The 55,064-nt window shown below is 70.7% G+C and carries 54 protein-coding genes and 1 tRNA gene (1 of these 55 only partly in view); 14 read left to right on the top strand and 41 right to left on the bottom strand.

Going from position 1 to position 55,064, the window contains the following annotated elements:
• Window positions 1-35: 35 nt before the first annotated feature.
• Window positions 36-1,562 carry a substrate-binding domain-containing protein gene (locus tag ACTMTU_RS12375; protein ID WP_441263519.1) on the top strand — a complete coding sequence of 509 codons (1,527 nt, stop codon included), beginning with the start codon at window positions 36-38 and terminating at the stop codon, window positions 1,560-1,562.
• 494 nt (window positions 1,563-2,056) lie between these two features.
• On the opposite strand, the gene ACTMTU_RS12370 is transcribed toward ACTMTU_RS12375, so the two are convergent.
• Together ACTMTU_RS12370 and ACTMTU_RS12365 are read right to left on the bottom strand one after the other, a co-directional pair.
• Window positions 2,057-2,809, bottom strand: coding sequence for a hypothetical protein (locus ACTMTU_RS12370; protein WP_441263518.1), 753 nt, complete (start codon window positions 2,807-2,809; stop codon window positions 2,057-2,059).
• Between the two features lie 206 nt (window positions 2,810-3,015).
• Window positions 3,016-4,299 carry an adenylosuccinate synthase gene (locus ACTMTU_RS12365; RefSeq protein ID WP_441263517.1) on the bottom strand — a complete coding sequence of 428 codons (1,284 nt, stop codon included), beginning with the start codon at window positions 4,297-4,299 and terminating at the stop codon, window positions 3,016-3,018.
• 153 nt (window positions 4,300-4,452) lie between these two features.
• Here ACTMTU_RS12365 and ACTMTU_RS12360 point away from each other — a divergent pair, with 153 nt between their 5' ends.
• Window positions 4,453-5,265: a diacylglycerol kinase gene (locus ACTMTU_RS12360; RefSeq protein WP_441263516.1), complete on the top strand. Its 813-nt coding sequence runs from the start codon at window positions 4,453-4,455 to the stop codon at window positions 5,263-5,265.
• A 78-nt stretch (window positions 5,266-5,343) separates the two neighbouring features.
• Here the strand turns inward: ACTMTU_RS12360 and ACTMTU_RS12355 are convergent, their stop codons facing one another.
• Window positions 5,344-5,853: a GbsR/MarR family transcriptional regulator gene (locus ACTMTU_RS12355; protein WP_441263515.1), complete on the bottom strand. Its 510-nt coding sequence runs from the start codon at window positions 5,851-5,853 to the stop codon at window positions 5,344-5,346.
• Between the two features lie 89 nt (window positions 5,854-5,942).
• On the opposite strand from ACTMTU_RS12355, the gene ACTMTU_RS12350 reads away from it, so the two are divergent.
• Together ACTMTU_RS12350 and ACTMTU_RS12345 are read left to right on the top strand one after the other, a co-directional pair.
• On the top strand, window positions 5,943-6,896 hold the full coding sequence (locus tag ACTMTU_RS12350; RefSeq protein WP_441263514.1) for an ATP-binding cassette domain-containing protein: 954 nt from the start codon (window positions 5,943-5,945) through the stop codon (window positions 6,894-6,896).
• Window positions 6,893-8,551, top strand: a complete 1,659-nt coding sequence (locus ACTMTU_RS12345) for an ABC transporter permease (RefSeq protein WP_441263513.1) — start codon at window positions 6,893-6,895, stop codon at window positions 8,549-8,551. The genes ACTMTU_RS12350 and ACTMTU_RS12345 overlap by 4 nt, the downstream gene beginning before the upstream one ends.
• A gap of 13 nt (window positions 8,552-8,564) precedes the next feature.
• Here the strand turns inward: ACTMTU_RS12345 and ACTMTU_RS12340 are convergent, their stop codons facing one another.
• From ACTMTU_RS12340 to ACTMTU_RS12260, 17 genes are all read right to left on the bottom strand, one after another.
• On the bottom strand, window positions 8,565-9,770 hold the full coding sequence (locus ACTMTU_RS12340; RefSeq protein WP_441263512.1) for a cytochrome P450: 1,206 nt from the start codon (window positions 9,768-9,770) through the stop codon (window positions 8,565-8,567).
• Between the two features lie 19 nt (window positions 9,771-9,789).
• Window positions 9,790-10,449 (bottom strand): response regulator, encoded by a 660-nt coding sequence (locus ACTMTU_RS12335; protein ID WP_159689394.1) that lies wholly within the window; start codon window positions 10,447-10,449, stop codon window positions 9,790-9,792.
• A complete protein-coding gene (locus ACTMTU_RS12330) occupies window positions 10,446-11,786 on the bottom strand; it encodes a sensor histidine kinase (RefSeq protein ID WP_441263511.1) in 1,341 nt (446 codons plus the stop codon). The genes ACTMTU_RS12335 and ACTMTU_RS12330 overlap by 4 nt, the downstream gene beginning before the upstream one ends.
• A gap of 136 nt (window positions 11,787-11,922) precedes the next feature.
• Window positions 11,923-12,744 carry an NAD(P)H-binding protein gene (locus tag ACTMTU_RS12325; RefSeq protein ID WP_441263510.1) on the bottom strand — a complete coding sequence of 274 codons (822 nt, stop codon included), beginning with the start codon at window positions 12,742-12,744 and terminating at the stop codon, window positions 11,923-11,925.
• A 78-nt stretch (window positions 12,745-12,822) separates the two neighbouring features.
• Complete coding sequence (locus tag ACTMTU_RS12320) at window positions 12,823-13,692, bottom strand: alpha/beta hydrolase (RefSeq protein WP_441263711.1); 870 nt, start codon at window positions 13,690-13,692, stop codon at window positions 12,823-12,825.
• A 151-nt stretch (window positions 13,693-13,843) separates the two neighbouring features.
• On the bottom strand, window positions 13,844-15,037 hold the full coding sequence (gene kynU / locus ACTMTU_RS12315) for a kynureninase (protein ID WP_441263509.1): 1,194 nt from the start codon (window positions 15,035-15,037) through the stop codon (window positions 13,844-13,846).
• Entirely contained in the window at window positions 15,030-15,851 is an 822-nt protein-coding gene (kynA, locus tag ACTMTU_RS12310) for a tryptophan 2,3-dioxygenase (RefSeq protein ID WP_441263508.1), read from the bottom strand. Before kynA ends, kynU begins: the two co-directional genes overlap by 8 nt.
• Window positions 15,852-15,936: 85 nt before the next feature.
• Window positions 15,937-16,719, bottom strand: coding sequence for a DUF3152 domain-containing protein (locus ACTMTU_RS12305; RefSeq protein WP_441263507.1), 783 nt, complete (start codon window positions 16,717-16,719; stop codon window positions 15,937-15,939).
• A gap of 293 nt (window positions 16,720-17,012) precedes the next feature.
• Window positions 17,013-17,426, bottom strand: coding sequence for a DUF3151 domain-containing protein (locus tag ACTMTU_RS12300; RefSeq protein WP_364587672.1), 414 nt, complete (start codon window positions 17,424-17,426; stop codon window positions 17,013-17,015).
• Between the two features lie 78 nt (window positions 17,427-17,504).
• Entirely contained in the window at window positions 17,505-18,965 is a 1,461-nt protein-coding gene (locus ACTMTU_RS12295) for an MFS transporter (protein WP_441263506.1), read from the bottom strand.
• Window positions 18,966-19,048: 83 nt separating this feature from the next.
• Entirely contained in the window at window positions 19,049-20,203 is a 1,155-nt protein-coding gene (locus ACTMTU_RS12290; protein ID WP_441263505.1) for a MalY/PatB family protein, read from the bottom strand.
• A gap of 75 nt (window positions 20,204-20,278) precedes the next feature.
• On the bottom strand, window positions 20,279-21,301 hold the full coding sequence (gene fbaA, locus ACTMTU_RS12285; RefSeq protein WP_159689423.1) for a class II fructose-bisphosphate aldolase: 1,023 nt from the start codon (window positions 21,299-21,301) through the stop codon (window positions 20,279-20,281).
• Window positions 21,302-21,519: 218 nt separating this feature from the next.
• Window positions 21,520-22,059, bottom strand: a complete 540-nt coding sequence (gene pyrE, locus ACTMTU_RS12280) for an orotate phosphoribosyltransferase (RefSeq protein WP_441263504.1) — start codon at window positions 22,057-22,059, stop codon at window positions 21,520-21,522.
• A gap of 32 nt (window positions 22,060-22,091) precedes the next feature.
• Window positions 22,092-22,889, bottom strand: coding sequence for an aldose epimerase family protein (locus ACTMTU_RS12275; protein WP_441263503.1), 798 nt, complete (start codon window positions 22,887-22,889; stop codon window positions 22,092-22,094).
• A 19-nt stretch (window positions 22,890-22,908) separates the two neighbouring features.
• Window positions 22,909-23,865 carry a CoxG family protein gene (locus ACTMTU_RS12270; RefSeq protein ID WP_441263502.1) on the bottom strand — a complete coding sequence of 319 codons (957 nt, stop codon included), beginning with the start codon at window positions 23,863-23,865 and terminating at the stop codon, window positions 22,909-22,911.
• A gap of 122 nt (window positions 23,866-23,987) precedes the next feature.
• A complete protein-coding gene (locus tag ACTMTU_RS12265; protein WP_441263501.1) occupies window positions 23,988-25,580 on the bottom strand; it encodes a polyamine aminopropyltransferase in 1,593 nt (530 codons plus the stop codon).
• Between the two features lie 53 nt (window positions 25,581-25,633).
• On the bottom strand, window positions 25,634-26,200 hold the full coding sequence (locus ACTMTU_RS12260) for a DUF2617 family protein (RefSeq protein WP_441263500.1): 567 nt from the start codon (window positions 26,198-26,200) through the stop codon (window positions 25,634-25,636).
• Between the two features lie 786 nt (window positions 26,201-26,986).
• On the opposite strand from ACTMTU_RS12260, the gene ACTMTU_RS12255 reads away from it, so the two are divergent.
• Window positions 26,987-28,186, top strand: coding sequence for a pyridoxal phosphate-dependent aminotransferase (locus tag ACTMTU_RS12255; RefSeq protein ID WP_441263499.1), 1,200 nt, complete (start codon window positions 26,987-26,989; stop codon window positions 28,184-28,186).
• Between the two features lie 73 nt (window positions 28,187-28,259).
• Here ACTMTU_RS12255 and ACTMTU_RS12250 read toward each other — a convergent pair whose 3' ends face one another.
• Both ACTMTU_RS12250 and clpB read right to left on the bottom strand, forming a co-directional pair.
• Window positions 28,260-28,796 (bottom strand): YbjN domain-containing protein, encoded by a 537-nt coding sequence (locus tag ACTMTU_RS12250; RefSeq protein ID WP_005314553.1) that lies wholly within the window; start codon window positions 28,794-28,796, stop codon window positions 28,260-28,262.
• A 230-nt stretch (window positions 28,797-29,026) separates the two neighbouring features.
• Window positions 29,027-31,615, bottom strand: coding sequence for an ATP-dependent chaperone ClpB (gene clpB / locus ACTMTU_RS12245; protein ID WP_441263498.1), 2,589 nt, complete (start codon window positions 31,613-31,615; stop codon window positions 29,027-29,029).
• 121 nt (window positions 31,616-31,736) lie between these two features.
• Between clpB and ACTMTU_RS12240 the strand changes: the two genes are divergently transcribed.
• On the top strand, window positions 31,737-32,141 hold the full coding sequence (locus tag ACTMTU_RS12240) for a pyridoxamine 5'-phosphate oxidase family protein (RefSeq protein ID WP_441263497.1): 405 nt from the start codon (window positions 31,737-31,739) through the stop codon (window positions 32,139-32,141).
• A 119-nt stretch (window positions 32,142-32,260) separates the two neighbouring features.
• Here ACTMTU_RS12240 and ACTMTU_RS12235 read toward each other — a convergent pair whose 3' ends face one another.
• Together ACTMTU_RS12235 and ACTMTU_RS12230 are read right to left on the bottom strand one after the other, a co-directional pair.
• Complete coding sequence (locus ACTMTU_RS12235; RefSeq protein ID WP_100108277.1) at window positions 32,261-32,578, bottom strand: (2Fe-2S)-binding protein; 318 nt, start codon at window positions 32,576-32,578, stop codon at window positions 32,261-32,263.
• Window positions 32,575-32,793 carry a hypothetical protein gene (locus tag ACTMTU_RS12230; protein WP_441263496.1) on the bottom strand — a complete coding sequence of 73 codons (219 nt, stop codon included), beginning with the start codon at window positions 32,791-32,793 and terminating at the stop codon, window positions 32,575-32,577. The genes ACTMTU_RS12235 and ACTMTU_RS12230 overlap by 4 nt, the downstream gene beginning before the upstream one ends.
• 128 nt (window positions 32,794-32,921) lie before the next feature.
• On the opposite strand from ACTMTU_RS12230, the gene ACTMTU_RS12225 reads away from it, so the two are divergent.
• A complete protein-coding gene (locus ACTMTU_RS12225) occupies window positions 32,922-33,905 on the top strand; it encodes a helix-turn-helix transcriptional regulator (RefSeq protein WP_441263495.1) in 984 nt (327 codons plus the stop codon).
• Between the two features lie 94 nt (window positions 33,906-33,999).
• On the opposite strand, the gene ACTMTU_RS12220 is transcribed toward ACTMTU_RS12225, so the two are convergent.
• The 4 genes from ACTMTU_RS12220 to dnaK are packed head-to-tail and all read right to left on the bottom strand — an operon-like array spanning window position 34,000 to window position 38,166.
• Window positions 34,000-34,449 carry a heat shock protein transcriptional repressor HspR gene (locus ACTMTU_RS12220; protein WP_005314561.1) on the bottom strand — a complete coding sequence of 150 codons (450 nt, stop codon included), beginning with the start codon at window positions 34,447-34,449 and terminating at the stop codon, window positions 34,000-34,002.
• Between the two features lies 1 nt (window position 34,450).
• Window positions 34,451-35,629 carry a molecular chaperone DnaJ gene (gene dnaJ, locus ACTMTU_RS12215; RefSeq protein ID WP_307707494.1) on the bottom strand — a complete coding sequence of 393 codons (1,179 nt, stop codon included), beginning with the start codon at window positions 35,627-35,629 and terminating at the stop codon, window positions 34,451-34,453.
• A gap of 30 nt (window positions 35,630-35,659) precedes the next feature.
• On the bottom strand, window positions 35,660-36,313 hold the full coding sequence (gene grpE, locus ACTMTU_RS12210; RefSeq protein ID WP_189470828.1) for a nucleotide exchange factor GrpE: 654 nt from the start codon (window positions 36,311-36,313) through the stop codon (window positions 35,660-35,662).
• The gene (gene dnaK / locus ACTMTU_RS12205; protein WP_005314563.1) at window positions 36,310-38,166 is read right to left on the bottom strand and encodes a molecular chaperone DnaK; all 1,857 of its coding nucleotides are present in this window, start codon (window positions 38,164-38,166) and stop codon (window positions 36,310-36,312) included. The genes grpE and dnaK overlap by 4 nt, the downstream gene beginning before the upstream one ends.
• 260 nt (window positions 38,167-38,426) lie before the next feature.
• On the opposite strand from dnaK, the gene ACTMTU_RS12200 reads away from it, so the two are divergent.
• From ACTMTU_RS12200 to ACTMTU_RS12175, 6 genes are all read left to right on the top strand, one after another.
• Entirely contained in the window at window positions 38,427-38,978 is a 552-nt protein-coding gene (locus ACTMTU_RS12200; protein WP_441263494.1) for a sugar transferase, read from the top strand.
• Between the two features lie 125 nt (window positions 38,979-39,103).
• Window positions 39,104-41,374 carry a (Fe-S)-binding protein gene (locus ACTMTU_RS12195; protein WP_441263493.1) on the top strand — a complete coding sequence of 757 codons (2,271 nt, stop codon included), beginning with the start codon at window positions 39,104-39,106 and terminating at the stop codon, window positions 41,372-41,374.
• A 213-nt stretch (window positions 41,375-41,587) separates the two neighbouring features.
• Window positions 41,588-42,754 carry an FG-GAP repeat domain-containing protein gene (locus tag ACTMTU_RS12190; RefSeq protein WP_441263492.1) on the top strand — a complete coding sequence of 389 codons (1,167 nt, stop codon included), beginning with the start codon at window positions 41,588-41,590 and terminating at the stop codon, window positions 42,752-42,754.
• A 140-nt stretch (window positions 42,755-42,894) separates the two neighbouring features.
• Window positions 42,895-43,788 (top strand): YIP1 family protein, encoded by an 894-nt coding sequence (locus ACTMTU_RS12185; protein ID WP_441263491.1) that lies wholly within the window; start codon window positions 42,895-42,897, stop codon window positions 43,786-43,788.
• Window positions 43,789-44,017: 229 nt separating this feature from the next.
• Complete coding sequence (locus ACTMTU_RS12180) at window positions 44,018-46,267, top strand: FG-GAP repeat domain-containing protein (RefSeq protein ID WP_441263490.1); 2,250 nt, start codon at window positions 44,018-44,020, stop codon at window positions 46,265-46,267.
• A gap of 534 nt (window positions 46,268-46,801) precedes the next feature.
• Entirely contained in the window at window positions 46,802-47,506 is a 705-nt protein-coding gene (locus ACTMTU_RS12175; RefSeq protein WP_441263489.1) for a hypothetical protein, read from the top strand.
• 215 nt (window positions 47,507-47,721) lie between these two features.
• Here ACTMTU_RS12175 and ACTMTU_RS12170 read toward each other — a convergent pair whose 3' ends face one another.
• The 3 genes from ACTMTU_RS12170 to ACTMTU_RS12160 all read right to left on the bottom strand — a co-directional run bounded on the left by ACTMTU_RS12170 (window position 47,722) and on the right by ACTMTU_RS12160 (window position 49,093).
• Entirely contained in the window at window positions 47,722-48,231 is a 510-nt protein-coding gene (locus ACTMTU_RS12170; RefSeq protein ID WP_441263488.1) for a phosphoribosyltransferase, read from the bottom strand.
• A gap of 13 nt (window positions 48,232-48,244) precedes the next feature.
• A complete protein-coding gene (gene dcd, locus ACTMTU_RS12165) occupies window positions 48,245-48,820 on the bottom strand; it encodes a dCTP deaminase (protein WP_005314571.1) in 576 nt (191 codons plus the stop codon).
• A gap of 81 nt (window positions 48,821-48,901) precedes the next feature.
• Window positions 48,902-49,093: a hypothetical protein gene (locus ACTMTU_RS12160; RefSeq protein ID WP_441263487.1), complete on the bottom strand. Its 192-nt coding sequence runs from the start codon at window positions 49,091-49,093 to the stop codon at window positions 48,902-48,904.
• A 219-nt stretch (window positions 49,094-49,312) separates the two neighbouring features.
• On the opposite strand from ACTMTU_RS12160, the gene ACTMTU_RS12155 reads away from it, so the two are divergent.
• Window positions 49,313-49,386, top strand: a tRNA-Gly gene (locus tag ACTMTU_RS12155).
• A gap of 51 nt (window positions 49,387-49,437) precedes the next feature.
• On the opposite strand, the gene ACTMTU_RS12150 is transcribed toward ACTMTU_RS12155, so the two are convergent.
• The 10 genes from ACTMTU_RS12150 to ACTMTU_RS12105 all read right to left on the bottom strand — a co-directional run.
• Window positions 49,438-50,598 (bottom strand): tyrosine-type recombinase/integrase, encoded by a 1,161-nt coding sequence (locus ACTMTU_RS12150; RefSeq protein WP_441263486.1) that lies wholly within the window; start codon window positions 50,596-50,598, stop codon window positions 49,438-49,440.
• Complete coding sequence (locus tag ACTMTU_RS12145) at window positions 50,598-50,810, bottom strand: excisionase family DNA-binding protein (RefSeq protein WP_441263485.1); 213 nt, start codon at window positions 50,808-50,810, stop codon at window positions 50,598-50,600. Before ACTMTU_RS12145 ends, ACTMTU_RS12150 begins: the two co-directional genes overlap by 1 nt.
• The gene (repSA, locus tag ACTMTU_RS12140) at window positions 50,807-52,177 is read right to left on the bottom strand and encodes a replication initiator protein RepSA (RefSeq protein WP_441263484.1); all 1,371 of its coding nucleotides are present in this window, start codon (window positions 52,175-52,177) and stop codon (window positions 50,807-50,809) included. The genes ACTMTU_RS12145 and repSA overlap by 4 nt, the downstream gene beginning before the upstream one ends.
• A complete protein-coding gene (locus ACTMTU_RS12135; protein WP_441263483.1) occupies window positions 52,174-52,401 on the bottom strand; it encodes a hypothetical protein in 228 nt (75 codons plus the stop codon). The genes repSA and ACTMTU_RS12135 overlap by 4 nt, the downstream gene beginning before the upstream one ends.
• Window positions 52,398-52,586: a hypothetical protein gene (locus tag ACTMTU_RS12130; RefSeq protein WP_441263482.1), complete on the bottom strand. Its 189-nt coding sequence runs from the start codon at window positions 52,584-52,586 to the stop codon at window positions 52,398-52,400. Before ACTMTU_RS12130 ends, ACTMTU_RS12135 begins: the two co-directional genes overlap by 4 nt.
• A gap of 91 nt (window positions 52,587-52,677) precedes the next feature.
• Window positions 52,678-52,995 (bottom strand): SpdD-like protein, encoded by a 318-nt coding sequence (locus ACTMTU_RS12125; protein ID WP_441263481.1) that lies wholly within the window; start codon window positions 52,993-52,995, stop codon window positions 52,678-52,680.
• 25 nt (window positions 52,996-53,020) lie between these two features.
• On the bottom strand, window positions 53,021-53,179 hold the full coding sequence (locus ACTMTU_RS12120) for a hypothetical protein (protein ID WP_441263480.1): 159 nt from the start codon (window positions 53,177-53,179) through the stop codon (window positions 53,021-53,023).
• Between the two features lie 16 nt (window positions 53,180-53,195).
• The gene (locus ACTMTU_RS12115) at window positions 53,196-53,390 is read right to left on the bottom strand and encodes a mobile element transfer protein (RefSeq protein WP_441263479.1); all 195 of its coding nucleotides are present in this window, start codon (window positions 53,388-53,390) and stop codon (window positions 53,196-53,198) included.
• Window positions 53,391-53,408: 18 nt separating this feature from the next.
• Complete coding sequence (locus ACTMTU_RS12110; RefSeq protein WP_441263478.1) at window positions 53,409-54,146, bottom strand: DUF2637 domain-containing protein; 738 nt, start codon at window positions 54,144-54,146, stop codon at window positions 53,409-53,411.
• Window positions 54,147-54,231: 85 nt separating this feature from the next.
• Window positions 54,232-55,064: the 3' portion of an FtsK/SpoIIIE domain-containing protein gene (locus tag ACTMTU_RS12105; RefSeq protein ID WP_441263477.1), read on the bottom strand. It continues 526 nt past the right edge of the window; only the last 833 of its 1,359 coding nucleotides appear in the window; the start codon falls outside the window, past its right edge — the gene reads right to left on this strand; it ends in the stop codon at window positions 54,232-54,234.

The following is a 55,064-nucleotide window of genomic DNA, read 5'->3' as shown; positions in this document are numbered from 1 at the left end:
GCTCCACCTGGGACGCGAGGAGCGAGGGGGCACCCGTGGAGTGGCTCAATGCCGAGAACGTCGTGGCCGTGCTCACCGCCGTGCTGGGCATCCTGGCCTCCGGCGGGGTGCTCTGGTACGAGCGGCGGGTGCCACGGCGACGACGTATCGGGTACCGGGTGCAGATGGACACCCCGATCGGCAGCGACGTGCGCGCCGGGCGGCCCAACTTCCGGCTCGGGCTGTTCAACGAGGCCCCCGAGATGTCCGACGCCACGCTCGTCCTGCTGCGCGTCGAGAACGACGGCTCGCAGAGCATCGCGGACAACGACTACACCGGCCGGGAGGTCCACGGCCTCACCGCGGAGTTCACCGACCGCACCGTCCGGGCCATAGCGGTCACCCAGCCGCCGGGTGCCGAGCACCTGATGGACCACTTCACGGCGGCCGCCGGTATGCGGCACACCGGCGGAACGATTCACCTGCCGCGTGTCCCCCTCAACCAGGGCCAGCACTTCAAGCTGCTGGTCCTGCTCACCGGCGGGCCGGTCGGCAGCCCGATCCGGGTGACCGGCGGCCTGCGGGACGGCGACGTGGCCCCCAACCGCAGCACCACTCCCGACGACACCCCGCCGCTGTTCAGCCGTGCCGCCCGGGTGATCACCGTGCTGCTGACCGTCTGCGTCGTCGCGCTCGCCACGATCATCGTCGCGCGGGACGACTCCCGTCCGCCGATCGGCTGCGCCCGCGGGGAGCTCACCGTCACCGGCTCGACGGCCTTCGCGCCGGTGGTGCGGGAACTGGCGAAGAAGTACGAGAAGGACTGCGAGGGCGCCACCGTCACCGTCGACGCGCACGGCAGCAACGCCGGCATCAGGGCGCTGGCGGAGGCCGGCGCCACGTCGGGCGGCGGTTCACCGGCGATGATCGCGCTCGCCGACGGCCCCAAGCCCGGCGGCCACCCGCAGCTCCGTGAGACGCGGGTAGCCGTCTCCGTCTTCTCGCTGGTCGTCAACGACCGGGTCACGCTGAAGAACCTCTCCCTCGACGCCGTCCGCAAGATCTACCGCGGCGAGATCACCGACTGGTCGCAGCTCGGCGGCCCCGAACTGCCGGTCCTCCTCGTCAGCCGGGACGCCAACTCCGGTACCAGGGAGGTCTTCCAGCGCCGGGTCCTGCACCGCAACGAGCCCGTGAACTCCTCGCGCGACTGCGAGCACAAGGACGACGCGGAGGCTCCCGTCGTCCGCTGCGAACTGAGCAGCACCGAACAGGTGCTGGCGACGGTCGCCGAGCTGCCCGGCGCGATCGGCTACAGCGAGCTGCGCTCCGGCAGCGGGCTGAAGGGTCTGCACCGTCCGACCATCGACGGCGACGCGCCGTCCGTCGACGACATCGGCGAGACGGGCTACCCGTACCGCGAGATCGAGTACGCCTACACGTACGGCCGGCCGCCCGCCGACTCGCTCGTCTCCAGCTTCCTCACCTACATGAGCCGCGGTGGCGGACAGGACGTGATCACCACGCACGGGCACCTGCCGTGCGCGACGCCGAAGGGGCTGCGGATCTGCGGGGAGGAGTGAGCCGGGTCGGTCCTCCGCGGCCACGGGGATCGGCCTCCGGACAGGCGGGCCGGCACCGTACGCGTCGGACGGGCCCGCCGGCCTCTCCGTCGCTCAGGGCGGGAGCACGAGGGTCGCCGGTGACGCCGGGCGGCGCGGGACCGGCCACGCCTCCCCGGCTCCGTGCGGCGCGGCCGGGCACGGAAAAACCCCGGACGCGGATCCACGGCGAAAGCGCTCGGCCCTCGCCGCGGATCTGCCCCTCGGGGGTTTCCAGTGTCCCGCGAAAGCCCTACAGGAACGAGTTGATCTCGATGGTCGAGGCCACATCGCCGCAAAGTCCCCCGACCAGGCTTCCGGTACGGGATGGCGCCTTCTGCGCAGGTGCCCACCGTCACGCGCACGGCGCCCGTTCTGGCTACCCCGCGGCCCATCCGGCCACGCTCTGCCCGACGGACAGCCCGGTCAGCGGCTTGCACGGCAACGGGCCGACCACCACCCGCAGCCGCCGTGCCTCACTGCGGCGGCTGACCGCCGTAGGGCTGCTGACCGTACGAGGGCTGGGCCGGGGGCTGCTGACCGTACGGCTGGTGCTGCTGGTGCTGCGGCGCCGGGTATGGAGGCTGCGGCCCGCCGTAGGGCTGCTGGGCGTACCCCTGCTGCCCGCCGGGCCCGTACTGCTGCGGCCCGTGCCAGTGTGCGGGCGGCAGGCTGCCGGGCGGGAGGTAGGAGACCTGGCCGGGGGAGGACTCGTGGCGCACGAAACCCGCGGCCTCGAGGTGTGCGCCGGCCCTCTTGTGGCGCGCGGCGTTGATCCAGACGCCGATGCCGACGAGCACGGCGAGGAAACTGACGTAGCCGAGAGCCAGGCCGGGGCTGTCGCCCAGGGAGCCGAGCAGGCGCAGGCTCGCGAACAGGAGCACGATCCCGATGACCGGCAGCCGCTTCACCAGCGCGGCTTTGCTGCTCAGGTCGAACAGAACCCGCTTCTTGTTGAGCTCCAGCACCTGCTGCGGGATTTCGGGGATCCGGGGTGCGTACGGCCAGCACTGTGCGGCACGCGCCTGCGCCTGCGGGCTCGGGTCGGGGGCGAAGGCCAGCTTGATGGAGAAGATCTCCTGCCGGGCACCCGCGTACCGGTAGCCGAACAGCTCGGCGACGGACACCAGCGTCGCGAGCCGCTTCGTCATCGACATCTTGGTTGTGAACTCGAACGGCATGCCGCGACGCATGCTGTCGAGCAACTGGGTCGTCTGGCGATCAGCCATGTGTATCCGCCCCTGGACCGGTCTAGGCGCTGCTCCCGCCTCGGCACCGGCGTGAACATTCGGAACACGCAGCCTAGCCAGTCGTGCCGTGTGCATGGCAGGTAGAGGCCCCTGCCCGCCTCGTACGCCGGCGGGAACCGGCGCGAAGGCCCCGGACGCCGATTCGCGTCCGGGGCCTCGCACCGTGTCCGTCCTGCCCGGCAGGCCTACAGGAACGAGTTGATCTCGATGGTCTCGGTCCGGCCGGGGCCGACGCCGATCGCCGAGATCGGGGCGCCGGACATGTCCTCCAGCGCCTTCACGTACGCCTGCGCGTTCTTCGGCAGGTCGGCGAAGGTCTTCGCCTTGGTGATGTCCTCGGACCAGCCCGGCAGCATCTCGTACACCGGCTTCGCGTGGTGGAAGTCGGTCTGGCTGTACGGGAGCTCCTCGACGCGCTTGCCGTCGATCTCGTACGCCACGCAGACCGGGATCTGCTCCCAGCCGGTCAGGACGTCCAGCTTGGTGAGGAAGAAGTCGGTCAGACCGTTGACCCGGGTCGCGTAGCGCGCGATGACCGCGTCGAACCAGCCGCAGCGGCGGTCTCGGCCGGTGGTGACGCCCCGCTCGCCGCCGATGCGGCGCAGCGCCTCGCCGTCCTCGTCGAACAGCTCGGTCGGGAACGGCCCGGCGCCGACACGGGTCGTGTAGGCCTTGAGGATGCCGATGACCCGGCTGATCTTCGTCGGGCCCACGCCGGCGCCGGTGCAGGCGCCGCCCGCGGTCGGGTTCGAGGAGGTGACGAAGGGGTACGTGCCGTGGTCGACGTCCAGCAGGGTGCCCTGGCCGCCCTCGAAGAGGACGACCTTGCCCTCGTCGATGGCGTTGTTCAGGATCAGCGTGGTGTCGGCGACGTACGGCCGGATCTGCTCCGCGTACTGGAGCATCTCCTCGACGATCTTCTCCGTCTCGATCGCGCGACGGTTGAAGACCTTGGTGAGGAGCTGGTTCTTGGTGTCGAGGGCCGCCTCGACCTTCTGCATCAGGATCGACTCGTCGTAGAGGTCCTGGACGCGGATGCCGACGCGGTTGATCTTGTCGGCGTACGTCGGACCGATGCCGCGGCCCGTGGTGCCGATCTTGCGCTTGCCCAGGAACCGCTCGGTCACCTTGTCGACGGTGACGTTGTACGGGGTGATCAGATGGGCGTTTCCGCTGATCAGGAGCTTGGACGTGTCGACGCCGCGGTCGTTCAGCCCGCTCAGCTCGGAGAGCAGAACCGCCGGGTCCACGACGACGCCGTTACCGATGACCGGAGTACATCCCGGCGAGAGGATTCCGGAAGGGAGGAGATGCAGCGCATACTTCTGGTCGCCGACGACAACCGTGTGGCCGGCGTTGTTGCCGCCCTGGTAGCGCACCACATAATCCACTGATCCACCGAGCAGGTCGGTGGCCTTTCCCTTGCCCTCGTCACCCCACTGAGCACCGAGCAGCACAAGTGCGGGCACAGGCGTACACCCCTTCCGGGCGGGGCAAGACCAAGGTCAGGGGGCCGGAGCCGTGCCTGAGTCCTGGGACAGGTTGCCCCGGAATAGACGAAGCCCCTGGCGCAATAGCGCAAGGGGCTCTTGCACAAAGATGCTACCCGAGGAAGGACCGAGGTGTCGGATCCCGACCAGCTGCTGGTGGTCATCGACCCGGTCGCCCGCCGAATGGACGGCGAGTCCGTGCGCATCGCGAAAGATGTGCTGTGCGGCGGGTCGGAGGCGAAAATCTGTCTTCCCCAGGGCCCGGAGGAATTCGCCCGGGCACTCGCCCGGAGGGGTTCGCGCAGGCCGGTGGTGGTCGGCGACGACCGGGCACTGCTGAGGGCCGTGGCCCTGCTGCACCGCGACCGCTCGCTGGGCGACGGCGTGCTGGCGCTCGTCCCCGTGGGCTCCTCCGTACGTCTGGCGCACTCCCTCGGCGTTCCCGCCGGGGCGGTCGCGGCGGCCAGGGCGGTCCTCGAGGGGACGCCGCGGCGGCTGGACCTCCTGGTGGACGAGAGCGACGGGGTGGTCCTGGGCGACCTGGCGATCCCGGCGTCCCGCCCGGTGCCGCATGTGGAGGGCGCCTCGGTGTGGACGGCGGCCCGCTCCCTCGTCCGCACCCTGGTGCGCCCCGCTCCCTCGGCCGCGCCGGTCCGCACCCACCGCCTGCGTGTGGAGGCGGACGGGGTCCTGATGTGCGACCTGGACCGCCCGGTCGAGGACGTCATCGTCCGCGCCGGCCCGGGCGGCCGCGCGGAGGTCGTCGTACGCCACGGCTCGACCGCCGAGCCCCTGCGCGCGAGCGCCCTCTCCGTGACGGTCTCCGGCCCGGACTTCCGCTACCGGGCCGACGCGCACGTCACCGGCCCGGTCAGGACCCGCACTTGGACGGTACGGGCGGGCGCGTGGGGCCTGACACTGCCGCTGCCCGCCCCGGCGGGCTGACCCCGGCGAACGCCCGGCGGGCCTGACCTCGACGGGCAAACCTCGACGACCTGGCAGGGGCGGCCCCGCCCTGCCGGGTCAGGCCGCGCCGTGGAGCCGGTCGCGGTGTTCGCGCCAGCGTTCCATGAGGAGGGCGAGCTCCTTCTCCAGGAACTGGAAGAACTCCAGCGTCTCGGACATCCGCCGGCCCGCCCCCGTGTCGGGGCCGAGGCTCACCACGCCCTCCCGCAGGGTGTGCTCCCAGCGCTTGAGGATCTGGTCGCGGTTGGTGAGCGCCTCGTACCACTGGTTGCTGTGCACGCGGTAGCGCTCGCGGCGGGAGCCCGGTTCCCGCTCGCGGGAGACCATGTTGACCTGGGCGAGATAGCGGATCGCGCCGGAGACCGCGGCGGGGCTGACCTGGAGCTGCTGCCCGAGTTCGGCCGAGGTCATCACACCGGAGTCGGAGGAGAGCAGGGCGGCGAAGACGCGGGCCGGCATCCGGGTCATGCCCGCTTCGACGAGCTGGGCGGCGAAACGCTCCACGAATGCGGACACCGCGTCCTCGTCGCGCGGCTGCTGCGCTGCCGTGGTCTGTTCGGTCACCACCGGATCATCTCCCCTTGTCACGGTCCTGAGCCGAGTTTATACGCTTCCTTAACTTCATAAATTTGTGAACTAAGCGTACGTTCTGAAACATGACGAAGGCAATCACCGTCTCCGGACTCCACAAGTCGTTCGGACGGACACGTGCGCTGGACGGCCTCGACCTCGCGGTCGAAACAGGTGAGGTCCACGGCTTCCTCGGGCCGAACGGCGCGGGGAAGTCGACCACCATCCGGGTTCTGCTCGGGCTGCTGCGCGCCGACTCGGGCGCGGCCCAGATGCTCGGCAAGGACCCCTGGCACGACGCCGTGGAACTGCACCGGCGCCTCGCCTACGTCCCCGGTGACGTCGAGCTGTGGCCGGGGCTCACCGGCGGCGAGGCCATCGACCTGCTCTCCCGGCTGCGCGGCGGCATCGACAAGCGGCGCCGCGAGGAACTCGTCGAGCGGTTCGATCTGGACCCGGCCAAGAAGGGCCGGGCCTACTCCAAGGGCAACCGGCAGAAGGTGGCCATCGTCGCCGCGCTCGCGTCCGACGCCGAACTGCTGCTGCTCGACGAGCCGACCGCCGGCCTCGACCCTCTGATGGAGGTCGTCTTCCAGGACGTCATCTCCGAGGCGAAGGCCGCGGGCAGGACCGTGCTCCTCTCCAGCCACATCCTGGCCCAGGTGGAGAAGCTCGCCGACCGGGTCAGCATCATCCGGCAGGGGAAGATCGTGCAGTCCGGGACGCTGAGCGAGATGCGGCATCTGACGCGTACGACGGTCGAGGCGGAGACGGCCCGCCCGGTCAGTGGCCTGGCCGAGCTGCCGGGCGTGCACGACCTGCGGACCGACAGCGGGCGGGTGCGGTTCGCCGTCGACGGCAGTCATCTGGACGGTGCGATCCGCAGGCTCTCCGAGTTCGGCGTCCGCAGCCTCGTCAGCCACCCGCCGACGCTCGAGGAACTGATGCTGCGCCACTACGGCGACGAGCTGGGCGCGAACGGGCACGGCGCCGCCGCCGACGGCACGACCCGCCTCGCCGACGACGGAGCAGCACGATGAGCACGGCCACCGCCACCGAGGCGGCCACCGCCCCCAGCACCGCGAACGGCGGCAACGCGCTCGCCGGCACGCTCGGCCTGCTCCGCTTCGGCCTGCGCAGGGACCGCGTCCGGCTGACCGTGTGGATCCTCGCGCTGGTCGTCGGCACCGTGTCGACGGCGAGCAACTTCAAGACGCTGTACGCCGATCCGGCCGACCGCGCCTCGGTCGTGGCGACCATGGACAGCCCCGCCGGGCTCGCCATGACCGGACCCCGCCACTACCTGGACGACTACAACTTCGGCGCGATGCTGGGCCACCAGATGCTCGGCTTCATGGCCGTGATGGTCGGCCTGATGAGCGTCCTCATCGTCACCAGGCACACCCGCAACGAGGAGGAGACGGGACGCGCCGAACTGGTGCGCTCCACCGTCGTCGGACGGCACGCGCACCTGACCGCGGCGCTGTCGCTCGCCGTCCTCGCCAATGTGGTCCTCGCCCTGCTGCTCGCGCTCACCCTCGGCAGCATGGGCATCGACGGCATCGACACCGGCGGCTCGCTGCTCTACGGCTCCGCGCACGCCGCGGTGGGCATCGCCTTCGCCGCCGTCGCCGCCGTCACGGCACAGATCACCGCGCACACCCGAGGCGCCTCCGGCATGGCACTCGCCGTCGTCGGTGTCGCGTACGTCCTGCGCGCGGCGGGCGATGCGGGAGGAGACGGGGCGCTCGCCTGGCTGTCGCCGATCGGCTGGGCACAGCGCACCTACGTGTACGTCGACAACCGCTGGTGGCCGCTGCTGCTGTGCCTGACGTTCGCCGCGCTGTGCGCCGCCGCCGGCTTCGTGCTGTCCACGCGGCGGGACGTGGGCGCCGGCCTGCGGGCGTCGCGGCTCGGCAGCGCGGTGGCGTCGGACGCGCTGAGCCGGCCGTTCGGCTTCGCCCTGCGGCTGCACCGCGGCATGCTGACCGGGTTCGGCGCGGGCCTGTTCCTCATGGGCGCGATGTACGGGTCGATCCTCGGCGACGCGGAGGACATGCTCAAGAACATCGACCAGCTCCAGGAGGCACTCAAGGAGATCGGCGGCGCCTCGGTGGCGGAGTCGTTCGCGTCGATGGTCATGGTCGTGATCTCCGTCGTCGCGGCCGTGTACGTGGTGATGGCGGCGCTGCGGCCGCGCGCCGAGGAGACCGCCGGCCGCGCGGAACCGCTGCTCGCGACCGGGCTGTCCCGCGCCCGCTGGGTGGGCAGCCACCTGGCCGTGGCCATGGCGGGCGGCACCGCGCTGCTGCTCCTGGCCGGGGTCGGCTTCGGGATCGCGGGCGCGGCGTCCGCGGACGACGCGGGGCTGTTCCTCGACCTGGTGGCCGCGGCGCTCGCCTACGCGCCGGCGCTGTGGGTCACGACCGGCGTCGCCGTCGTGCTCTTCGGCTGGTTCCCGCGGGCGAGCGCGGCGGCCTGGATCGTGCCGGTGTACGCGTTCGTGGTCGGGTACCTGGGGCAGTTGCTTCAGTTCCCCGGCTGGATGAGCGACCTGTCCCCGTTCGGGCACATCCCCCAGTTGCCCGCCGCGCCGATGAGCTGGACCCCGATGGTGGTCCTGACGCTGGTCGCGGCGGGGCTGGTACGGGTGGGCCTCGAGGGTTTCCGCAAACGGGACCTGGAGACGAAGTAGCGACGGCCGGCCGTCACAGTTCGACCCGTAGTGCCTCCAGGCCCCTGATCACGAAACCGCCCTTCCACCGCGGCTCCTCCGCGAGCCGCATGTCCGGGCACTGGCGGAGCAGTTCTCCGAACGACGCCGCCAGTTCGATGCGGGCGAGCGGTGCGCCCAGGCAGTAGTGGATGCCCGCGCCGAAGCTCACATGCGGGTTGTCCGCGCGTGCCAGGTCCAGCGTGTCGGGGTGGTCGAAGCGGGTGCCGTCGCGGTTCGCGGAGCCGAACAGCAGTGCCAGTTCCGAGCCGCGCGGCACCACGACGCCGTCGATCTCGATGTCGTCGAGCACCCAGCGTTCGAAGAGCTGGAGCGGGGTGTCGTAACGCATCAGTTCTTCCACAGCTGTGGACAACAGCGAGTGGTCCGCCCGGAGGGCCGCGAGCTGACCGGGGTGCCGGAAGAGCGTCCACCACCCGTTGGCCGTCGTGTTGACGGTCGCCTCGTGGCCCGCGTTCAGCAGCAGCACACAGGTGGAGATCATCTCCTGCTCGCTGAGCCGGTCGCCCTCGTCGTGGGCGGCGATTAGCGCGGAGACCAGGTCGTCGCCCGGCCGCTCACGCCGAACGGCGATCAGCTCCCGCAGGTACGCGCTGAACCCGGTCGAGGCCCGCACCGCCCGCGCCGCCGTCTCTTCCGACGGGTTCAGCTCGTACATCCCGCAGATGTCGGCCGACCAGGGCCGCAGCAGCGGCCGGTCGGACTCCGGGATGCCGAGCATCTCGGCGATCACGGCCACCGGCAGCGGCTCGGCGACCTCGGCCAGCAGATCGCCGCCGCCCGCCTTCTTGAAGTCGGCGACCAGACCGGCCGCCAGCCGCTGTACGACCGGTTCCAGCGCCTGCACGGTCCGCGGGGTGAACGCCTTCGTCACGAGCCGCCGGATCCTCGTGTGGTCCGGGGCCTCGAGGTCCAGCAGACCGTGGTCGTTGAGAGTGTGGAACGGCTCGTGCGCGGCGGGCGGCGGAGTGCGGCCGAACTCCTCGTGGGTGAAACGGTGCAGATACGTCCGCCCCAGCCGCCGGTCCCGCAGCAGCGCGGAGACGTCCGAGTGGTGCGGTACGAGCCACTGCCGTGTCGGCTCGAACCAGTGCACCCGGCCCCGCTCCCGCAGTTCGGCGAAGGCGGGGTAGGGGTCGGCCACGAACTGGGGGGACCAGGGTTCGAAGAGCGCGTCCATGTCCGGACGCTAACGCTCCCTACGAGGGTGTGACCAGCCTCGCCTCGTACGCGAAGACCGCCGCCTGGGTGCGGTCCCTGAGCCCCAGTTTCACGAGGACCCTGCTCACGTGGGTCTTGATGGTCGACTCCGCGACGACCAGGTGGGAGGCGATCTCGGCGTTCGACAGACCCTGCGCGATCAGCACCAGGACCTCGGTCTCGCGCTCGGTCAGGTCGGCGACCTGCGTCATCGCGGCGGGACGCGGCGTCTCGGACAGCTTGGAGAACTCGGTGATCAGCCGGCGGGTGACGGTCGGCGCGAGCAGCGCCTCGCCGGCGGCCACCACGCGTACGCCGTCGGCGAGCTGCCGGGCGGAGGCGTCCTTCAGCAGGAACCCGGAGGCTCCCGCCCGCAGCGCCTGGTACACGTACTCGTCCAGGTCGAAGGTGGTGAGCACCAGCACCTTGGCGCCGCCGTCCGCCGCGACGATCTCGCGGGTGGCGTCGATGCCGTTCAGCTCCGGCATGCGGATGTCCATCAGCACCACGTCGGGCGCCAGTTCGGCGACCTTGGCGACGGCTTCGCGGCCGTTGACGGCCTCGCCGACGACCTCGATGTCGGGCATGGCGTTCAGCAGGACCGAGAAGCCCTCGCGGACCATGATCTGGTCGTCGACGATGAGCACACGGATCGTCATGACGTCTCCTCGGCGGGGATGGCGGCGACTGGGATGAAGGCGGTGACCTCGTACCCGCCCTCTTCGGTGGGCGCCGCGGTCATCTCACCGTTCAGCATCGTCACACGCTCCCGCATGCCGGTGATGCCATGGCCCGCTCCCGGCGAGGGCTTGACCAGGCCCCGCGGCGGCGTGTTGACGATCCGCAGGCCCAGGCCGCCGAGCACGTAGGAGACCTCGATCTTCGCGGTCGAACCGGGTGCGTGCCGGAGCGCGTTGCTGAGCGCCTCCTGGATGATCCGGTACGCCGACAGCTCGACGCCCTGCGGCAGCTCGCGCACCGCTCCGGTGACCGTCTTCTCGGTCTCCAGGCCCGCCTCGCGGACGTTCGAGAGCAGGTTGTCGAGGTCGGCGAGGACGGGCTGGGGCGCGTCGGGGGCCTGGTAGTCCTCCGCCCTTACGACGCCGAGGATGCGGCGCAGTTCGGTGAGGGCGGCCACCGCGTTCTCCCGGATGGTGGCGAACGCCTTCTCCAGTTCCTCCGGCGGGTTCTCCACGCGGTAGGGCGCGGCCTCCGCCTGGATGGCCACGACCGACATGTGGTGTGCGACCACGTCGTGCAATTCACGGGCGATGGTGGTGCGCTCCTCCAGCAGGGTGCGCCGGTCCCGCTCGGTGGCTGTGACCGTCTGCTGGGCGGCGACCTCCTGCTTCGCCTCACGGCGGACCAGGATCATGCTCACCATCAGCAGCAGGATCGCGGAGGCGAACAGCATGGGCGCCGCGCCGGGGCCGTAGCCCCGGCTGATCACGGTGTCGGCGAACATCCCGTACGCAGCGGTGATCACCCACATCCAGCCGGCCGTCCGGGGGCGGGTGCGCAGGGCCACGACGATCAACACGGTCAGATGCGACAGGAACCCGGCGGGCGCCCAGGGCCAGTCGTTCCAGGAGCCCAGCACCGCCACGAACGGAGTGCTCACGATCGACACCCACCAGGCGCCCACGGGCCTGACCAGGGTCATCACGACAGCCGCCGCGGGGACGAAACCGCCGATGACGAACGCGAGGCCGCCCTCGTCGTCGGCGTAGGCGAGCAGCAGGGTGCACAGGGCGAGGAACAGCACCACGGCGTGCGGCAGCCACACCGCGCCGCGGCGTATCCGCTCGCCCGGCAGCCGGCGGACCAGCGGCCCTTCTTCGCTCAGCGGCGGCAGCGGCCGGTAGGCGAACGCGTCGTGGAAGAGGTCCTGGCGGAGGCCGCTGAGCGCTCCCTGGGCCAGGTCGTATTCGGGGCTGCGGGTCTTCTGGGTCACGTAATGACGGTAAGCGGGCGCAAGGGCCCCGGTCGTCAGCATCACTGCGGATCCTGGGGCGTCCGCCTTGAGTACTACCTGGTGGGGCCGGGGTCCGTGGCCGCTTCGGCAGAGCGGGGGCCGGGTACGGCGGGTACGGGCGGGGCCGCCCGGCGGCCCCGCCCGTACCCGTGCCGTGTCAGCTCCGGAAGGTGTCCGCGTGCTCCTCGGCCCATTCGGCGAACGTCCGGGCCGGCCGGCCGGTGACCTTCTCGACGGTGTCGACGACGGTACGGCCGACGGGCGGTGTGTTGCCGTACGCCTCCAGCAGGAAGCCGATGACGTCCTCCGGCTGCCCTGCCGCCTTCCACTGCTCGACCGCCTGCTGTTCGCTCAGTTCGACGAGCCGGATCTTCCCGCCCCGGGCGGCGGCGAGCGCGTCGACCTTGTCCTCCAGCGTCAGCACCTGGGGGCCGGTGATCACGTACTCCTGGCCCGCGTGGCCGTCCTGGGTGAGGGCGACCGCCGCGACCGCGCCGATGTCGGCCTCGTGGACCATGGCGCTGAGCCTGTCGGCGAACGGTTCACGCACCTCGCCGTCGGCGCGGATGCCGTCGGCCCACTCCAGGGCGTTCGCCATGAACTCCACCGGCATCAGCACGGTCCAGGCGAAGTCGCTCTCCCGTACCGCGTCCTCCAGCAGGCTCGGGCCGCCGCCGTGCAGCACGGTGATCCGCCGCACTCCGGCCTCCTTGGCCATCTGAAGGATGCGCGGGCCGGTCTCCAGCGGCGCGAAGTACGGGCCGCCGAAGGTGATCAGGTGAAGGCCGGTGACGCCCTCCAGGGCGGGGGCCAGGGTGTCTGCGTCGGTGAGATCGCCCCGCACGACCTCGACGCCGTCGGGGAAGTCGGCCTTCGCGGGGTCGCGGGTCAGGGCACGGACGGACTGTCCACGGCGGAGAAGCTCCGCGACCACCTGGCGGCCTACTGTTCCGGTTGCTCCGGTCACGAGATTCGTCATGGGAAGAACGTATGAACCCTTGCGGTCAGGTTCTGTCCGCAAGGGTTCATCGACCGTTCCACAGGCTCTTCCGCAGACTCACCAGGCGAGTTGGGCGATCTCCTCCGCGACCACGGCGCACGCGTCGGCCGCCGGGTCGATCAGCGGGAAGTGCCCGACCTCTTCGAGGAGCGTCCATCCGACGGTCTCGCCCGCCTTCGCCGCCGCGTCCACGAACGCCTCCGCGACGGCCGGCGGCACGACGACGTCCGTACGGCCCTGCACCACGACCGTCGCGATGCCGGTCGGCAGCAGGACGGCGGGATCGCCGTGCGGGACGCGCTCGTCGTACTGCGCCTCGCCGCCCAGCAGTTGCCGTACGGCGCCGCCGCACACGCCCAGTTCCACGGCCGTGCCGAAATCGGCGATCGGGGCCAGTGCGACGACACCCCGCAGCGGCGGCGGCGCCGCCAGCCGCCACGGCGAGCCGGCCGGCAGGACGTGCCGGGCGGCGGCCCACAGCGCGAGGTGGCCTCCGGCGGAGTGCCCGGTCACGACGGTCCGCCGCGGGTCGGCCTGCGGCAGCGCCTGCCGCGCCAGGTCCGGCAGGGCGTCCATCGCGGCCGCCACGTCGTCGAACGTCTCCGGCCACCGTCCGGCGACCGGCCCTTCTCCGCGCTGGCCCGGGATCTCCCGTCCGCGGCGGTACTCGACGTTGGCGACGGCGAGCCCGCGGCGCGCCAGGAAGTCGGCGAACGGCGTCACATGCCGCCGGTCGTACGGCGCCCGCCAGGCGCCGCCGTGCAGGACGACCACCAGCGGCACGGTGGCGTGCCCGCTGCGTGGCGCGTAGAAGTCGACGACCTGGTCGGGATGCTCCCCGTAGGAGACGGATACGTCCGGCGCGACGGCAGGATGCGACATCGCCGACGCTTCCTCGGCGGCGTCACGGGCGACGGGGTCCGGCATGTGCTGCTCCAACAGTCCCGTGGGGGTGGCCTGTTCCACCTGACCAGCGCGGACGCTACCAGCTTCGCCACGGCCGGCGGTGACCCGCCCGCGGCGGCTCCGGCGACAGATGTCCGCCCCGGGGGACCCGGCGTCCCGGGGCGGACCGGGCTCAGCCGGCGAGGACCTCCGCCAGGACGCGCGCCGCGCGCTCCGTGTCGGCGAAGCCCACGTACAGCGGTGTGAAGCCGAAGCGCAGGACGTCCGGGCGGCGCAGGTCGCCGACGACGCCCCTGGCCGTCAGGGTCTCCATGACCCGCGGCGCGTCCTCGCACCGCAGCGCCACCTGGCTCCCGCGCGCGGCGTGCTCCGCGGGGGTCAGGGACGTGACCCGTCCGGCCGGGACATAGGCGTCGACGCACTCCAGGAAGAAGTCCGTCAGCGCCAGGCTCTTCGCCCTGACCGTCTCGATCGCGATGCCGTCCCACACCTCGAGCGCCGCTTCGAGGGCCAGCATGGACAGGATGTCCGGTGTGCCCACCCGGCCGCGGGTCGACCCGTCGGCCGCCTCGTAGCCGGGCGTCATCGCGAACGGGTCGGCGTGCGACGTCCAGCCGGGCAGCGGCGAGTCGAAGGACGCCTGGTGGCGCTCGGCGACGTACAGGTACGCGGGCGAACCGGGGCCGCCGTTCAGGTACTTGTAGGTGCAGCCGACGGCCAGGTCGACGCCGTGCGCGTCGAGCCCCACCGGCAGGGCGCCGGCGCTGTGGCACAGGTCCCAGACCGCGAGGGCCCCCGCGTCGTGGACGGCCGCCGTCAGACCGGGCAGGTCGTGCAGCCGGCCGGAGCGGTAGTCGACGTGGTTGACGAGTGCCGCCGCCGTGGTGGGGCCGAGTGCCGACGGCAGATCGGCCGGGTCGACCGGCACGATGCGGCGGCCGGTCATCCTGGCCGCCGACGACGCCATGTACCCGTCCGTCGGGAACGTCGTCGCGTCGACGAGGATGTCCGTCCGTGCCGGGTCGTCGTTCAGCCGTACGGCGCCGACGACGGCCTTGAAGACGTTGACGCTCGTGGAGTCGCCGACCACGATCTGCCCGGGCGCCGCGCCGACCAGCGGCGCGATCCGGTCACCGATCCGCTCGGGCGCGCTCCACCAGTCGCCTTCCGTCCAGGAACGGATGCGCAGCTTGCCCCACTGCCGGTTCACCACGTCGGCGACGCGGTCGGGGACGTGCGCGGGCAGCGCGCCGAGCGAATTGCCGTCGAGGTAGACCGCCTCGTCGAGGGCGAACAGCTTCCGGGCACCGGCCAGTTCGTCTGCGGCGTCGAGCGCCGCGGCCCGCTGGGCCAGGGACTCAGACATGGCTGCGCGCCGTCCACAGCTCGGGGAACACGTTCTTGCGGGCACGCTTCTCGAGCCACGAGACACCGGCGGAGCCGCCCGTGCCGACCTTCGAGCCCATGGCCCGCCGGGTCGCCACCAGGTGGTCGTTGCGCCATCGCCACACGAGCTCGCCGACATCCGTCAACGCCTCGCCGAGGCGCACCAGTTCGGTGTCCTGGTCGTCGCCGCCGTAGACCTCGGCCCAGACCCGCTCGACCGCCTCCGAAGGCTCGTACTTCTGTGCCAGGTCGCGCTCCAGCACCTCGGCGGGCACCGCGTACCCGCGGCGGGCGAGGAGCCGCAGCACCTCGTCGTAGAGGCTCGGCTCGTGCAGGGCCTTCTCCAGTTCCGCGTGGACGCGCGGGGCGCCCCGGTGCGGCACCAGCATGGAGGCGGACTTGTCCCCGAGCAGGAACTCCATCCGCCGGTACATCGCCGACTGGAAGCCGGAGCCCTCACCGAGGGCGTCGCGGTAGGCGTTGAACTGCGCGGGCGTCAGGTTGGCGATGGGCTTCCAGGAGGCGTTGAGCGCCTCCAGCTCCCGTACCGACCGCTTCAGCGCGTCCATCGCCACCGGGATCCGGTCCTCGCGCAGGGCGCGTGCGGCGGTCTCCCACTCGTGGACGACGACGGTGAACCACAGCTCCATGACCTGGGTGGTGACCAGGAAGACCATCTCGCCCGGGTCGTCCGACCGCGGATGCTGGAGGTGGGTGAGGACGTCCGCCTGGACGTAGTCCTCGTACGGCGTGGTGCCCGCGAAGTCCAGATTCGGGGCGGAGTCATGTGACATTGCTGTCTCCTCGACATCCGGGTAGCGGTCCGCCCCTTCCTGTCCGGTGTGGGCCCCGGTCCCCACTCGCATCATAAGCCGAGGATCACACCGGCGGTCCGGAGAGATATGTCCCGTCGTCGTCGTAGGGCCACGCATTGGAGACGCAGCCGTTCAGGCCCTTGATCTGCTGCATCATCACGGGGGCGGGTTCGCCGGGGCCGGGGCAGCCCATGTGCTGCCGGATGCCGATCTCGTGCCCGACCTCGTGGTTGATGATCAGATGCCGGTACTCGGCGGGCGTGCCGGCGAAGGTCGGGGAGCCCAGCATCCAGCGCCGCAGGTTCACCACGACGCCTTCGGTGGTCTCGCAGTTCAGCTCACCACGGGTGTTCAGGCCCACGGCGAGGCAGAGCTTGTCCGCGGTGGCCGGGGTGGCGATCCTGATCACGAAGTCGGCGTTCGACGACACCAGCTGGAAGCGGCCGCGGCCGTTCGCGGCCCAGCCGCGCGGATGGGCCAGGATCTGCTGGATCTCGGCGGCCGCCTGCTGGGCGGACACGTCGACGCCGTCCTCGACCTCCACCTTGTAGCGGCGCAGTGTGCCGGTGCCGGTGCCGGTCGCCGTCCCGGACGACTGCGCGACGGTGAACGTGCCCGGCCCCGACGCCGGCACGCTCGGCGGCTCGCTCTTGGCCGAGGGGGAAGGCGACGGCTTCGGCTTCGGCTTCGGCGAGCTGCTGGGGCTGCGCACCGGCGAGGGCGAGGTCGACGGTGCCGGTGCGGGGTCCTTCGACATCAGCGGTGCGACGTCGGGCCCGTCGGCCGCCTCTGCGGGGGGCGGCCCGCCTCTCCAGTGCGCGAGGGCGGCACCTGCGCCCACCGACATGAGGGCGAGGCAGACGCCCAGCAGAAGTATCGGTCCGGTCGGACGGCGTCGGCCCGTGTTCCGGCGGCTCCGTCTGCGGCTGCGCCCGTTGCGGGCGGCGGCACGCTGGCCCAAGACAGATCTCTCCCCTGGTTCGGCCGGTGTTGGGGGGAGAGGAAGTGGGGGGCCTCTCACCGGCTGTGATCCGTGAATCGGCAGTGTGTGCGATCGTACCGGCCGCGGGCCGGCGCCCCGGGTTCAGGTCGCCGGCCCGCGGAACCGTCACGGCGGGGGCAGGCCCCCGCCGCGACGGTTCAGCTCAGCGTCTCCGCGGCGGTCTGTGAGGAGTCGCGCAGGAACGTGGTGCAGCGCTCGTGCTCCTCCTTCTCGCCGATCGCCCCGGCGGCACGGGCCAGCGCGTTCAGCGCGCGCAGGAAGCCGCGGTTGGGCTCGTGCTCCCACGGCACCGGGCCGTGGCCCTTCCAGCCGTTGCGGCGCAGCGCGTCGAGGCCGCGGTGGTAGCCGGTGCGCGCGTAGGCGTACGACTCGACGACGCTGCCCCGCTCGAAGGCGTCGTCGGCCAGCTGCGCCCAGGCGAGCGAGCTGGTCGGGTACTGGGCCGCGACCTCGGCGGCGGGCGTGCCGCCGGCCAGGAGCTCACGCGGTCCGGGCTCGTCGGGCAGATGGGTCGGGGGAGGCCCCCCGAGCAGGTTCTCGTGGATCGACATGGCCCCCAGTCTCACAGGTCGGGCCCCCTTCCGTGGCCAACGGCCGAAGGTCGGCCGTTGTGCGGTCACGAGAGCGGATCAGCGCTTCGGTTCCGCCTGCGGCTCGAGCGGCGGCGCGGCGACCCCGCAGTTGACCCTGCACTCCGGGTGGCACACGTCCGCGCCCTTCGGCGGCACCCGCACCGTCCCCCATGCGATCAGGGCGCCGGCCACCAGGACCCCCGCGCACATCGGGATCGCGAGCCGGAACGCCTCGTCGAACGCCGTCGCCGAGCGGTAGGCCTCGGGGCCCATACCGGCGAGCAGCGGCAGGGCGGCCACCGCGATCAGGCCCGCGGCACGGGCCGCCGCGTTGTTGATGCCGCTCGCGATGCCCGCCCGTCCGGTCTCCACGGACGCGAGGACGGTCGAGGTCAGCGGGGCGACCAGCGTGACCATGCCCAGGCCCATGACCAGCATGGCGGGCAGCACGTCCACGAGGTACGACGCGTCCTCGCCGACCCTGAGCGTCAGCATCATGCCGACGGCGCAGAGCAGCGGGCCGGCGGTCAGCGGGATACGCGGGCCGATGCGATCACCCAGCTCCCCGGAGCGGGCGGACAGCAGCAGCATCAGCACGGTGGTCGGCAGCAGTGCCGCGCCCGCGCCGAGGGCCGTGTACCCGGCCACGACCTGGAGCTGGAGCGCGACGAGGAAGAAGAACCCGCCGAAGGCGGCGTACACACAGAGCGTCACCAGGTTCACGGCGGTGAACTGGCGGATCCGGAAGAGGGACAGCGGCAGCATCGGCTCCGCCGTACGCCGCTCGACCAGCACGAACGCGGCTCCCACGCACGCGCCGGCGAGCCCCGCCCACACGGTCTCGTCGATGAGCGCGTAGGTCACGAGCCCGAGCGCCGCCGCGCACAGGGCCGCGCCCAGGACGTCGAACCGGCCGGTCGCCCTCGGATCGCGGGACTCCGGTACATGGCGCAGCGCCACCGGTACGCACAGGACGGCCAGCGGCACGTTGAGCAGGAAAACCCAGCGCCAGCCCGGCCCGTCGACCAGCCAGCCGCCGACGAAGGGCCCGATCGCCGCGCCGACGCCGCCGAGCCCCGACCACAGGCCGACGGCCCGCGACCGGTCGTCGGGGTGGAAGCTCGCCTGGATCAGGGCCAGCGATCCGGGAGTGAGCAGGGCGCCTCCGATGCCCTGGAGGGCGCGGGCGGCGACCAGCACACCGCCGTTGGGCGCGATCCCGCAGAGCAGGGAGCCCAGGGCGAACCAGACGACGCCGAGGACGAAGATCCGGCGGCGCCCGTACCGGTCGCCGAGTGCCCCGCCGAGCAGGATCAGCGCAGCCAGCGTCAGCATGTAGGCGTTGACGGTCCACTGGAGGACACCCAGGTCTGCGTCGAGGTCCCTGCCGATGCGGGGCAGTGCGACGTTGACGACGGTGGAGTCGAGCAGTGCCATGCCGGACCCGAGGACGGTCGTCAGGACCACCCAGCGGCCCGTGGCGGATGTCAGCCTGATGTCCCCCGGACTCGTGCCCATACGGGGATCATCGCAGCCGCTTCACGAGGCCACGACCCGAAAGCCCGTGTCCCCGCCGGGAGCCCTCGGGCTTCCGCAGGCGCTCAGGTGACGCGGCGGAGCGCCCGGATCAGGGCGTCCGCGCCGCGTTCCGCCTTGCTGCGCGGACAGCCGACGTTCAGACGGACGAAGCCCTCGCACCCGTACACCGCTCCGGGCATGATCGCGACCTTCTCCCGTTCCACGAGCTCACGCTGGAGCACCGCGTCCTCGGTCCGGGAGCCGATGCCGAGCGGGCGAAGGTCGATCCACGCGAGGTAGCCGGCCTGCGGCGGCTCCCAGCCGAGCTGCGGGAACGCCGCGCCGAGCCGGTCGGCGAGCATCCGCAGGTTGCCGGCCACATAGGCGTTGAGGTCGTCCAGCCACGGTCCGCCACGGCGGTAGGCGGCGATGTGCGCGGTCAGCGACAGCACGGCGGGCGACGCGAGTCCCTCGCCGGTCTCCATCCGGCGCACGAACCCGGCATGGTCGGCGGGGTCGCCGATGATGCCGTACGAGCCACTCAGGGCGGGGAAGTTGAACGCCTTGGTGCCGGAGGTGATCAGGGCCCAGCGGCCGGTGCCGTAGCGGGTCCACGGCAGATGCACCCCGTCGCGTACGAAGTCGGCGTGGATCTCGTCGCTGACGACCGCGACCCCGTACCGTGCCGCGAGCTCGGCGGTCCGGGTGAGCTCGTCGTGCGTCCACACCCTGCCGGTGGGGTTGTGGGGCGAGCAGAGCACCAGCACCTTGCTGTCGGGCCGGGCGAGCTGCCGTTCCAGTGCCTCGTCGTCCCCGACGGGCACTCCGCGCAGCTCCCGGCCCAGACCGGTGATCGCCTTGATGAAACCGTCGTACGTGGGGGTGTGGACGACCACGCCGTCGCCGGGTCCGGTCCACATCCGCAGCAGCTGGGAGAGCTGGTTGAGCACGGAGGGCGCGTACACGACGCGGTCGGTGTCGATGTCCGTGCCGTACCGCACGGCGAACCAGTGACGGATGGCGGAGAGGAAGTCCTCGTTCCGCCAGTCGGTGTAGCCGAAGACTCCGTGCGCCACCCGGTCACGGAGGGCGTCGAGGACCACGGGAGGGGAGGGGAAGTCCATGTCGGAGATGGTGAAGGGCAGCAGGCCGTCGGTTCCGAACCGGTCGGCCACACCGTCCCACTGCACGCTCCAGGTGCCCCGGCGGTCGACGACCGCGTCGAATTCGAAGCTCATGATTCCCCTCCCTGTGGACACACCGCGGGCCCGGCGCCCGCGAGGGGGGTGCCGGGCCCGTGGTGAGGCGGCTACTTACTTGATCTTGGTTCCGGTGGAGCGCAGGGCCGCGCAGGCCTCCGTGACACGGGTGGCCATGCCGGCCTCGGCGAGCTTGCCCCAGGTGCGCGGGTCGTAGGTCTTCTTGGAGCCGACCTCGCCGTCGACCTTCAGGACGCCGTCGTAGTTCTTGAACATGTGGTCCGCCACCGGACGCGTGAAGGCGTACTGGGTGTCGGTGTCGAGGTTCATCTTCACGACGCCGTTCTCCAGGGCCGTGGCGATCTCCTCCGCGGTCGAGCCCGAGCCGCCGTGGAAGACGAAGTCGAACGGGTCGGCCTTGCCGTACTGGGCGGAGACACCCGCCTGGAGGTCCTTCAGCAGCTCGGGGCGGAGCACGACGTTGCCCGGCTTGTAGACGCCGTGCACGTTGCCGAAGGACGCGGCCAGAAGGTAGCGGCCCTTCTCGCCCAGGCCCAGGGCCTCGGCGGTGCGCAGCGCGTCGTCGACGGTGGTGTAGAGCTCGTCGTTGATCTCGTGCGAGACGCCGTCCTCCTCGCCGCCGGTCGGGGTGATCTCGACCTCGAGGATGATCTTCGCGGCGGCGGCCTGCGCCAGCAGCTCCTGGCCGATGGCCAGGTTGTCGGCGAGGGTCTCGGCCGAGCCGTCCCACATGTGGGACTGGAACAGCGGGTTGCGTCCGGCCTTCACGCGCTCGGCGGAGATGTCGAGCAGCGGACGTACATAGCCGTCCAGCTTGTCCTTCGGGCAGTGGTCGGTGTGCAGCGCGACGGTGATGTCGTACTTGGCGGCGACGATGTGCGCGAACTCGGCCAGGGCGACGGCGCCGGTGACCATGTCCTTGCTGTACTGGCCACCCAGGAACTCGGCACCGCCGGTGGAAATCTGGATGATGCCGTCGCTCTCGGCCTCCGCGAAGCCACGCAGTGCGGCGTGCAGGGTCTGGGACGAGGTCACGTTGATGGCGGGGTAGGCAAACTTGCCTGCCTTCGCCCGGTCAAGCATCTCGTTGTAGACCTCGGGAGTCGCGATGGGCATATGTCCGCTCCTTGTGATGTGCGGGTATGTGGTACGGGGGGCCGGGGTGCGTCCCCGGTGAACCCAGTGCCCTGACCTTGGGCGACGTCATCGTCGCGGCCTATCTTTCCAGACTCCCGCCCCGGGTCCACCATGCCTGCCCCGCCTGCATGGCGAAGGGGCGTGCTGTTTCACGTGAAACAGCACGCCCCTTCGAATCCCCGCAGCTCAAGCCATGATCAGGCGAGACCGAGTTCGTCGAGCGAATAAGCGTTGACGTACTTCAGACCCGCCTCCGCGATCTTGGGGGCCGCGCCGCGCTCCACGATCACGGCCACTGCGACGACCTCGCCGCCGGCCTCCCTGACCGCCTCCACGGCGGTCAGCGGGGAGCCGCCGGTGGTAGACACGTCCTCCACGACCAGGCAGCGCCGGCCCTTCACGTCCGTGCCCTCGATCCGGCGCTGCATGCCGTGCGCCTTGCCCGCCTTCCGGACGACGAACGCGTCCAGCCGCTTACCGCGCGCGGCGGAGGCGTGCAGCATCGACGTCGCCACCGGGTCGGCGCCCAGCGTCAGACCGCCCACGCAGTCGTAGTCCAGGTCGGCGGTGGCGTCGAGCATCACCTGACCGACCATCGGCGCGGCCTCGCCGTCCAGCGTGATCCGGCGCAGATCGATGTACCAGTCGGCCTCGATGCCCGAGGAGAGGGTCACCTTGCCGTGCACCACGGCCTTGTCCTTGATCTGCTGGAGCAGCTCAGCACGCACGTCAGTCATGGGGCTCAGCTTAAGGGCGTCGGTCCCCCTGCTCAGAGCCGCCGCCAGCTCCAGGTCGTCGCGATCTCCAGCGGCTCGATCGGGGTGACGAGCTGCGGATGGGTGTTGAGACCGTTCGGCGGGCCGGACTGCGGCTCGACACAGACCGCCTCGGCCTGCTCGTCGTAGATCACGACCCACTCCGCAGGGCTGCGGACGATCAGCTCCAGCCGGCCCGGCCAGGTCAGCGTGACGTCGACCCCGTCGGGCATACCGAAGCAGTCGTCCCACGGGCCGGGGAGCGGCGTGATGCGCTTGCCGGTCGGCAGATGGTCCTCACCGCGCTCCTCCTGCCACTCGGGCGTGAAGTCGATCCGGACGTCCTCGCCCCCATCTCCCAGGTCGCGCAGGAACCAGGGGTGCCAGCCCGCCTGCGCGGGGAACGACGTCCCGTACGTCTCCACGCCCATCCTGAGGGTGACGGAGTCGTCCGCCAGCTCGAACGTCTGGGTGACGCGCCCTGTGTACGGCCACGGGTCGGTGAGGTCGTAGGTGAAAGCGGCCTCGCTTTCACCGGCCCGCGCGGTACGCCAGACGGTGTCCCGGCCGGTGCCGTGAATGGCGTGCGGCGGGGCGTTGAGCGGCAGTTGATGCGGTACTCCGCCGTTGCTGAACTGCCCGTCCCGCGTGCGTCCGCACCACGGCACCATCGGGAACGACCCGTAGCGCTCGCCCTGCCGCAGCACTTCGGTGCCGCCGATGCGCAGGCTTCCGATGCGGCAGCCGTTATCCGGATGCACGGTCAACTCGACGTCACCGGCGGCCAGCCGGATGCTCTGTTCGCTACTCACACCCCGACATTACGGCGTGTCACCTACGGCGGCGCAGCGCCCTGCCGACCACGACCGCAGACGCCAGTGCCAGGGCCGCGGCGGGGGCCAGCCACCGCAGGGTCGCCCCCGTGGAAGAGGCGTCGGGAGCCGGGGTGGGCGCGTAGCGGCCGCGCGGTGGGGCGTGGTCGACCTCCTCGGCGCTGCGGCCGATCATGGTGCGCCGTGCGTGGGCGGCCTCGGCGGGCACCGCGTCCGGCAGGTCGGACAGGTCGTCGAGGTCCTCGATGCCGTCGAGGTCGTCCACACCGTCCAGGTCGTCCGCGCCGTCGACATCGTCGAGGTCCTCGAACTCGTCCTCGGCGTCGGCGCCGAGCGACGGCGGAGGTACGGGTGCGTCGAAGACCGAGCCGACGGGGTCGGACGCGTCGTCCGACCCGGCTGCTGTCGCGTCCTGGGCGTCGCCCGCGGCGGCCGAAGGCTCACCGGCCGCTTCCTGCGGTTCCGGGGCCGGAGCGGCACCGTCACCGTCGGCGCGCTCCTCCGGCTGCGTGTCCTCGAAGGCGGCCGCGGCCAGCGCTTCCGCGAAACGGTCGAGCAGCCGGTGGGCCGCCGACACCTTCGCACCGGCCGCGAGGTCGGCCAGCCTGCCCTCGGCACGCGCGGAGCCGCTGAACGTCAGCGTCGTGCCGCCGTCGGTCTGCGCGGGGCGGATCGTCAGCGTCAGCTTCACCGAGCCGGCGCCGCGTGCCTCGGCGCCCTCGCCCTCGACGGCGAAGACACCGCCCCGCTCGTCGTCCTGTTCCGTGATGTGCAGAGCGCCGCGGTAGGTGATGGTGTGGCCGGCGACTCTGACCTTGAGCCGCCCCGACAGGGGGCCCGCCGACTCGTCTGCGTCCTGCTGGAGCCCAGGGACGCAGCGGGCGACCCTGGCGGGGTCCCGCAGCGCACGTCGGAGGGTCTCAGCCGGTACCGGAACGAACAACTCATGCTCCATGGAAGCCGAGCCTACTCAGCACGGCCCGCCGCGTCTGCCTTTCCGGCGCGCGCCCGCCACGTCCGCGTCTTCGCCGGCCCGTGTCCGCCGTGCCCGTGCCCGGACCGCCATGGCCATGACGGTCAGCGGGTGTAGCGCGGCTGGACCAGCGTCGAGGGCAGCAGACCCGTCAGCCGGGTCCGCTCCGCCGCGAACGTGTCCTGCGTGAGCGTGTCCTCGACCTCCGAGCGCAGCCGCGGCGCGTCCGCGCCGATCGCGAGCCCGGGTGCGCCGCCCTCGGCCGCGATCAGCAGTCCCCAGTCGGTGGCCGCGTCCTCACCCGCCCTGAACCGCGCCGGGCCGCCCGCCGTACCGGTCCCCCTCCCGCTGACCCGGTACGCCGTGGTGCCGAAGCCGGCGGCCCGCAGCGTCGTGTCGACCGTCCAGTACGTACGGGGCCGCGCGGTCGGCCCTGCGTGGACCACCAGCCGCCCGCCGTCCGCCAGGACCCGCCGGGCCAGCCCGTAGAACTCCAGCGAGTAGAGCTTGGTGCTCGCGGTGATACCCGGGTCGGGCAGGTCGGAGACGATCACGTCGTACGTGCCCTCGTGCTCACGCAGCCAGGAGAAGGCGTCCGCCGTGACGACCCGGGTCCGCGGGTCGTCGTACGCGTGGTCGTTCAGATCGGTGAGCGCCGGATCACTGCGGGCCAGCTCGACCACTCCGGGGTCGCGCTCGACGACGGTCAACGCCCGGACATCGGCGTACCGCAGTACCTCGCGTGCTGCCAGCCCGTCGCCGCCGCCGAGGATCAGCACCCGTTCGTGCGGACCTCGCATGGCGGGGTGGACGAGCGCTTCGTGGTAGCGGTGCTCGTCCTGGCCCCGCACCTTCAGGCGTCCGTCCAGGAAGAGGTCCGGCGGCCGGGAGGGCCCGCCGGTGACAACCACCTCCTGGACACCGGTGCGCACGGCGACCCGCACATCGGAGCCGTAGACCGCCCGGCGGGCCGCCCGCTCGAAGTCGTCGACCATCACGGTGGCGCCCGCCAGCACCACCAGCACGAGGACGTTGACGGTGAGCAGCCTGGTCCGCCAGCGCGGTGTGAGGTCGCGGCGGAACAGCCACAGCACCACCGCCCCGCCGGCCATGGCGTTGACCGCACCCGTCACCAGTGCCCCGGTGAGTTCACCGAGCCACGGCAGCAGCAGGAAGGGGAACGCCAGCCCGCCGACGAGCGCCCCCACGTAGTCCGCGGCGAACAGATCGGCGACGGTGCCTTCCGCGTCCCTCCGGGAGATGCGCTGGATCAGCGACATCAGCAGCGGTATCTCCGCGCCGATCAGGACGCCGATGGTCAGGCTGAAGACCACCAGCGGCACCCCGGATCCGCCGAACCAGGCGAAGGACGCGTAGAGCACCATGGCCGAACTGCCGCCGACCAGCGCCAGTGCCGCTTCCAGCAGGCCGAAGCCCACAGCTGCCCGGCAGCGCATCCGCTTGGCGAGGAGCGATCCGATGCCCATCGCGAACACCATCACCGACAGGATCACGGACGCCTGGGTGACCGAGTCCCCGACCAGATACGTGGCGAGCGCGACGAGTTCCAGCTCGTAGACCAGGCCGCAGGCCGCGCAGACGAAGACCGCGGCGAGCACGAGATGGCGGCCGGACTCGGGGCGCACGGGCAGCAGCACCATGCCCTGGGGCGGTGCGGTCTGCGGCCGGTCGATCATCCTCGACACGCTACGTCACAGGCGTCGCACGGGCTGTCACCCACAGGTGTCGACTACAGCCCGGAAGGCTCGGGGTGGCGGTCGGGGTGGCGCATCCGCACGCTCTGCGACCCGCGGGCCGAGAAGCCGACGCGCGTACGCGTGACGACGAGCCGGCCCTCCTGCGGGTACGCGTGCCAGGTGCGCCACCGCGCCTGCCCCTCGCCGCTCTGGGCCACCATCGCGGTGAACGCGTGCGGGGAACCGGGGAACGTGCCGGCGAGACCGTGGGGGTGGTCCGCGACGAGGGCCAGCAACTCCTGGGCCCGGCCCGCGAACGAGCGCTGGGAGAGCGTCTCGACACGTGCCGCGAACTCGTACTCCCAGTCGCCGAGGCGCTTCGCCACCCCGAGGGGCAACGGCGTGCTGCTGCCGGGGATGCAGGCGACGGTTTCCGAACAGGTGCCCCGCTCCTCCTCGAGAAGCACCTGGTGGGAGGCACCCAGCAGCCTCAACTGAAGCTTGGAACCGGACAGTTCGAGGTCGAGGACGGCCAGGGCGGGGAGCGGCTCCCGGCCGAGCGCCCAGGCGAGGTCGTCGGCACGGGTGTCGGTATAGGCGGTATCGATGGTCGTGAGCATGGGTCGGCTCCGCAAGCGCGCTTCGGCGGGTGGACGCGTGGACCTGGCACTCCGAAAGGGTGCGCAAGACGTGTGGGGGGTGGCCTGCTTCGGTCCACGTGAGGTCCGAGGGCTGAATGGATCCAACAGGTTCCGACAGTGAGAAAATCACGAAATGGACGTCGCCCACAGCGTTTTTACCCAACTTGGCGCGGTTTCCATCCCCTCGGGGGCCCATAGGTTCAACTGTTCAACGGAGATCGACCGGGCGAAGTCAACACGTCCGCCGGACTTTCTGCCAACAGGAAGGCACCGGGCGGGAGTTGGCTTTCGTCACTCACCCGCCGGGCACCTTCACCGTCGCGGACCAGCTGCCCCGTGTCAGCTGCCTCCGCCGCATCCGCCCCCGCCTCCGCCTCCGCCGCACGACGACGAGCTGCTGCTGCTGCATGACGAGTTGCTGCTGCCGCACGACGAGCCGGAGCCTCCGCCGTCTCCGCCACCCCACCACGCTCCACCGCCGCTCGCGGCCCCGCTGCCGCCGCCGCGGCGACGGCGACTCGTGCGGCTCGCGCCGGACGCCGCCACCACAGCGAGAACGACCACCAGAGCGAACAGTGCGATCCCGAGAAACATCATGATTCTCCCCGTCCTTCTCGTTCCCCCGAAGCAGGACCCCCGCGACACTGCGTGACCGCTTCACCCGCACCCGCGGGACGTTTACCTGCGTGGCAAAGGGATGCCCTCGGCCACTCGGAGCCAAAGCAGACTTGAGCAACTCCAGAGGTTCCGCGCAGGATGACCGCCATGACGACGCACAGGACAGCAGGCGAAGAGGGCCCCCGGCCGCTGCTCAACCGCAGGCTGGCGGAGTTCGGCACCACGATCTTCGCGGAGATGTCGGCGCTGGCCCTGCGCACCGGCTCGATCAATCTCGGTCAGGGCTTCCCCGACACCGACGGCCCCGAGGAGATCAGGGAGGCGGCGGTGCGCGCCCTGCGCGACGGCCGCGGCAACCAGTACCCGCCCGGTCCGGGCGTCCCTGAGCTGCGCACCGCGATCGCGGAGCACCAGCGGCGCTTCCACGGCCTGGCCTACGACCCGGACAGGGAGGTCCTGGTCACGGCGGGCGCCACGGAGGCGATCGCCGCCGCCCTGCTCGCGCTGGTGGAACCGGGCGACGAGGTGATCGCGCTGGAGCCGTACTACGACTCGTACGCGGCGAGCATCGCCATGGCGGGCGGCGTACGGGTGCCCGTGACGCTGCGCCCGCACGAGCTCGCCTTCCGCCTCGACCTGGACGAGCTGCGTGACGCGGTCACCGACCGAACCCGTCTGCTCCTGATCAACACACCGCACAACCCCACCGGCACGGTCCTGACCCGCGCGGAGCTGGCGGCGATCGCCGAGCTCGCTGTCGAACGGGACCTGCTCGTGGTCACCGACGAGGTCTACGAGCATCTGGTCTTCGACGGCGAGCATGTGCCGCTGGCGTCGTTCCCGGGTATGCGCGAACGCACCGTTACGATCTCCAGCGCCGGCAAGACGTTCTCGTTCACCGGGTGGAAGGTCGGCTGGGTCACCGCCTCCCCCGAGCTGGTCACGGCGGTCCGCTCGGCGAAGCAGTTCCTGACGTACGTCTCGGCGGGCCCGTTCCAGTACGCGGTCGCCGAGGCGCTCCGCCTCCCGGACGCGTACTTCGACGGCCTCCGCGACGATCTGCGCGCCAAGCGCGACCTGCTGAGCGAGGGCCTGTCCGCGGCCGGGTTCGCGGTGCACCGCCCTGCCGGCACGTACTTCGTCACCACCGACATCCGGCCGCTCGGCGAGGAGGACGGCTTCGCCTTCTGCCGTGCGCTGCCGGAGCGCTGCGGGGTGGTGGCGATCCCGAACGCGGTCTTCTACGACCACCGTGACGAAGGCGCGCCGTTCGTTCGGTTCGCGTTCTGCAAGCGGGTCGACGTCCTCGAGGAGGCCGTCGCCCGGCTGAAGTCCCTGGCGCGCTGAGAAAGCGGCAGGCCCGGCGGGCCTGCGATCTCAGGGATCGCGGACCTGCCGGGCCTCATGTGTGCGTGACGCGTCAGGCGTCGTCGGCCGGCTTCTCCTCCTCGGGGACGGCCAGACCGAACTGCTCCGCGAGCCACTTGTCGAACTCGATCGAGGCGCGCACCCAGCTGACCGTGGACGAGACGAAGTGCTCGAGGCTCACGCCGGTGCCGATGAGCATCTGCGCCTCACCGATGAGGCGGATCGTCGGAAGCTCGGCGCCCTCCTCCTCGTGGAGGTGGGTGTAGACCTTCGGCCACAGGGTGCGGCGGTTCCAGTCGTCGATGGCGTCGAGGATCTTGGCCTTCTCGGTGACCGCGTGCGGGCGGTCGTAGAAGGTCCGCACCGAGAAGACCTGCTGCTCGTCCTCACCGCGGAACATGAAGTACGTGCGGAAGTCCTCCCACGGCGCCGCGAGGTCGCCCTCGTCGTCGACGACGTACTTCAGCTCCATCTGGTCGAGGAGCTGCTTCACCAGGTCCTGGTCGGGAACGACGGGGCCCGCCGGTCCTGCGGCCTGAGGCTTGGGCTGGCCCCCGAAATTCGGAATCGAGGACGGGTCGATGGTCACCGTGTATTTCCCTTCGTACGGATGCCGCCATCCTCTCCCATCCCCGGCGGGGGCTGGCAAGCCCCGCCGCCCGCGATCCGCTGCGGGCTGACAAGATCTCCCGCTCGGGTGCCCCGCCCGCCGCTGTCCGGGTGAACAGGCGGCGGACGCGAACGGGGCACGAGGACGGGCCACCACCCTCATGCCCTGTCCTCGTGCCCCGCTCGCCGGGACGGCCGTGCCGCGCGGTGTCAGGTCGCCGCGCCCACGATCAGGCCGTCCTCGAAACGGTCCACCCGTACGGTGTCGCCGTCGTTGACCTCGCCCGCGAGGATCTCCTTCGCGAGCCGGTCACCGATCGCCGTCTGGATCAGCCGCCGCAACGGACGCGCGCCGTACGCCGGGTCGTTGCCCTCCTCCGCGAGCCAGGCCAGCGCCTCGGGGGTGACCTCCAGCGTCAGCCGGCGGTCCGCCATCCGCTTGGCCAGCCGTCCGATCTGGAGCTCGGCGATGCGCTCCAGCTCCGCCTTGGACAGGGCGGAGAAGACCACCAGGTCGTCGAGCCGGTTGAGGAACTCCGGCTTGAAGGAGGCCCGCACGACCTCCAGCACCTGCTGCTTCTTCTGCTCCTCGCTGGTCGTGGGCTCCATCAGGTACTGCGACCCGAGGTTGGAGGTCAGGATCAGGATGGTGTTGCGGAAATCCACCGTCCGGCCCTGGCCGTCGGTGAGCCGCCCGTCGTCGAGCACCTGGAGCAGGATGTCGAAGACCTCGGGGTGGGCCTTCTCCACCTCGTCCAGCAGCACCACGCTGTACGGGCGCCGGCGCACGGCCTCGGTGAGCTGGCCGCCCTCCTCGTAACCGACGTAGCCGGGAGGCGCGCCGACCAGGCGGGCCACGCTGTGCTTCTCGCCGTACTCGGACATGTCGATGCGGACCATCGCCCGCTCGTCGTCGAAGAGGAAGTCCGCGAGCGCCTTCGCCAGTTCCGTCTTGCCGACACCGGTCGGGCCGAGGAACAGGAAGGAGCCGGTGGGCCGGTCGGGGTCGGCGATGCCCGCCCGTGTCCGGCGCACCGCGTCGGAGACGGCCTGCACGGCCTCGGACTGGCCGATGAGCCGGCGGCCCAGCTCCTGCTCCATGCGCAGCAGCTTCTGCGTCTCGCCCTCGAGGAGCCGCCCGGCCGGGATGCCGGTCCAGGAACCGACGACGTCGGCGATGTCGTCCGGGCCGACCTCCTCCTTGACCATCGTGTCCTTGGAGGCCTGCTCGGCCTCGGCCTGCGCCGCCTCCTCCAACTCGCGCTCCAGACCCGGGATCTCCCCGTAGAGCAGCTTGGAGGCGGTGTCGAAGTCGCCGTCGCGCTGGGCGCGTTCGGCCTGTCCGCGCAGGTCGTCGAGGCGTTCCTTCAGCTCACCGACACGGTTGAGGCCCTGCTTCTCCTTCTCCCAGCGGGCGGTGAGTCCGCGAAGCTCCTCCTCCCGGTCGGCCAGGTCCCTGCGCAGCTTCTCCAGGCGCTGCTTGGAGGCGGGGTCGGACTCGTTCCTGAGCGCCAGCTCCTCCATCCGCAGCCGGTCGACGGCGCGCTGGAGTTCGTCGATCTCGACGGGCGAGGAGTCGATCTCCATGCGCAGCCGCGACGCGGACTCGTCGACGAGGTCGATGGCCTTGTCCGGCAGGAACCGGGAGGTGATGTACCGGTCGGAGAGGGTGGCGGCGGCGACGAGCGCGCTGTCGTTGATCTGCACCTTGTGGTGGGCCTCGTAGCGGCCCTTGAGCCCGCGCAGGATCGCGATGGTGTCCTCGACCGACGGCTCGGCGACCAGCACCTGCTGGAAGCGGCGCTCGAGCGCCGGGTCCTTCTCGATCCGCTCGCGGTACTCGTCGAGCGTCGTCGCGCCGACCATCCGCAGCTCGCCGCGGGCCAGCATCGGCTTGAGCATGTTGCCCGCGTCCATGGCGGAGTCGCCGCCGGCGCCCGCGCCGACGACCGTGTGCAGCTCGTCGATGAAGGTGATGATCTGGCCGTTGCTCTCCTTGATCTCGGACAGCACGGTCTTCAGCCGCTCCTCGAACTCACCGCGGTACTTGGCGCCCGCCACCATCGCGCCGAGGTCGAGCGCGACCAGCCGCTTGTTGCGCAGCGACTCGGGCACGTCGCCCTTGACGATGCGCTGGGCGAGGCCCTCGACGACGGCGGTCTTGCCGACGCCGGGCTCGCCGATGAGCACCGGGTTGTTCTTCGTGCGCCGCGACAGGACCTGCACGACGCGGCGGATCTCCTGGTCCCGGCCGATGACCGGGTCGAGCTTGCCCTCGCGGGCAGCCGCGGTGAAGTCCGTGCCGAACTTCTCCAACGCCTTGTACTGACCCTCAGGGTCGGGTGTGGTCACCCGGCGCCCTCCCCTTGTCTTCTCGAAAGCGTCCAGCAGTTGCTTGGCGCCGGCGCCCTGCCGGTCCAGCACCTCCCCGGCCGCGCCGCCCTTCGCCGCGATGCCGATGAGCAGGTGCTCGGTGGACAGGTACTCGTCGCCGAGTTCCTTGGCGCGCTGCGAGGCGTCGGCGATGACGGCCAGCAGTTCGCGGTTGGGCTGGGGCGGGGCGACCGTGGAGCCGGTCACGCTCGGCAGCGACGCGAGGATGCGCTCGGCCCCGGAGCGTACGGCGGCCTGGTCCGCGTCGACGGCGGCCAGCAGATCGGTGATGTTCTCGTTGTCCGCGCCCTCCAGCAGCGCCAGAAGCAGATGCGCCGGGGTGAGGTCCGGGTGTCCGCCGGACACCGCCCTGCTGGTGGCGGCGTTGATCGCGTCCCGGCTCTTGTTGGTCAGCTCGGCGTCCACGTGCGCATCTCCTCCTTGCCGATGGAGCGGTTACCTCAATTATGACCCAAGCAACCTGTATAAAGTTGAGTCTAATCCACTCAGGGTACTGCCCGGCAGGGCCCGGAGGTAGGTTCCGCCCATGGCCATCGATCCTCGCAACCCCGGCGCGTCCTACCTCAGCTTCTGGCGTGATCACCACATGTGCACACTGACGACCCCCCGGCCTGACGGCACTCCGCACGTCGTCGCGGTGGGAGTCACCTACGACCCCGAGGGCGGTTTCGCCCGGGTGATCACCAACAAGCACAGCCGCAAGGTCGCGAACGTGCTGGCCGCCGGCCCGGAAGGGGCACGGGTCGCGGTCTGCCAGGTGGACAGAGGCCGCTGGGCGACGCTGGAGGGCATCGCGACGATCCGCACGGAGGCGGAGGTCGTGGCGGACGCGGTGAGCCGTTACGCGGAGCGGTACGGACGCACCCCGGCCCCCAATCCGGACCGGGTGGTCATCGAGATCGCGCTCACCCGCGCGATGGGCCGGGCGTAACCGGGCCGGGCTCCGGACATGTTTCCGGGCAGCACAACGGCGCCATCGTGTTTCAGGTCCACGATGGCGCCGCTGTGTGGGGGAAGCACCTGAGCGATTTGAAACGACGGGGGAATCGCTCAGGCACTGCGGGGGGTGGCGGTTGTGTCCGGCTCGGCCAGCTGGTGGTCACGCTGGTCGAGATTGACAAAAATCATGCCGTACCGGATGGCACAGCGGACGGGCTGAGGAGCCCCTCGGGGCCGGCGAAGACAGCGGTAGGCACGGACATCCTCGTCCTCCTCGCGCGCGACGACGATCGGCTCACCGAACAGGGTGACCATCAACGAGTCGCCACGGTGCGGAATCGCCGTGACGAGGTCGATGAAATGCCACCCGGACCTGTAAGCCGTCGCCATCTCCCGCCGGAACACGCGATCATCCGGCGGGATGGTCATGCGCCCGCGCCCGCGTCCACGGGAGCGATCTCCCACGTGAGTTCGTCGGCGCCCGCGATCACCGCACCCACAGACTCCGACTCCCAGGTCGGCTCACCGGCGATCACCGTGTGCGCCGGCCCTGATTCCCACGTCGGCTCACCGCTCGTCCCTAGAACACTGAACGCGGCTGCGGCAACAGCAAGTGCGCCAAGTATGCGAAGCGTCCTGTTCATGGAGGATCTCCACCCCATTCTGTCCAATACCCTCCCCCCGCGTCTAAGACGATGTCTCACACCGAATGCTTCCACCAGCGACCACAGGCATCATGTTCCTGTAATTCAGGACCCTGAGGGGGTGTCAAATGGCGTCGAACAAGGACAATGTCGGGCATAGCCACAGTGCAGGCGAACTATGCGAAGCAGGGAAGAATCTCTACGCAACGGCATTGCGTACCGGCCAGGTTTCCCGGTCAGAGGCCGGGAGCGCACCCTGCCTGCTGGATCTCGCCCTGCTGCGCCCCGATCCCGACGACGCCGGCTGGCTGCGCCCGGTCCCGCCGTCACTCGCACTCAACCAGCTGATTCACCCCATCGAAAGGGAGATCCAGGAGCGCCGGCAGCTCGCCCTGTCCATCGTCGGCACGTTCGAGCCGTTCATGACCCTGACCGCCCAGGACCTGTCGACCAGGCACGCCATCACCGTGCTCGAGGGCCTGGGCCTCATCAACGCGGCGCTGGACCGGGTCACCGCCGAGTGCGCCGAGGAACTCCTGACCGTGCAACCCGGCAGCGGACGGCGTCCGGACACCCTGGAGCACGGTCTGCGCCGGGCGGAGCCGCTGCTGAAGAACGGCGTGAAGATGCGCACGCTGTACCAGCACACGGCCCGCCACCACCCCTCGACACTGGCCTATGTCGAACGGGTCAGTCCCTACGGCGTGGAGGTCCGCACGCTCGAGGAGATCATCGACCGCCTGATCATCGTCGACCGCAAGGTGGCCTTCGTACCCGCCCGCAGCGACCGGCAGGTCGCCCTGGAACTGCGCCACGAAGGACTCGTGCGCTACCTCGTGGGCGTCTTCGAGCAGTTCTGGCTCCATGCCACACCGTGGGAGGAGCAACTGTCGTACGCGCCCGAGCTGGACGGCATCACCAGCGTGCAGCGCTCCATCGCCAAACTGCTCGTCGAAGGACATGTCGACGACTCCATCGCCCGCCGCCTCGGGATGAACGTGCGCACCTGCCGTGCCCACATCGCCAAACTGAACGCCACGCTCGGCAGCGGCAGCCGCGCCCAACTCGGCTACCTGATCGCCCAGTCGGGAATCCTGGACGAGAGCCGCTGAATCCGGCCGGACAGACGTGAAGGGCCGGAGGCACAGTGCCTCCGGCCCTTCGGGCGTCGGGACGGCCTGGGCCGCCCGACGCGGGGTCCTGCGACTACTCCGGCCGCTTGGGCCGCCAGACGACCAGCGCGCTCGCCTGCTGGACGTCCTGGTACGGCACGAGATCGCGCCGGTAGGAAGCATGGACCTGCGCCTCGCGCTGCTGCATGGCCGCCGCCGCGCCGTCGAGGGCCGACGACAGCTCCGCGACCCGCTGCTGCAGAGCCGCGACCTGGTTCTCCAGTTCGATGATCCGCTTGATGCCGGCCAGGTTGATGCCCTCGTCCTGCGACAACTGCTGCACCGTACGGAGCAGTTCGATGTCGCGGGCCGAGTAACGCCTGCCGCGGCCGGCCGTGCGATCGGGCGAGACGAGACCCAGCCGGTCGTACTGCCGCAGGGTCTGCGGATGCAGGCCCGACAGCTGCGCGGCGACCGAGATGACGTACACCGGCGACTCGTCGGTCAGTTCGTACGGGTTGCGACTGCGCCCCGACCGGTCCATATCAAGCTCCCTTCGCGGCCTGGAACAACTCCGCCCGCGGATCCTCGTCCGCGGTGGCTTCGCGGTAGGCCTCCAGCGCTTCCCTGGCCTTGTCGCCGAGCTCGCCGGGCACGGCCACCTCGACGGTCACCAGCAGGTCGCCGCGGGTGCCGTCCTTGCGGACGGCGCCCTTGCCGCGGGCCCGCATGGTGCGCCCGGCGGGCGTGCCGGCGGGCAGCTTCAGCGTGACCGGCGGGCCGCCGAGCGTGGGGACCCTGATCTCGCCGCCGAGCGCAGCCTCCGTGAAGGAGACCGGCACCGTGACGGTGAGGTTGTCGCCCTTGCGGCCGAAGACCGGGTGCGCGTCGACGTGGACGACGACGTAGAGGTCGCCGGCCGGGCCGCCGCGCTCGCCGGGAGCGCCCTTGCCGCGCAGCCGGATCCGCTGCCCGTCGGAGACCCCCGCGGGGATGCGGACCTGCATGGTGCGCGAAGAGCGGGCCCGTCCGCTGCCCTTGCAGACGTCGCACGGATCCTGGGCGATGAGCCCGCGGCCCTTGCAGTCCACGCACGGGTCCGTCAGCGAGAAGGAACCGCTGCCGCCGCGGGAGACCTGGCCGGTACCGACGCAGGTCGGGCACACCCGGGGCGTGCCGTTCTTGTCACCGGTGCCGGAGCAGGCCTTGCACGCGGCCGAGCTGGACATCCGCAGCGGGACCGTGGCCCCGTCCACCGCCTCGGTGAAGCTGAGCGTCACCTCGGACTCGATGTCCTGGCCGCGACGCGGCTGGGTGCGCGTGCCCGGGCCGGCGCCCCGGTTGAACAGGCCGCCGAACACGTCCCCCAGGCCGCCGCCGAAACCGCCGGCCTGGCCGCCGCCCGGGGCGCCTCCGAAGAGGTCGCCCAGGTCGAAGTTGAAGGTGCCGCCGGGACCACCGGCGCCCGGAGCGCGGAAGCCGCCGTTGCCGAACAGGGCGCGGGCGTCGTCGTACTCCTTGCGCCGTTTCGGGTCGCCGAGGATGTCGTTGGCCTCGGAGATCTCCTTGAAGCGCTCCTCGGCCTTCGCGTCACCCTTGTTGGCGTCCGGGTGGAACTCGCGGGCGAGCTTCCGGTACGCCTTCTTGATCTCGGCCTCTGTGGCGTCCTTGGGGACGCCGAGAACCTTGTAGTAGTCCTTCTCGACGAAGTCCTTCGTGCTCATCGACGTCCCTCCTTCCGGACGTTTCCTGCGTCAGCCCTCTTCGGGGCCACCGCTCTCCTCGTCGGCCGACTTCTCTTCCTTCTGTGCCGCGGGGGCCGCGCCCGGCTGGGGCTCGGCCACCGCGACCCGCGCGGGGCGGATCGTGCGCTCGCCGATGCGGTACCCCGGCTGGAGCACGGCGACGCACGTCGTCTCCGTGACATCCGGTGCGTACGAGTGCATCAGGGCCTCGTGGATGGTCGGGTCGAAGGGCTCGCCCTCCTTGCCGAACTGCTGCAGGCCCATCTTGGCGGCGGCCGTCTCGAGAGACTCGGCCACCGACTTGAACCCGCCCACCAGCTCCCCGTGCTCCCGAGCGCGGCCGATGTCGTCGAGCACGGGCAGGAGTTCGGTCAGCAGCGTCGCCGTGGCGATCTCCTTGACCGTGACCCTGTCGCGCTCCACGCGCCGGCGGTAGTTCTGGTACTCGGCCTGGAGCCGCTGGAGGTCGGCGGTCCGCTCGTTGAGGGCGGTACGCGTCTGGTCCAGCTGCGCCGTCAGGCCGGCGATCTTTGCTGCGTCCCCTGCCGGGGCCGCCGGGCCCTCCTGCTCGGAGGAGGTCTCGGCGGACTCGGCGGCGTCGTCAGGTGTGGCGCCGGAGGGGACGTCGGGCTTCTCCTCGAAGCCCGGGGTCTCCTCGGTCACGCGGCACCGTCCTTCTTCGGCTTGTCCTCGTCGACGATCTCGGCGTCGACGACGTCGTCGTCGGCCTGGCCGGCACCGGCCTGGCCCTCGGCGCCGGCACCCGCGGCCGCTCCCTCGGGCGCGGCGTTGGCGTACATGGCCTGGCCGAGCTTCTGGCTGACCGCGGCGACCTTCTCCGTGGCGGTACGGATCTCGGCCGTGTCCTCGCCCTTGAGCTTCTCCTTCAGCTCGGTGAGGGCCGTCTCGACCTCGGTCTTCACCTCGCCGGGGACCTTGTCCTCGTTGTCCTTGAGGAACTTCTCGGTCTGGTAGACGAGCTGCTCGCCCTGGTTACGGGTCTCGGCGGCCTCGCGGCGACGGTGGTCCTCGTCCGCGTACTGCTCGGCCTCCTGGCGCATACGGTCGACCTCGTCCTTCGGCAGCGAGGAGCCGCCGGTGACGGTCATCTTCTGCTCCTTGCCCGTGCCGAGGTCCTTCGCGGTCACGTGCATGATGCCGTTGGCGTCGATGTCGAAGGAGACCTCGATCTGCGGCACGCCGCGCGGGGCCGGCGGCAGACCGGTCAGCTCGAACATCCCGAGCTTCTTGTTGTACGCCGCGATCTCGCGCTCGCCCTGGTAGACCTGGATCTGCACGGACGGCTGGTTGTCCTCGGCCGTCGTGAAGATCTCGGACCGCTTGGTCGGGATCGTGGTGTTGCGCTCGATGAGCTTGGTCATGATGCCGCCCTTGGTCTCGATGCCGAGGGACAGCGGGGTCACGTCGAGGAGCAGGACGTCCTTGACCTCACCCTTGAGGACACCGGCCTGGAGCGAGGCGCCGATGGCGACGACCTCGTCCGGGTTCACACCCTTGTTGGCGTCCTTGCCGCCGGTGAGCTCCTTGACGAGCTCGGCGACGGCGGGCATACGGGTCGAACCGCCGACCAGGACCACGTGGTCGATCTCGGACAGCGCGATGCCGGCGTCCTTGATGACGTTGTGGAACGGGGTCTTGCAGCGCTCGAGCAGGTCGGACGTCAGCTGCTGGAACTGGGCGCGGGTGAGCTTCTCGTCCAGGTGCAGCGGGCCCTCGGCGGAGGCCGTGATGTAGGGCAGGTTGATCGACGTCTCGGTCGAGGACGACAGCTCGATCTTGGCCTTCTCCGCGGCTTCGCGGAGACGCTGGAGAGCCATCTTGTCCTTGGACAGGTCGACGCCGTGCCCGTTGGCGAACTGCTTCACCAGGTAGTCGACGACGCGCTGGTCCCAGTCGTCACCACCGAGATGGTTGTCGCCGTTGGTGGCCTTCACCTCGACGACGCCGTCGCCGATCTCGAGCAGCGAGACGTCGAAGGTGCCGCCACCGAGGTCGAAGACGAGGATCGTCTGGTCGTCCTTGTCCAGGCCGTAGGCCAGGGCCGCCGCGGTGGGCTCGTTGACGATGCGCAGGACGTTGAGGCCCGCGATCTCACCGGCCTCCTTGGTCGCCTGGCGCTCGGAGTCGTTGAAGTACGCGGGGACGGTGATCACCGCGTCGGTGACCTTCTCGCCCAGGTAGGACTCCGCGTCCCGCTTCAGCTTCTGCAGGATGAACGCGCTCATCTGCTGCGGGTTGAAGTTCTTCCCGTCGAGCTCGATCTTCCAGTCCGTGCCCATGTGGCGCTTGACGGACCGAATGGTCCGATCGACGTTGGTGACCGCCTGACGCTTGGCCACCTCGCCGACCAGCACCTCACCGTTCTTCGCGAAGGCGACGACGGACGGCGTGGTCCTGGCACCCTCGGCGTTGGTGATGACGGTGGGCTCGCCGCCCTCCAGAACGCTGACGACGGAGTTAGTCGTGCCCAGGTCGATGCCGACCGCACGTGCCATTTCGATTCCTCCAACAACTGACTTGAGTGGAACTGGCTCAAGGATGCCTCACCCGTTGGATCGAGTCAACCAACCTGAGTCGAGGCGGCTCAAGTTTTATCCCGCCCTTACGTGCAGTTCTTGACCGTGCGCGTGGCGCGCCCTGCGGCGGACGCGCATCTGGAAGAGTCATATCCGAAAAAAGCGGTCAAGAACTGTCAATGCGGCCAAGAGCCCCGTCAGGAAACGACCGCCGGCCACGGACGAGAAGGGCGCTCCCCATGCCGGCAAAGCGAGCCGTCGATCTGACGGGCGCCCTGCTCCTGCTGCTGGTGCTGTCCCCGGTCCTGCTGGCGGCCTCGGCCGCCGTGGCGCTGACCACGGCCGGCCCCGTACTGGAGCGCCACCACCGAGTGGGCCTCGGCGGCCGCCCTTTCACCATGTTCACCTTCCGGACCAGGTACGCGGGCCGCGTCACGACGGTGGGCCGGGCGCTGCGCCGCCACTTCACGGACCGGCTCCCCCAGCTGCTCAACGTGGTCCGTGGCGAGATGTCCCTGGTCGGGCCGCTCCCGCTGGCCCCGGACGCCGTTCGTGACGGGCGCGGGCCGGAGGGCGTCCGGCTCGCCGTACGGCCCGGAATGACGGGCCTGTGGCAGGTCGGCGGGCGCTCGGAGCTGCCCTGGGAGGAAATGACCGTGCTGGACCTGCATTATGTGGAGCAGCACTGGCTGGGACTCGACCTGGTGATCCTGGCCCGCACAGTGCCCGTGGCGGTCGCCGGACGGCGCGTCGCCCATGCCGCCCCGGTGACCCCGGTCAGGGTTGCCTGAGCGACACAGATCACCGCCTGCGTGGCTACAGTGCGGCGGAATAAGTGGGTAGTCTCAGCTCGGGCTGAATAAGTTACCGCTTAGTAGTACCTAGTCCTCCACCCTCGCAGGCCCGAGGAGCCTCCATGCAACTCGCCGCGATCATCGTGTCGCTGACCCTGACCGTGGTGGGCGTTGCGCTGCTCGCCCGCGCCATCGGCCAGTTCGTGCGCTACTTCAAGCTGGGGCAGCCGGTGCCCGCCGGCACCCGGACCGACAACCCCTACCAGCGCAGCGTGACCCTGGTCAGGGAGTTCCTCGGTCATACGCGGATGAACCGATGGGGCATCGTCGGCATCGCCCACTGGTTCGTCGCGATCGGCTTCCTGACGCTGCCGCCGACGATCATCACCGCCTACGGCCAGCTCTTCCGGGCCGACTGGACGCTGCCGGTGATCGGCGGCTTCCTGCCGTACGAGCTCTACATCGAGTTCATCGGGTCGATGACCGTCCTCGGCATCGCCACGCTGATGGTCATCCGCCTGCTGAACCTGCCCTCGGGCCCCGGCCGTAAGTCCCGGTTCGCGGGCTCGAAGATGGGACAGGCGTACTTCGTCGAGTACGTCATCCTCATCATCGGCCTGGCGATCTACGTGCTGCGGGGCCTGGAAGGCGCGATCCACCACGTGGAGGGCTACGAGGCCGCGTACTTCGCTTCGTACCCGCTGGTCCTGGCCCTCAAGGGCCTGAGCCTCGGCGTTCTCCAGAACCTGGTCTACCTGTTCGCGATGATCAAGCTGAGCACGACCATGATCTGGATGATCACGGTCTCGCTCAACACCAACATGGGTGTGGCCTGGCACCGCTTCCTCGCCTTCCCGAACATCTGGTTCAAGCGCAACGCGACCGGCGAGTCCGCCCTCGGCGAGCTGAAGCCGATGACGTCCGGCGGCAAGGAGATCGACTGGGAGGACCCGGGCGAGGACGACGTGTTCGGCGTCTCCCAGGTCGAGCAGTTCTCCTGGAAGGGCATCCTCGACTTCTCCACCTGCACCGAGTGCGGCCGCTGCCAGTCGCAGTGCCCCGCCTGGAACACCGGCAAGCCGCTGTCCCCGAAGCTCCTGATCATGTCGCTGCGCGACCACGCGCACGCCAAGGCCCCGTACCTGCTGGCCGGCGGCGGCAAGACCATGGAGGGCGAGGAGAAGGCCTCCGCCGAGCAGCTGAAGGACGTCCCCGCGGCCGCCCTGGCCGAGGCCGAGCGCCCCCTGATCGGGACCCTCGAGGAGAACGGCGTCATCGACCCGGACGTCCTGTGGTCCTGCACCACCTGCGGCGCCTGCGTCGAGCAGTGCCCGGTCGACATCGAGCACATCGACCACATCGTCGACATGCGCCGCTACCAGGTCATGATCGAGTCCTCGTTCCCGTCCGAGGCGGGCACGATGCTCAAGAACCTGGAGAAGAAGGGCAACCCCTGGGGGCTCGCCAAGAAGCAGCGCGTGGAGTGGACCAAGGAGGTCGACTTCGAGGTCCCGATCGTCGGCAAGGACGTCGAGGACCTCACCGAGGTCGACTACCTGTACTGGGTCGGCTGCGCCGGCGCCCTCGAGGACCGCGCCAAGAAGACCACCAAGGCCTTCGCGGAGCTGCTGCACATGGCGGGCGTCAAGTTCGCGATCATGGGCGGCGAGGAGAAGTGCACCGGTGACTCGCCGCGGCGCCTGGGCAACGAGCCGCTGTTCCAGCAGCTCGGCCAGGAGAACGTCGCGATGCTGAACATGGCGTTCGGCGAGGACGACGACGACCCGGAGACGAAGAAGCCGAAGTCGGCCAAGAAGATCGTCGCCACCTGCCCGCACTGCTTCAACACGATCGCGAACGAGTACCCGCAGCTCGGCGGCGAGTTCGAGGTCATCCACCACACGCAGCTGCTGCAGCACCTGATCGACGAGGGCAAGCTCGTCCCGGTCACGCCGGTCGACGGCCTGATCACCTACCACGACCCGTGCTACCTGGGCCGCCACAACAAGGTCTACACGCCCCCACGCGAGATCATGTCGGCCGTCCCGGGCCTGCGCCAGCAGGAGATGCACCGCCACAAGGAGCGCGGCTTCTGCTGCGGCGCCGGCGGCGCGCGGATGTGGATGGAGGAGCGGATCGGCAAGCGCATCAACACCGAGCGCGTCGACGAGGCCCTGTCCCTCAACCCGGACATCGTCTCCACCGCCTGCCCGTTCTGCCTGGTCATGCTCACCGACTCGGTCAACGGCAAGAAGAACGACGGCAAGGCCAAGGAGTCCCTCCAGGTCGTCGACGTGGCCCAGCTGCTGCTCGACTCGGTCAAGACGCCGCCGTCCGACCCCGCGCCGGAGACGGAGCCCGAGGGCGCACCGGAACCGGAGCCCGTGAAGTAGGCGTCTCCTACCAGGAGAACGACGAGCGGCCGGACCTGCCTCGGGGGCAGGACCGGCCGCTCGCGCGTTACGGGCGCGGCCGGCGGTCCGTCCAGGGCGGACCGCCCGGATCGCTGCTCCCCTGGGCTCATAACCTTTGCCCTTCGATCAAGCGCCGTCCATTGCCCTCACCGGCCCGCCCGCACGACCATCGTGGGGCGAGGGGGACAGCGGATGACGCGGGTGACAGCGAAACGGGGGTGGGCCGTGCGGCGTGCACGAGCCGGCACGGCGACCGCACTGGGCGCGCTCTGCGTCTCCGCGGTGCTGATGGCAGCCCTCACCGGCTGCGACAGCGACCCCGCACCCGCCGCCACGGAGCCCGCCGCCAAGAACGGCGACGCCGCGCCCCTCGCGGGCCGCACCACCACGCCCTCCCTCCCCGTACCGCGCGGCGACGGCAGCCGCGTCCCGTCCGACTTCAACGGCGACGGCCACCGCGACCTCGTGCTCGACGACCTGGTGAAGTCCGCGAAGGACAGCCACGGGGACGACGCGGGCATCGGCATCGTCTACGGCACCGGCGGCGGCGAACGCCTCGACCCGGCCGTACGGCAGCTGCTCACGCCCCGCACGCACGGAGCCGCGGTTCAGGGCGTCCTCCCGGCCGCGTTCGACGCCGAGACCTCCTGCGACCTCGACAAGGACGGCTACGCGGACCTGGTCGTGACCACCGACCCCCCGTACGACGGCATCGGCCGCCCGCCCGTACCGCTCCAGCTGCTCTTCGGGTCCGTCACGGGCATCACCGGCAAGGCCGTCGTCCTGCGGATCCCCGACAAGGCCCGCTACGGCAACGACTGGCCCGACCACCCCGTCTGCGGCGACTTCGACGGCGACGGCAGCGCCGACCTGGCCGTCACCGCCTCCGCCGGGCGCGTCAGCTTCCTGCGCGGCCCGTTCACCCGTGCCGGTGCGCCCCGCGCGGCCGGCGCGCCCGTCACCGGCGGCGGACCCGCCCTCGCGGCGCCCGCCGGAAAGGCCGACACCAACGGCGACGGCGCCGACGACCTGGTCGTCCTGCCCCGTACCCGTACGGCGGGCGCCCCCGCCAAGGGCACGCTGCTGCTCGGCGGACCCACCGGTCCCGGCCGCCCCGGCGGGAGACATGTCTTCGACGCGGTCCCGGTGCCGCCGGCGCCCGGACTCCCGGCCGGAGAGACGAAGCCGGTGACGGACCTGCTCGCGCACGCGGACTTCGACGGCGACCGGCGCCCCGACGTGGTGACACGGACACACCACGGCGAACGGGCCGACGTCGTCGCGCTGTACCCGGCCGGGGCGGAGCAATCCGGCGCCCGCCCTCTGATCAGCTTCAGCACGTCGGTCTTCCTGCCCTGACCAGCAGTTGGGCGTCGACCGACCGTCCTGGGGACGGCCCCCCGGGGTTCCCCTAGGGGATGTCACAGCTCGGCAGCAAAGGCCCTCTTGCCCCCGGTCCGCCGCCCCCTCGCGCTCGCGGACCGGGTACGTTCGATTACGTGGCTGGATTCAGGATCGGACGCGGCCGGGACAACCGCACCCCTCAACGGCAGCAGGCACCGCAGGCGCCGCCCCCCTACCAGGGAGGTGGCCGGCCGGCCCCGCCGCCGTACGGGCAACAGCAGCAGTGGCCGCCCGCCGGCGGCGCGCCCCGGCATGGCGCGGCACCCCAAGGTGGCGGCGGGTACGGCGAGCCGGAGTACTTCGGCGATCCGCACCCCCAGTACGCCCCGCCGCAGGACCCGTACGCGGCCAACAACCCCGGCCACACGCAGATGTTCAGCGTGAACGACGACCCCTACGGTGACGGCGGGGCCTACCGCGCCGGCGCCGCGCCGGCGGCCCCGGTGGGCCCGCGTCTGCACTGGAAGCAGCTCCTCAGCGGCATCGTGCTGCGGCCCGGGCCGACGTTCCTTCAGATGCGCGACTACGCGGTCTGGGGTCCGGCGCTCGTCGTCACCTTCCTCTACGGCATGCTCGCGATCTTCGGATTCGACGAGCCGCGCCAGGAGGTCATCAACGCGACGCTTTCCAACGCGATCCCGTACGTGCTGATCACCGGTGTCGCGTTCGTCATCAGCGGCCTGGTGCTCGGCGCGGTGACGCACACCCTGGCCCGCCAGCTCGGCGGGGACGGCGCCTGGCAGCCGACGGTCGGCCTCTCCATGCTGATCATGTCGATCACCGACGCGCCACGCCTCGTCTTCGCCATGTTCCTCGGCGGCGAGAACTCCCTGGTCCAGGTGCTCGGTTGGGTGACCTGGCTGGCGGCGGGCGCGCTGTTCACCTCGATGGTGAGCAAGTCGCACGACCTGCCGTGGCCGAAGGCGCTGGGCGCGTCGGCCATCCAGCTGATCGCGCTGTTGTCGATCATCAAGCTCGGCACGATCTGAGACCCGCACACATGAAGGAGGGCCCGCCGGCTACCGGCGGGCCCTTCCTCGTACGTGCCGTCCTGACCAGCTTGTTCGTATGACACTTCGCCCGAGGGGCCTGCCGCGCGCACAGGCCACTCGTTCCTCTCAGGAAACAAGCGGAACTCGTACAACCACCTCTCCTCACCGTCAGTCTGATCGAGCGGTGCGCACTGATGTGCGTACCGCTCGATCAGGAGGGACTTCCTTGGCTTCCGTACGCACCACCCGACGCCGTCTCGGCGCCTCCGTCGCCACCGTGCTCGCCGTGACGGTCGGTGCCGGCGTCATGGCCTCGCCCGGGGCGGTGGCCGCTCCCGCTGCCGTGGCCGCCACCACCGCCGGTGCCACCACCACCGGCGCCACCGCCGAGACGAATCTGCCCCTCGGCGCCGAGATCGTCAGCACCGGCGACACCGGCTACCTCACGTCCCGGAAGGACGACTCCGGCAACACGGTCCTGGAGTGGCACAAGTACGCCGACGGCTCGGTGGTGCCGATCACCACGGGCACCACGGGCCACGACAGCGGGTCCGACATCGTCGTGACCAGTGACGGCGGCAGCACGGTCTTCCTGCAGGACATGCGGGAAGGCGCCACCCTGTCCGCGTCCTTCGACCTCGCGGCCGAGTTCAAGCCGGGGGCGAAGCTCGTCGGCGTGGTCGGCGAGAACCTCTTCGTGCGTGTTCCGACCACCGCGGACTACCACGAGTTGTGGCAGCTCACCCCCGTCGACGGGCTGGCCAGGAAGACGAAGCGTTCGTCCAACTCCTACGGCATGGACTTCAAGGTCATCGCCTCCACGAGCGACGTCATGCTCGTCCTGAGCAGCAACCGGGTGTTCCCGAACTCGTCGACCTTCCGGACCGAGTACTGGCTGACGCGCACGACCGTCAACAGCGACGAGCCCATCGAATGGGGCAGCAGGGGGAACGTCGCTCCGTGGAAGCAGGCCTCGACGGGCGCCTACACGGCCGACTACGAGGCGTGGGTCCAGTACCGGAGCGGGATCACCGAGATCGCCGTGGACGGGACGTACGCCCACCCGAGATTCGCCATGGACAGCTCCATGAGCGGCGCCGCCATCGCCGGCATCGTCCGGGACACGCTGCTCTACGGGGTGCCGGGCCAGGCGACCGACGAGACCTCGAGCCCGCTGTACGCCCGGAGCATCAAGGACTCCACCGCCGCCCCGTACAGGCTCCTGGAGGACTACTCCAGCGTGGCCCACGCTCCCGACGGCGGTCTGCTCGTGCGCGGCAGCACGGCCGACGCCGACGGGCTGTTCCGGATCCGGGTGGGGGACGACGGTCGCCCGAGCGCCACGCTCGTGGCCGACACGGGCCGGGCCATGGCCGTCCAGGTGACCGGGTCGAAGGTCCCCACCGCGGTGAACCTGGAGACGGCGGGCACCGCGGTCCCGATGGAATGGACGCTGTCCCGCGCGAACGCCACCGTCGACCTCACGCTCACGCACACGGCCACCGGCAAGAAGCTCACCCAGCACCTGTCCCAGCCGGTCTCCGACAGCCGCTTCGACTTCGCCTGGGACGGTGTCCTGGACGGCATCAGCGCCCCGAACGGCGCCTACACCTGGCAGATCACCGCGACCTCGAACGACGGCGTCGGCGCCCCGGCCACCGCCTCGGGAAGCTTCCAGGTCTCGCGCCAGGCCAACCCGCACGACTTCAACGACAACGGCTCGACGGACGTCCTCGCGCGGGACGCCTCCGGTGTGCTGTGGCGTGACGACCTCTTCGACTGGCCGTCGGGCAGCCAGGTCACCACCGCCAAGCGGACGAAGATCGGCGCCGGTTGGCAGATCTACAACCAGATCGAGGCCGCGGGGAACCTCGCCGGCGCCCCGGCGGGCGACCTCGTCGCCCGCGACACCTCGGGCGTCCTCTGGCTGTACCTGGGCAAGGGCGACGGCACGTTCGCGACCCGCGTCAAGGTCGGCTCCGGCTGGCAGATCTACAACAAGATCGCCGCCGGCAGCGACCTCACCGGCGACGGACGCCCCGACCTCCTCGCCACCGACACCTCCGGCGTCCTGTGGCTCTACAAGGGCACCGGCAGCTGGTCCGCCCCCTTCGCGCCCCGCGTGAAGGCAGGCTGGGGCTGGGGCATCTACAACCAGATCACCGCTGTCGGCGACATCGCGGGCAGCGCGGCCGGCGACGTCGTCGCCCGTGACACCTCCGGTGTCCTCTGGCTCTACGAGGGCAACGGCACGGGCGGCTACACCCCCCGCGTCAAGATCGGCGCCGGCTGGAACGCCTTCTCCCACCTTGTCGGAGCCGGCGACGTCACCGCCGACGGACGCCCCGATCTGATCGCCCACGGCGCGAACGGCACGTACGTCTACCGCTCGACGGGCTCGACGACAGCCCCGTTCACCCGGCAGACGACGACTCTGTACGCGGGTGAGGGCACCAAGTTCAACAGCATCGCCTGACAGCGCTTCGCCAGGTGATGTCGTAGGGCCGCCCGCGGTGGGGCGCCGACAGGCGCCGGCCCGGGTGGCCAGGAGGTGCGGGGCCTGATGGAGGTCAGGCCCCGGCAGGGTCTTCGGGCCCGTCCGCTGTCCGGTCAGGACAGGTGGGCGGCACCGGGCCCTGAGGAGAACTTCCACGACCGGACCACCCCGGATGCCGTTCAGGCCAGGGGTGGTCCGGTCTTCGGTTTTCTCTCGCTCGGACGTTCGCGAGCCGCGCCGGTCTATGCGGGCGGCTGCGGTCGGCTCAGCGTCTTCCCACCTCGCAGACGGATGGCCGCCCCCCGAGGCAACGGGACCGAACAACGCGCCGGGGCGTAGATGTCAGCGGCCGACGCCGTTTCCGACGGACCGGTTTCGCGCGATCACTGACGCGCGCCGGCGCAGTGGCTATGCCCCGGGAAAATCTCGCAGGCATGATCACACGAGGCCACTTTCGAGTGACAATCCACCACTGACCAGCACATTCCCCCCAGGAAAAACGTTGTCCCAATCATGGATCCGCAGCAGTCCTGGAGTCGGCACAAAGCACTGGCGGAAGAGTTCTGTTTGCATGACAAACGGGTCAGGTTGGTGGAGGAAGCGTTACGAGAAGCACAGATGCACCGCAGCCGCTTACTGGCAGCCCTCGCCGTCACCGTGGGACGGGACAGGTCCACAGCCGACCTGTTGGGCCTGCCCGAACGCGAGGTGAGATCAGCGCGCCGCGAGGTCGGCAAGACCAATGCGCGGATCGTTGCCGGCGACATGCTCGACGAGCCGACGGCGTCCGACGAGAACCGTCGGGCCGCCGAATGGTCCGCAGAGCTGGACGCTGCGCTCAGCATCGGATGGAGCCAGGGGGTCGATCTGCATGTGCTCGCCGCCCAGATCGGCACCGACGTGGCAAGCGTCGTCGCGCGGCTGAAGGAGTTGTCCACGCAGGGAATGCTGCGCGGAAACGGCGGTGCCGCGACCAAGGGGCGCCACCGTAAGCGGAGTGAGAGCGCCGGCTCCCACGCAGCCGAGGCTGCTTCTCACGAACAGCAACAGCAGCCGGCGGGACCGCAGCCGGCCAACCAGGACATGGCGGGTAGTTGGGCGGCGTGGGAGACGCAGCTCACACATGAACCGACCGGCTCCACTGCGGGTGCGGCCGGTGGCGTCGTCCTGGAAGGCCAGGTCTGCTCGCCGTCTCGATACGACCACTTCCGGCAGTGAGACCGATCGTCCTCGACACAGTGGCCTGAAGGCCGTGTCGAGGACATGACCGCGAGCCACAGGGACGGCGATCAATCGGGAGACAGGCGGTCAGCACTCCGCGAGGTCAGCGGATCGTCTCGCCCATGAGCATGCCCAGCAGGCTCACCGTTCCGCCCGGAAAACGTGGTGCCGCGCGTCCGTTGTGTCTCCCCGGCTCAGGGCTGAGCCCAGGGCTACAGCGCTTCCCTGGAAGGCGTGATGGGCTCGCCCGCCTTACGCACGGGAGGCAACACGCTCCAGGGGAAGTTGATCCAGTCGTCGGTCCGCTTCCACACGTACTCGCACTTCACGAGGGAGTGCGACTTCTCGTAGATCACCGCGCTGCGCACCTCGGCGACATGGTCGAGGCAGAAGTCGTGGACGAGCTTGAGCGTCTTGCCGGTGTCGGCGACGTCGTCCGCGATGAGGACCTTCTTGTTGGAGAAGTCGATGGCGTTGGGCACCGGCGCCAGCATGACCGGCATCTCCAGCGTGGTCCCCACACCGGTGTAGAACTCCACGTTCACCAGGTGGATGTTCTTGCAGTCCAGCGCGTACGCCAGTCCGCCGGCCACGAACACACCGCCGCGGGCGATGGACAGCACGACATCGGGCTCGTACCCGTCGTCGGCGATCGTCTGCGCCAGCTCGCGGATCGCCCCGCCGAACTTCTCGTAAGTCAGGTTCTCGCGTACGTCACTCATGCGCTGAAGGTCCTCACACCTGCGTCCGATGGAAATTCATGAACGACCGCGAGGCCGTCGGCCCCCGCTGCCCCTGGTAGCGGGAGCCGTAGCGCGCGCTCCCGTACGGCTCCTCCGCGGGAGAGCTGAGCCGGAACATGCACAGCTGCCCGATCTTCATGCCCGGCCAGAGCTTGATCGGCAGCGTGGCGAGGTTCGACAGCTCGAGCGTGACATGCCCGGAGAAACCGGGGTCGATGAAGCCGGCCGTCGAGTGCGTCACCAGACCGAGCCGCCCGAGACTGGACTTGCCCTCCAGCCTCGACGCGAGGTCGTCGGGCAGCGAGATGACCTCGTAGGTCGACGCCAGCACGAACTCGCCGGGATGCAGGATGAACGCCTCGTCCCCCTCCGGTTCGACGAGCCGCGTCAGGTCGGCCTGCTCGACGGCGGGGTCGATGTGGGGGTAGCGGTGATTCTCGAACACCCGGAAGTAGCGGTCCAGCCGCACATCGATGCTCGAGGGCTGCACCATGGATTCGTCATACGGATCGATGCGCACGCGCCCGGCGTCGATCTCGGCCCGGATGTCCTTGTCTGAGAGAAGCACGCCCCGAGGATACGCAGAGCGCGCGGGCCGTCCCCAATCGGACACCTGCCCGCGCGCCCCTGGCACTGCTGTCGCCTGCGCCTATCGCCCGTCCTGCTGCCCCTGCTGCCCGTTCCCCACGGGCACGGCGCTCCTCAGCCGAGCGCAGCGCGGACACCGGATGAGCCGCCCCGGCCCGATCCGGTCCGCCCCGAGCTGCTGCATCGGAAACGAAGCGGTACTGAACACATGCCCCTCGGCACAGCGGACGACCGTGCGCTCCATCAGGTCCATCAGGCCCCTTCCCCAACGAATGCGGACGAACCTCACATTAGGGGATACCCAGGACACCACCGCACGCGGCACTCCGCCCGCCACGGTACGCCTCAACTCCCGCGCTCCGCACCCGTGTCCATGACCCGAGGAACACGAACGCCCCGCGGCGAAATACACCGTGGGGCGAGTGATGAGGTAGAGTGTGCGACGATGCGGCACCGATCACCGGTGCGCTGTGCGGGTGTAGTTTAATGGTAGAACATGAGCTTCCCAAGCTCAGAGCGCGGGTTCGATTCCCGTCACCCGCTCCACGCAGAAGGCCCAGGTCATAGACCCGGGCCTTATCTGTTGTCTGGACCGCGCTAAGCGCCTTGCACCAGATCCGCACCAGAAGGCTTCTCCTTGCCCTTCTGGCGGGCGGCGCGCACCAGCTGATCCAGCCCGCTTGCAACTTCCTGCTGCCGGTCCAAGTCGGAGTGCTGATAGATCAGCGCGGCCTTCTCCGAGGACTGCCCTGCGCGGACCATCGTGTCCTTGAGCGTGGCCCCGGAGCGGGTCGCGAGGGTGCGGCCGGTGTGACGAAGATCGTAGAAGCGGAAGCCGTCCGGCATGCCGACGAGGGCGCGGGCCCGACGCCACTTCCGCCCGAAGGTGGAGCGCCGGAACGGCTTGCCCTTCTCCCCCACGAACAGAAGTCCGTCCGGTCCCTTCTCCGCGTACCAGTCGAGATGCCGACGAAGGTCGGTCCGCAGAAAGGCCGGCAGAACCACGAGCCGCTTGCCCGCCTCCGACTTGGTGTCGCCAGGAGCGCGACGCCCGGTCGTCAGCTCGGGCGCGGCCATGCGGACGCGGACGGTCATCGCGTCCAGGTCGACATCCTTGCGCCGCAGCTCGGCTTGCTCCTCCGGCCGCATCGGACCGTACGCGCCGAGGTAGACCATCAGCCGCCAGCGAGGACCGAGGGCGTCGGCGAGCGCGTCGACCTGGTCGACGGTGGCGATCTGCCGTTCTGCGGACGACTCCTTGCCAGCACCCTTGATGCGGCAGGGATTGCGGCGGATCAGCTCGTCGTCGACCGCGGTCTCCATGATGGCCTTGAGGAGCCGGTACGACTTGGCCACGGTCGTGGCGGCCCCGGTGGACGTCAGCCGCTCGGCCCGCCAGGTACGGACGCGAGGCGCGGTGATCTCATCGAGGTCCAGGTCCTCGAAGGTGGGCAGCAGATGCAGCCGCAGGAGTCGGCGGTACAGCTCATCGGTTGTCGCGGACAGGCCGCGTTCGTCGACCCACTGGAGCGCGTACTCCTTGAAGTTCACGGCACCGGCGTCCGGGTCCTGCCAGTTGCCGCGCGTCAGGTCCGCCTCGATCTGGGACAGCCAGACCTCAGCATCCTTCTTGGTCTCGAAGGTCTCGGGCGCTCGGAACTCCTGCCCGTCCGGGCCCCGATAGCTCGCGGTCCAGCGGCCGGACCGGTACTGACGGACGGCACCGAAGCGCCGGCGGGTGCCCTTCTTGTTGGCCATCAGGCAGCCCTTCCGTAGCGGGCACGACGGCGGCGGATGGGCTGGACGGTGTTGCCGTCGATGTAGGCGTACAGCACGCTTTCCGCGATCCGCACATGTCGGCCGACCTTGACGAAGGCGATCCGCCGTTCGGCGATGAGCCGCCGAGGGAAACGGGCGGTAGTGCCGAGGCGTTCGGCGGCTTGCTCGACGGTCAGCAGGAGGTCACTCACGACCGTTCTCCTTCCAGGTCGGCGAGGGCTTCGCGGGCGGTTTCGCGGTTGAGTTGGATGTCTCGGGCGATGGTGGCGGCGAGGGCGGATTCGCCGGGGGTGTGGCCGTGTCCGGCGTACTCCCAGGAGGCGAGGACCAGGACGGTGTCCGGGTCGCCGAGGGCGTCGTGGTCCTGGGCGGCGCGGTAGTCGGCGCGGATCTGCCGGAGGGCGCCGAGGGTGGTGGAGTAGCGGCGGGATTTGGTGGAGAAGTGGCCGCGGAAGCCGAGCATGTGCGCCCAGGCCCCGAGCTTCCGGTCCGGGTAGAGGGGTGCGAGGTCGAGGCATGCCTCGATGAGGCGGCGGGGGTGGTCGGGCACGTCCAGGAGGTCGAGGACTTCCCGGTTCCCGATGCGTCGGTCGAGGCTGCCGGTCGACTCGGCCGCTTTGGTGGCGTACTTGGCGACGTAGGAGGCCACCGCTTGTTCGGTGATGTCGGAGCCGTCGCCGAAGGCCTTGACCGGTCGGATGTCGATCTGGCTGCCCCAGCGGAAAGGCCGGCGGGGCTGGTCCCCGGCGGCCGGGACCGTGACCGAGGTGTACGAGTGGGCGACAGCCGCGCGGATCGAGTCGTCGAGCAGCTGCACCGTGGCCCAAGACGGCGGGGCGGTGTCGGGGCCGTCCGGTCCGTCGAGGCGGATCACGGCATGGAAGTGGATCGCGCCGCGCTTTTGGAACTCGGCGACCTTGCCGTAGGAGAGGCGCAGTACGTCTTTCAGTTCGCGTTGGGTGAGTCCGGCGCGGGCGGCGATCTCGCGGCGCAGGCGGGTGGTGAAGCGCTGCCAGAGCTGCCCGGCGTGGTTGTTGAACAGGACCGTCCCGGCGTAGTCGTAGGTGGCCGGGTCGAGGGCGGTGCCCAGGGCGGGGTCGTCCTCGAGGTGGCGGGTGCCGCAGCGGCAGACGCCCCGGTCGGGCCGGTTGTGCACGGGCCCGAAGGAGGGCGCGGTGAGGGTGGCGAAGACGCGGGGGTGGTCGCGGACGGTGGCCGGGATGTCCTTGGACTCGTCTCCGGCCAGGCCCGCGCGGATGAGGTGGTAGGTGTCCCCGGCGTAGGTGTAGGCGCAGGTGGGGCAGCGGGAGGCGCGGCGGTTGCCGCATGCGACGCGGAGCCGTCCGTCCGGTTCGGTGTCGGTGGAGTACCGGCGCAGCGTCTCGCCCGTCGTGCGGTCCTTGGCGAGGGTCCAGCCGGTCAAGTGGATGGGGTCGGAGCAGCCGCCGGTGCGGTGCACCTGGTCTTTCCAGCGGTCGAAGCCGGGGGACCCGGCCACCCGGAGGACATCGTCCAGGGTGGCCGGGTCCAGGCCCGCCGCGGTGGCGGTGTTGTTCACGCGCTCTCCTCGTCGAGGTCCGGCAGGGCGTCGAGTTCGCGGGCGGCCTGGTCGGCGGCGGCGGAGATGGCGCGCAGGATGTCGGCGGTGCCGGCGGGGGCGATGAGCGCGACGTCGACCGGGCCGCCGCCGATCCGGAGGCTCACGAATTCGTGGTCCGCGAAGACGACGACGCGTGTGCGGGTGTCGGTGGTCAGGTGCGCGGTGACGGTGATGTCGTTCATGCCCGGCCCCCGACCAGCTGTGCGGTGCGGACGGGGCGGGTGCCGGTGCCGTGGCAGGCCGGGCAGTGGACGGTGATGCTGCGCAGGATTCCGTGTCGGTCGCGGCCGCCGAGGGTGACGCGGACGGTGGGGAAGCCGTCGCAGTGCGAGCAGACCCGCACGGTGGCGGTGGTGGGCTGGGCCATGATGGGTGTCCCTTCTTGTCCTTTGCGATGGGTTGGGGCACGGCTCCCGGGGCGGGCACGACTTGGCGGTTGAGGCCGCCCCGGGGGCCGGTCAGCGGTGCTTGTGCTGCTGGCTCATGAGCGAGCGGACGACGAGAGCGCACACGGCGACTGAGGCCGCGGTGACGGCGACCGCCAGGAGCACCGAGACCAGGACCGCGCCGACGACGAGGACCACGGCGGTGCCGCCACCGACGAGGGCGAGCGCGGTGCCGGGGGTGAGCTGGACCGTGGGCCGGGCCGGTGCCGCTGGGACGACGGGGACCGGGGCCGGGGCGGGGGTGTGCTGGACGATCGCGGTCGGCTCGACGGCGGGCGGGGTGACGATGCCGGTCGGGGTCGGCATGGTGGGGATCTTCGGTCGGAACATGGGTGCTTCTCCTTTCTGCGGTGGGCTACTTGCTGACGGCGGTGTCGATGACGGGGGCCAGGAGGCTGTCGGCGAGGAGGAAGCCGCCGAGGAGGAGCACGGCGACGAGCCACCAGGGCGGGCGGATGAGCTTGATGCCGAGGGCGCCGACGACGATCAGGGCGAGCCAGAGCGGAACGTCCATGGCGGTGGTCTCCCGTTCAGTCGGTGAGGCGGCAGCGGTGGGTGCGGGCGGCGAGCTGGGCGGCCGAGGAGTTGGAGAAGTCGGCGGACCAGCCGCAGCGGTCAGCGGTGCAGACGGCGGCGTGCTTGGTGCGGCCGTGCCGGTCGCGGTGGGTGCCGATCTGCACGGGGCCGATCCGCATGACGGAGTGGAAGTGGTCGCGGGCGGGCATCGCGGTCGTCCTTTCTGATCAGGCGAGTTGGGCGGCGATGGCGTCAGCCATCGGGGCCGGGACGCCGAGGCGGGCGCGCAGGGTGTCGGTGTCGATCGGTGAACCGGTCCGGGCGTGGTGGTCGTCAGCGACCTTGCGGGCGTGGTCGACCAGCGCGGCCGGGACCGGCGGAGCCGGGACGAAAGCGGGCTCGGCTGCTGCGGGCAGGGCCGCGGCAGGCTCCGGCTCGGCGACGGGCTCCGGCTCGGGAGCGGGCTCCGGCTCGGGAGCGGGCTCCGGCTCGGGAGCGGGCTCCGGCTCGGGAGCGGGCTCCGGCTCGGGAGCGGGCTCCGGTTCGGGAGCGGGCTCCGGTTCGGCCGGCACCACCTCGACCGGTTCCGGCTCGGGGGCACTCGCCGCGGGTGAGTGGGCGAGGAGCGTGCCGCCGAGGAAAGCGAGCGCGGGCCATCCGGCGATACCGAAGCGCAGCCAGGCGGGCGGGTGGGCCAGGTCGAGGAATCCGGCGGTGGCGACGTTCGCGCCGAGCGAGGCGACCAGCGCGATCAGAAACCAGCACCAGGCGAGCCGGGACGGGCCGTCGTTGCGCAGCCGACGCCAGGCGGCGACCAGGAGCAGGTCGACACTGACCGGGTAGGCCCAGGCCTTCCATCCGGTCTGTCCGGCAGCGGCGGCGAGGTCGTGCAGGTGGGCGAAGGACAGGGCCCCGGCGATCACGGCTTGCACCAGGACGGCGTCGACGCGCAGCTTGCGGGTCATGTCTTCACCTCCTTTGCAGGGCGTTGGGCATGGCGGGGGTAGGGAAGCGGCGCGAGGCGGTCGCACCGACCGGGTGCGGGAAGGGTCAGACGGAGGCGGGTGCCTCGGACTGGGCCGGGATCTTGACGAGCGAGACCGTGGGCGGCAGCTCGGGCCGGAAAGCGGCGAGGCCGGGCAGATCCGGGGTGCGGTGGGCGTGCCGGTTACAGGCGTTGACGGCCTGGCGCATCGAGGTGTGCGGGGTGCGGATGCGGGCCCAGCCGCCGGTCGAGTCGCCGGTGACGGCGAGGCCGGGGGTGTCGGTCGGGATGGAAATGGCGGCCAGGACGGCGTCGGGGGCGATGTCGCCGAAGGCCATATTCGCGCTGGTCTCGTCGTTGACGCGGTGGGCGGTGCGGGCGGTGAGCTGGGCGCGGAGCATAGTGATGCCCTTACCGAGTTCGGAGCCGAAGCGCTGTCCGCAGATCTCCAGATAGATGCCGGCGGCGCGGCCGAGCTGGGCTAGGCGGGCGAGCGCGGTGATGATGCGGTCCCTGCGCTTCTCCTCTTCCTTGGTGGCGAATAGGGCGAGTTCGGCGACCTCGTCAACGAGCAGGACGATCGGGGTCGGACGCAGGTGGTCGGGGAGGTCCCAGATGTCGGCGGCGATCTCTGCGTCGGGGATGTCGGCGGTGATGCGCTGGTCGGCGCGGATCAGTTGGTAGACGCCCTCCATGTGCGTGACGAGTGCGTCGAGGAGGTCGGCGGCGGTGTCGGGGTTGTCGGCCAGCGCGGAGAACCGGCGGGCCAGCGGGAACAGCTCCACCCCTTGCTTGCAGTCGATGCCGACCAAGGCCACGTCCTGAGCGGCGAGTTCGGCGACCAGGTTGCGCTGGTAGACGGACTTGCCGGACTTCGTTGCCCCGACAGTCAGGGCGT

It is taken from the genome of Streptomyces sp. OZ13 (assembly GCF_052068155.1).
Lineage (GTDB): Bacteria > Actinomycetota > Actinomycetes > Streptomycetales > Streptomycetaceae > Streptomyces.
The sequence above is the reverse complement of the archived record's forward strand: the minus strand, read 5'-3'. Positions and strand labels throughout refer to the sequence as shown.

What these genes read in the sequence shown, in the direction of transcription:
- ACTMTU_RS12370 (WP_441263518.1), bottom strand. Translation starts at nt 2,809, where the DNA reads ATGGCTGATCGCCAGACGACCCAGTTGCTCGACAGCATGCGTCGCGGC.
- ACTMTU_RS12350 (WP_441263514.1), top strand. Translation starts at nt 5,943, where the DNA reads ATGACGAAGGCAATCACCGTCTCCGGACTCCACAAGTCGTTCGGACGG.
- ACTMTU_RS12345 (WP_441263513.1), top strand. Translation starts at nt 6,893, where the DNA reads ATGAGCACGGCCACCGCCACCGAGGCGGCCACCGCCCCCAGCACCGCG.
- ACTMTU_RS12340 (WP_441263512.1), bottom strand. Translation starts at nt 9,770, where the DNA reads ATGGACGCGCTCTTCGAACCCTGGTCCCCCCAGTTCGTGGCCGACCCC.
- ACTMTU_RS12335 (WP_159689394.1), bottom strand. Translation starts at nt 10,449, where the DNA reads ATGACGATCCGTGTGCTCATCGTCGACGACCAGATCATGGTCCGCGAG.
- ACTMTU_RS12330 (WP_441263511.1), bottom strand. Translation starts at nt 11,786, where the DNA reads ATGCTGACGACCGGGGCCCTTGCGCCCGCTTACCGTCATTACGTGACC.
- ACTMTU_RS12325 (WP_441263510.1), bottom strand. Translation starts at nt 12,744, where the DNA reads ATGACGAATCTCGTGACCGGAGCAACCGGAACAGTAGGCCGCCAGGTG.
- ACTMTU_RS12320 (WP_441263711.1), bottom strand. Translation starts at nt 13,692, where the DNA reads ATGCCGGACCCCGTCGCCCGTGACGCCGCCGAGGAAGCGTCGGCGATG.
- kynU (WP_441263509.1), bottom strand. Translation starts at nt 15,037, where the DNA reads ATGTCTGAGTCCCTGGCCCAGCGGGCCGCGGCGCTCGACGCCGCAGAC.
- kynA (WP_441263508.1), bottom strand. Translation starts at nt 15,851, where the DNA reads ATGTCACATGACTCCGCCCCGAATCTGGACTTCGCGGGCACCACGCCG.
- ACTMTU_RS12305 (WP_441263507.1), bottom strand. Translation starts at nt 16,719, where the DNA reads ATGTCGGTGGGCGCAGGTGCCGCCCTCGCGCACTGGAGAGGCGGGCCG.
- ACTMTU_RS12300 (WP_364587672.1), bottom strand. Translation starts at nt 17,426, where the DNA reads ATGTCGATCCACGAGAACCTGCTCGGGGGGCCTCCCCCGACCCATCTG.
- ACTMTU_RS12295 (WP_441263506.1), bottom strand. Translation starts at nt 18,965, where the DNA reads ATGGGCACGAGTCCGGGGGACATCAGGCTGACATCCGCCACGGGCCGC.
- ACTMTU_RS12290 (WP_441263505.1), bottom strand. Translation starts at nt 20,203, where the DNA reads ATGAGCTTCGAATTCGACGCGGTCGTCGACCGCCGGGGCACCTGGAGC.
- fbaA (WP_159689423.1), bottom strand. Translation starts at nt 21,301, where the DNA reads ATGCCCATCGCGACTCCCGAGGTCTACAACGAGATGCTTGACCGGGCG.
- pyrE (WP_441263504.1), bottom strand. Translation starts at nt 22,059, where the DNA reads ATGACTGACGTGCGTGCTGAGCTGCTCCAGCAGATCAAGGACAAGGCC.
- ACTMTU_RS12270 (WP_441263502.1), bottom strand. Translation starts at nt 23,865, where the DNA reads ATGGAGCATGAGTTGTTCGTTCCGGTACCGGCTGAGACCCTCCGACGT.
- ACTMTU_RS12265 (WP_441263501.1), bottom strand. Translation starts at nt 25,580, where the DNA reads ATGATCGACCGGCCGCAGACCGCACCGCCCCAGGGCATGGTGCTGCTG.
- ACTMTU_RS12260 (WP_441263500.1), bottom strand. Translation starts at nt 26,200, where the DNA reads ATGCTCACGACCATCGATACCGCCTATACCGACACCCGTGCCGACGAC.
- ACTMTU_RS12255 (WP_441263499.1), top strand. Translation starts at nt 26,987, where the DNA reads ATGACGACGCACAGGACAGCAGGCGAAGAGGGCCCCCGGCCGCTGCTC.
- ACTMTU_RS12240 (WP_441263497.1), top strand. Translation starts at nt 31,737, where the DNA reads ATGGCCATCGATCCTCGCAACCCCGGCGCGTCCTACCTCAGCTTCTGG.
- ACTMTU_RS12235 (WP_100108277.1), bottom strand. Translation starts at nt 32,578, where the DNA reads ATGACCATCCCGCCGGATGATCGCGTGTTCCGGCGGGAGATGGCGACG.
- ACTMTU_RS12230 (WP_441263496.1), bottom strand. Translation starts at nt 32,793, where the DNA reads ATGAACAGGACGCTTCGCATACTTGGCGCACTTGCTGTTGCCGCAGCC.
- ACTMTU_RS12225 (WP_441263495.1), top strand. Translation starts at nt 32,922, where the DNA reads ATGGCGTCGAACAAGGACAATGTCGGGCATAGCCACAGTGCAGGCGAA.
- ACTMTU_RS12220 (WP_005314561.1), bottom strand. Translation starts at nt 34,449, where the DNA reads ATGGACCGGTCGGGGCGCAGTCGCAACCCGTACGAACTGACCGACGAG.
- dnaJ (WP_307707494.1), bottom strand. Translation starts at nt 35,629, where the DNA reads ATGAGCACGAAGGACTTCGTCGAGAAGGACTACTACAAGGTTCTCGGC.
- dnaK (WP_005314563.1), bottom strand. Translation starts at nt 38,166, where the DNA reads ATGGCACGTGCGGTCGGCATCGACCTGGGCACGACTAACTCCGTCGTC.
- ACTMTU_RS12200 (WP_441263494.1), top strand. Translation starts at nt 38,427, where the DNA reads ATGCCGGCAAAGCGAGCCGTCGATCTGACGGGCGCCCTGCTCCTGCTG.
- ACTMTU_RS12195 (WP_441263493.1), top strand. Translation starts at nt 39,104, where the DNA reads ATGCAACTCGCCGCGATCATCGTGTCGCTGACCCTGACCGTGGTGGGC.
- ACTMTU_RS12190 (WP_441263492.1), top strand. Translation starts at nt 41,588, where the DNA reads ATGACGCGGGTGACAGCGAAACGGGGGTGGGCCGTGCGGCGTGCACGA.
- ACTMTU_RS12175 (WP_441263489.1), top strand. Translation starts at nt 46,802, where the DNA reads ATGGATCCGCAGCAGTCCTGGAGTCGGCACAAAGCACTGGCGGAAGAG.
- ACTMTU_RS12170 (WP_441263488.1), bottom strand. Translation starts at nt 48,231, where the DNA reads ATGAGTGACGTACGCGAGAACCTGACTTACGAGAAGTTCGGCGGGGCG.
- ACTMTU_RS12160 (WP_441263487.1), bottom strand. Translation starts at nt 49,093, where the DNA reads ATGGACCTGATGGAGCGCACGGTCGTCCGCTGTGCCGAGGGGCATGTG.
- ACTMTU_RS12150 (WP_441263486.1), bottom strand. Translation starts at nt 50,598, where the DNA reads ATGGCCAACAAGAAGGGCACCCGCCGGCGCTTCGGTGCCGTCCGTCAG.
- ACTMTU_RS12135 (WP_441263483.1), bottom strand. Translation starts at nt 52,401, where the DNA reads ATGAACGACATCACCGTCACCGCGCACCTGACCACCGACACCCGCACA.
- ACTMTU_RS12130 (WP_441263482.1), bottom strand. Translation starts at nt 52,586, where the DNA reads ATGGCCCAGCCCACCACCGCCACCGTGCGGGTCTGCTCGCACTGCGAC.
- ACTMTU_RS12125 (WP_441263481.1), bottom strand. Translation starts at nt 52,995, where the DNA reads ATGTTCCGACCGAAGATCCCCACCATGCCGACCCCGACCGGCATCGTC.
- ACTMTU_RS12120 (WP_441263480.1), bottom strand. Translation starts at nt 53,179, where the DNA reads ATGGACGTTCCGCTCTGGCTCGCCCTGATCGTCGTCGGCGCCCTCGGC.
- ACTMTU_RS12115 (WP_441263479.1), bottom strand. Translation starts at nt 53,390, where the DNA reads ATGCCCGCCCGCGACCACTTCCACTCCGTCATGCGGATCGGCCCCGTG.
- ACTMTU_RS12110 (WP_441263478.1), bottom strand. Translation starts at nt 54,146, where the DNA reads ATGACCCGCAAGCTGCGCGTCGACGCCGTCCTGGTGCAAGCCGTGATC.